55 protein-coding genes and 28 tRNA genes (1 of these 83 running past the window's edge) are annotated in these 55,469 nt (G+C 42.6%); 58 read left to right on the top strand and 25 right to left on the bottom strand.

The window, feature by feature from the left end:
• The 5 genes from V7K56_RS10865 to accD all read left to right on the top strand — a co-directional run.
• On the top strand, positions 1 to 1,337 hold the final stretch of the coding sequence (locus tag V7K56_RS10865; protein ID WP_334910253.1) for a cation-translocating P-type ATPase. The gene continues 1,396 nt to the left of window position 1, outside the view; 1,337 of the gene's 2,733 nt are visible here — the last part of the coding sequence; the start codon falls outside the window, past its left edge; the stop codon is at positions 1,335 to 1,337.
• 398 nt (positions 1,338 to 1,735) lie between these two features.
• On the top strand, positions 1,736 to 2,824 hold the full coding sequence (gene leuB / locus V7K56_RS10860; protein WP_334910251.1) for a 3-isopropylmalate dehydrogenase: 1,089 nt from the start codon (positions 1,736 to 1,738) through the stop codon (positions 2,822 to 2,824).
• 90 nt (positions 2,825 to 2,914) lie between these two features.
• Entirely contained in the window at positions 2,915 to 3,175 is a 261-nt protein-coding gene (locus V7K56_RS10855) for a hypothetical protein (RefSeq protein ID WP_334910249.1), read from the top strand.
• A 162-nt stretch (positions 3,176 to 3,337) separates the two neighbouring features.
• Complete coding sequence (locus V7K56_RS10850; RefSeq protein ID WP_334910247.1) at positions 3,338 to 4,165, top strand: prepilin peptidase; 828 nt, start codon at positions 3,338 to 3,340, stop codon at positions 4,163 to 4,165.
• A gap of 599 nt (positions 4,166 to 4,764) precedes the next feature.
• Positions 4,765 to 5,715 carry an acetyl-CoA carboxylase, carboxyltransferase subunit beta gene (accD, locus tag V7K56_RS10845; RefSeq protein WP_334910245.1) on the top strand — a complete coding sequence of 317 codons (951 nt, stop codon included), beginning with the start codon at positions 4,765 to 4,767 and terminating at the stop codon, positions 5,713 to 5,715.
• A gap of 138 nt (positions 5,716 to 5,853) precedes the next feature.
• On the opposite strand, the gene V7K56_RS10840 is transcribed toward accD, so the two are convergent.
• Positions 5,854 to 7,281 carry an MFS transporter gene (locus V7K56_RS10840; protein ID WP_334910243.1) on the bottom strand — a complete coding sequence of 476 codons (1,428 nt, stop codon included), beginning with the start codon at positions 7,279 to 7,281 and terminating at the stop codon, positions 5,854 to 5,856.
• A 222-nt stretch (positions 7,282 to 7,503) separates the two neighbouring features.
• Between V7K56_RS10840 and V7K56_RS10835 the strand changes: the two genes are divergently transcribed.
• Positions 7,504 to 8,724 carry an ABC transporter substrate-binding protein gene (locus V7K56_RS10835; protein ID WP_334910385.1) on the top strand — a complete coding sequence of 407 codons (1,221 nt, stop codon included), beginning with the start codon at positions 7,504 to 7,506 and terminating at the stop codon, positions 8,722 to 8,724.
• A gap of 16 nt (positions 8,725 to 8,740) precedes the next feature.
• On the opposite strand, the gene V7K56_RS10830 is transcribed toward V7K56_RS10835, so the two are convergent.
• Genes V7K56_RS10830 through V7K56_RS10820 form a run of 3 tightly spaced genes read right to left on the bottom strand, consistent with a single transcriptional unit; the run spans position 8,741 to position 9,375 of the window.
• Positions 8,741 to 8,896, bottom strand: a complete 156-nt coding sequence (locus V7K56_RS10830; protein WP_334910383.1) for a PIN domain-containing protein — start codon at positions 8,894 to 8,896, stop codon at positions 8,741 to 8,743.
• A 9-nt stretch (positions 8,897 to 8,905) separates the two neighbouring features.
• A complete protein-coding gene (locus tag V7K56_RS10825) occupies positions 8,906 to 9,133 on the bottom strand; it encodes a type II toxin-antitoxin system VapC family toxin (RefSeq protein ID WP_334910241.1) in 228 nt (75 codons plus the stop codon).
• 14 nt (positions 9,134 to 9,147) lie between these two features.
• Entirely contained in the window at positions 9,148 to 9,375 is a 228-nt protein-coding gene (locus V7K56_RS10820) for a type II toxin-antitoxin system Phd/YefM family antitoxin (protein ID WP_334910239.1), read from the bottom strand.
• A 100-nt stretch (positions 9,376 to 9,475) separates the two neighbouring features.
• Between V7K56_RS10820 and V7K56_RS10815 the strand changes: the two genes are divergently transcribed.
• The 7 genes from V7K56_RS10815 to petJ all read left to right on the top strand — a co-directional run bounded on the left by V7K56_RS10815 (position 9,476) and on the right by petJ (position 14,803).
• Positions 9,476 to 9,862: an alpha/beta fold hydrolase gene (locus V7K56_RS10815; protein WP_334910237.1), complete on the top strand. Its 387-nt coding sequence runs from the start codon at positions 9,476 to 9,478 to the stop codon at positions 9,860 to 9,862.
• Between the two features lie 920 nt (positions 9,863 to 10,782).
• Positions 10,783 to 11,691 carry a carbohydrate ABC transporter permease gene (locus V7K56_RS10810; RefSeq protein WP_334910235.1) on the top strand — a complete coding sequence of 303 codons (909 nt, stop codon included), beginning with the start codon at positions 10,783 to 10,785 and terminating at the stop codon, positions 11,689 to 11,691.
• A complete protein-coding gene (locus V7K56_RS10805; protein ID WP_334910233.1) occupies positions 11,688 to 12,524 on the top strand; it encodes a carbohydrate ABC transporter permease in 837 nt (278 codons plus the stop codon). Before V7K56_RS10810 ends, V7K56_RS10805 begins: the two co-directional genes overlap by 4 nt.
• A 176-nt stretch (positions 12,525 to 12,700) precedes the next feature.
• Positions 12,701 to 12,916, top strand: coding sequence for a hypothetical protein (locus V7K56_RS10800; protein ID WP_334910231.1), 216 nt, complete (start codon positions 12,701 to 12,703; stop codon positions 12,914 to 12,916).
• 133 nt (positions 12,917 to 13,049) lie between these two features.
• Positions 13,050 to 13,541, top strand: coding sequence for a photosystem II cytochrome c-550 (psbV, locus tag V7K56_RS10795; protein ID WP_334910229.1), 492 nt, complete (start codon positions 13,050 to 13,052; stop codon positions 13,539 to 13,541).
• A 251-nt stretch (positions 13,542 to 13,792) separates the two neighbouring features.
• On the top strand, positions 13,793 to 14,209 hold the full coding sequence (petE, locus tag V7K56_RS10790; protein WP_334910227.1) for a plastocyanin: 417 nt from the start codon (positions 13,793 to 13,795) through the stop codon (positions 14,207 to 14,209).
• Between the two features lie 249 nt (positions 14,210 to 14,458).
• A complete protein-coding gene (gene petJ, locus V7K56_RS10785; RefSeq protein WP_334910225.1) occupies positions 14,459 to 14,803 on the top strand; it encodes a cytochrome c6 PetJ in 345 nt (114 codons plus the stop codon).
• A 910-nt stretch (positions 14,804 to 15,713) separates the two neighbouring features.
• Here the strand turns inward: petJ and V7K56_RS10780 are convergent.
• Both V7K56_RS10780 and V7K56_RS10775 read right to left on the bottom strand, forming a co-directional pair.
• On the bottom strand, positions 15,714 to 17,228 hold the full coding sequence (locus tag V7K56_RS10780) for a hypothetical protein (protein ID WP_334910223.1): 1,515 nt from the start codon (positions 17,226 to 17,228) through the stop codon (positions 15,714 to 15,716).
• Between the two features lie 436 nt (positions 17,229 to 17,664).
• Positions 17,665 to 17,802, bottom strand: coding sequence for a hypothetical protein (locus V7K56_RS10775; RefSeq protein WP_334910221.1), 138 nt, complete (start codon positions 17,800 to 17,802; stop codon positions 17,665 to 17,667).
• 19 nt (positions 17,803 to 17,821) lie between these two features.
• Between V7K56_RS10775 and V7K56_RS10770 the strand changes: the two genes are divergently transcribed.
• A complete protein-coding gene (locus V7K56_RS10770) occupies positions 17,822 to 18,517 on the top strand; it encodes an esterase/lipase family protein (RefSeq protein ID WP_334910219.1) in 696 nt (231 codons plus the stop codon).
• A gap of 100 nt (positions 18,518 to 18,617) precedes the next feature.
• Entirely contained in the window at positions 18,618 to 19,250 is a 633-nt protein-coding gene (locus V7K56_RS10765) for a cytochrome b N-terminal domain-containing protein (RefSeq protein WP_334910217.1), read from the top strand.
• Between the two features lie 144 nt (positions 19,251 to 19,394).
• Here V7K56_RS10765 and V7K56_RS10760 read toward each other — a convergent pair whose 3' ends face one another.
• Entirely contained in the window at positions 19,395 to 21,314 is a 1,920-nt protein-coding gene (locus V7K56_RS10760; protein ID WP_334910215.1) for a cation:proton antiporter, read from the bottom strand.
• 623 nt (positions 21,315 to 21,937) lie between these two features.
• Here V7K56_RS10760 and V7K56_RS10755 point away from each other — a divergent pair.
• Positions 21,938 to 22,010 (top strand) — tRNA-Glu (locus V7K56_RS10755).
• Between the two features lie 94 nt (positions 22,011 to 22,104).
• On the opposite strand, the gene V7K56_RS10750 is transcribed toward V7K56_RS10755, so the two are convergent.
• From V7K56_RS10750 to V7K56_RS10740, 3 genes are all read right to left on the bottom strand, one after another.
• Positions 22,105 to 22,692 (bottom strand): SRPBCC family protein, encoded by a 588-nt coding sequence (locus V7K56_RS10750; RefSeq protein WP_334910213.1) that lies wholly within the window; start codon positions 22,690 to 22,692, stop codon positions 22,105 to 22,107.
• An 8-nt stretch (positions 22,693 to 22,700) separates the two neighbouring features.
• Positions 22,701 to 24,740 (bottom strand): GAF domain-containing sensor histidine kinase, encoded by a 2,040-nt coding sequence (locus V7K56_RS10745; RefSeq protein ID WP_334910211.1) that lies wholly within the window; start codon positions 24,738 to 24,740, stop codon positions 22,701 to 22,703.
• Positions 24,741 to 25,561: 821 nt separating this feature from the next.
• Complete coding sequence (locus V7K56_RS10740; RefSeq protein ID WP_094347436.1) at positions 25,562 to 25,897, bottom strand: hypothetical protein; 336 nt, start codon at positions 25,895 to 25,897, stop codon at positions 25,562 to 25,564.
• 436 nt (positions 25,898 to 26,333) lie between these two features.
• Between V7K56_RS10740 and V7K56_RS10735 the strand changes: the two genes are divergently transcribed.
• Together V7K56_RS10735 and V7K56_RS10730 are read left to right on the top strand one after the other, a co-directional pair.
• Positions 26,334 to 26,840: an HNH endonuclease gene (locus tag V7K56_RS10735; RefSeq protein WP_292785521.1), complete on the top strand. Its 507-nt coding sequence runs from the start codon at positions 26,334 to 26,336 to the stop codon at positions 26,838 to 26,840.
• A gap of 16 nt (positions 26,841 to 26,856) precedes the next feature.
• Entirely contained in the window at positions 26,857 to 27,246 is a 390-nt protein-coding gene (locus tag V7K56_RS10730; protein ID WP_334910209.1) for an alr0857 family protein, read from the top strand.
• Between the two features lie 34 nt (positions 27,247 to 27,280).
• Here V7K56_RS10730 and V7K56_RS10725 read toward each other — a convergent pair whose 3' ends face one another.
• A complete protein-coding gene (locus V7K56_RS10725; protein ID WP_334910207.1) occupies positions 27,281 to 28,174 on the bottom strand; it encodes a polysaccharide deacetylase family protein in 894 nt (297 codons plus the stop codon).
• 457 nt (positions 28,175 to 28,631) lie between these two features.
• Between V7K56_RS10725 and V7K56_RS10720 the strand changes: the two genes are divergently transcribed.
• The 26 genes from V7K56_RS10720 (at position 28,632) to V7K56_RS10595 (ending at position 31,435) form a co-directional block, all read left to right on the top strand.
• Positions 28,632 to 28,705, top strand: a tRNA-Asp gene (locus tag V7K56_RS10720).
• Positions 28,706 to 28,834: 129 nt separating this feature from the next.
• Positions 28,835 to 28,907, top strand: a tRNA-Cys gene (locus V7K56_RS10715).
• A gap of 10 nt (positions 28,908 to 28,917) precedes the next feature.
• Positions 28,918 to 28,993: transfer RNA gene (locus V7K56_RS10710), tRNA-Met, on the top strand.
• Positions 28,994 to 28,996: 3 nt separating this feature from the next.
• Positions 28,997 to 29,068 (top strand) — tRNA-Trp (locus tag V7K56_RS10705).
• Positions 29,069 to 29,124: 56 nt separating this feature from the next.
• Positions 29,125 to 29,195, top strand: a tRNA-Glu gene (locus tag V7K56_RS10700).
• 7 nt (positions 29,196 to 29,202) lie between these two features.
• Positions 29,203 to 29,285, top strand: a tRNA-Tyr gene (locus V7K56_RS10695).
• 4 nt (positions 29,286 to 29,289) lie between these two features.
• A tRNA-Ser gene (locus V7K56_RS10690) sits at positions 29,290 to 29,379 on the top strand.
• 4 nt (positions 29,380 to 29,383) lie between these two features.
• Positions 29,384 to 29,458: transfer RNA gene (locus V7K56_RS10685), tRNA-Arg, on the top strand.
• Positions 29,459 to 29,539: 81 nt separating this feature from the next.
• Positions 29,540 to 29,614, top strand: a tRNA-Phe gene (locus tag V7K56_RS10680).
• Between the two features lie 6 nt (positions 29,615 to 29,620).
• Positions 29,621 to 29,695, top strand: a tRNA-Asn gene (locus V7K56_RS10675).
• A gap of 5 nt (positions 29,696 to 29,700) precedes the next feature.
• Positions 29,701 to 29,773 (top strand) — tRNA-Gln (locus V7K56_RS10670).
• A 3-nt stretch (positions 29,774 to 29,776) separates the two neighbouring features.
• Positions 29,777 to 29,852, top strand: a tRNA-Gln gene (locus V7K56_RS10665).
• 6 nt (positions 29,853 to 29,858) lie between these two features.
• Positions 29,859 to 29,936, top strand: a tRNA-Leu gene (locus V7K56_RS10660).
• A 6-nt stretch (positions 29,937 to 29,942) separates the two neighbouring features.
• Positions 29,943 to 30,020 (top strand) — tRNA-Leu (locus tag V7K56_RS10655).
• 1 nt (position 30,021) lies between these two features.
• Positions 30,022 to 30,094: transfer RNA gene (locus V7K56_RS10650), tRNA-Pro, on the top strand.
• 84 nt (positions 30,095 to 30,178) lie between these two features.
• A tRNA-Pro gene (locus V7K56_RS10645) sits at positions 30,179 to 30,251 on the top strand.
• A 4-nt stretch (positions 30,252 to 30,255) separates the two neighbouring features.
• A tRNA-Leu gene (locus V7K56_RS10640) sits at positions 30,256 to 30,328 on the top strand.
• A gap of 12 nt (positions 30,329 to 30,340) precedes the next feature.
• Positions 30,341 to 30,416 (top strand) — tRNA-Ile (locus V7K56_RS10635).
• 8 nt (positions 30,417 to 30,424) lie between these two features.
• Positions 30,425 to 30,551, top strand: a tRNA-Thr gene (locus tag V7K56_RS10630).
• Between the two features lie 4 nt (positions 30,552 to 30,555).
• A tRNA-Gly gene (locus V7K56_RS10625) sits at positions 30,556 to 30,626 on the top strand.
• 87 nt (positions 30,627 to 30,713) lie between these two features.
• Positions 30,714 to 30,789 (top strand) — tRNA-Val (locus V7K56_RS10620).
• 6 nt (positions 30,790 to 30,795) lie between these two features.
• Positions 30,796 to 30,869, top strand: a tRNA-Arg gene (locus V7K56_RS10615).
• 97 nt (positions 30,870 to 30,966) lie between these two features.
• Positions 30,967 to 31,040 (top strand) — tRNA-Ala (locus tag V7K56_RS10610).
• Positions 31,041 to 31,046: 6 nt separating this feature from the next.
• Positions 31,047 to 31,120 (top strand) — tRNA-His (locus V7K56_RS10605).
• Between the two features lie 7 nt (positions 31,121 to 31,127).
• Positions 31,128 to 31,210 (top strand) — tRNA-OTHER (locus tag V7K56_RS10600).
• Positions 31,211 to 31,364: 154 nt separating this feature from the next.
• Positions 31,365 to 31,435: transfer RNA gene (locus V7K56_RS10595), tRNA-Lys, on the top strand.
• 94 nt (positions 31,436 to 31,529) lie between these two features.
• On the opposite strand, the gene V7K56_RS10590 is transcribed toward V7K56_RS10595, so the two are convergent.
• Positions 31,530 to 32,618: a glycoside hydrolase family 3 protein gene (locus V7K56_RS10590; RefSeq protein ID WP_334910205.1), complete on the bottom strand. Its 1,089-nt coding sequence runs from the start codon at positions 32,616 to 32,618 to the stop codon at positions 31,530 to 31,532.
• 444 nt (positions 32,619 to 33,062) lie between these two features.
• Between V7K56_RS10590 and pds the strand changes: the two genes are divergently transcribed.
• The 4 genes from pds (at position 33,063) to V7K56_RS10570 (ending at position 37,131) form a co-directional block, all read left to right on the top strand.
• Positions 33,063 to 34,502 (top strand): 15-cis-phytoene desaturase, encoded by a 1,440-nt coding sequence (pds, locus tag V7K56_RS10585; protein ID WP_334910203.1) that lies wholly within the window; start codon positions 33,063 to 33,065, stop codon positions 34,500 to 34,502.
• Entirely contained in the window at positions 34,486 to 35,418 is a 933-nt protein-coding gene (gene crtB / locus V7K56_RS10580) for a 15-cis-phytoene synthase CrtB (RefSeq protein ID WP_334910201.1), read from the top strand. The genes pds and crtB overlap by 17 nt, the downstream gene beginning before the upstream one ends.
• A 106-nt stretch (positions 35,419 to 35,524) precedes the next feature.
• Positions 35,525 to 35,616 (top strand) — tRNA-Ser (locus V7K56_RS10575).
• A 192-nt stretch (positions 35,617 to 35,808) separates the two neighbouring features.
• Positions 35,809 to 37,131 (top strand): ABC transporter substrate-binding protein, encoded by a 1,323-nt coding sequence (locus V7K56_RS10570; protein ID WP_334910199.1) that lies wholly within the window; start codon positions 35,809 to 35,811, stop codon positions 37,129 to 37,131.
• 56 nt (positions 37,132 to 37,187) lie between these two features.
• Here the strand turns inward: V7K56_RS10570 and V7K56_RS10565 are convergent, their stop codons facing one another.
• Positions 37,188 to 38,030 carry a hypothetical protein gene (locus V7K56_RS10565; protein WP_334910197.1) on the bottom strand — a complete coding sequence of 281 codons (843 nt, stop codon included), beginning with the start codon at positions 38,028 to 38,030 and terminating at the stop codon, positions 37,188 to 37,190.
• 524 nt (positions 38,031 to 38,554) lie between these two features.
• On the opposite strand from V7K56_RS10565, the gene V7K56_RS10560 reads away from it, so the two are divergent.
• Both V7K56_RS10560 and V7K56_RS10555 read left to right on the top strand, forming a co-directional pair.
• Entirely contained in the window at positions 38,555 to 38,872 is a 318-nt protein-coding gene (locus V7K56_RS10560) for a hypothetical protein (RefSeq protein WP_099102821.1), read from the top strand.
• 239 nt (positions 38,873 to 39,111) lie between these two features.
• A complete protein-coding gene (locus V7K56_RS10555; RefSeq protein ID WP_334910195.1) occupies positions 39,112 to 40,839 on the top strand; it encodes a succinate dehydrogenase/fumarate reductase flavoprotein subunit in 1,728 nt (575 codons plus the stop codon).
• 82 nt (positions 40,840 to 40,921) lie between these two features.
• Here V7K56_RS10555 and V7K56_RS10550 read toward each other — a convergent pair whose 3' ends face one another.
• The 3 genes from V7K56_RS10550 to V7K56_RS10540 all read right to left on the bottom strand — a co-directional run bounded on the left by V7K56_RS10550 (position 40,922) and on the right by V7K56_RS10540 (position 41,941).
• Positions 40,922 to 41,122 carry a DUF6887 family protein gene (locus tag V7K56_RS10550; RefSeq protein WP_334910193.1) on the bottom strand — a complete coding sequence of 67 codons (201 nt, stop codon included), beginning with the start codon at positions 41,120 to 41,122 and terminating at the stop codon, positions 40,922 to 40,924.
• Positions 41,119 to 41,310 (bottom strand): DUF6888 family protein, encoded by a 192-nt coding sequence (locus tag V7K56_RS10545; RefSeq protein WP_334910191.1) that lies wholly within the window; start codon positions 41,308 to 41,310, stop codon positions 41,119 to 41,121. Before V7K56_RS10545 ends, V7K56_RS10550 begins: the two co-directional genes overlap by 4 nt.
• 88 nt (positions 41,311 to 41,398) lie before the next feature.
• Positions 41,399 to 41,941 carry a T4SS efffector SepA family protein gene (locus tag V7K56_RS10540; protein ID WP_334910189.1) on the bottom strand — a complete coding sequence of 181 codons (543 nt, stop codon included), beginning with the start codon at positions 41,939 to 41,941 and terminating at the stop codon, positions 41,399 to 41,401.
• Positions 41,942 to 42,022: 81 nt separating this feature from the next.
• On the opposite strand from V7K56_RS10540, the gene V7K56_RS37040 reads away from it, so the two are divergent.
• The 3 genes from V7K56_RS37040 to V7K56_RS10530 all read left to right on the top strand — a co-directional run bounded on the left by V7K56_RS37040 (position 42,023) and on the right by V7K56_RS10530 (position 42,853).
• Positions 42,023 to 42,205 carry a DUF6888 family protein gene (locus tag V7K56_RS37040; RefSeq protein ID WP_442939994.1) on the top strand — a complete coding sequence of 61 codons (183 nt, stop codon included), beginning with the start codon at positions 42,023 to 42,025 and terminating at the stop codon, positions 42,203 to 42,205.
• Positions 42,202 to 42,411, top strand: coding sequence for a DUF6887 family protein (locus V7K56_RS10535; protein ID WP_334910187.1), 210 nt, complete (start codon positions 42,202 to 42,204; stop codon positions 42,409 to 42,411). Before V7K56_RS37040 ends, V7K56_RS10535 begins: the two co-directional genes overlap by 4 nt.
• A 256-nt stretch (positions 42,412 to 42,667) precedes the next feature.
• Positions 42,668 to 42,853, top strand: a complete 186-nt coding sequence (locus V7K56_RS10530) for a DDE transposase family protein (protein ID WP_334910185.1) — start codon at positions 42,668 to 42,670, stop codon at positions 42,851 to 42,853.
• 86 nt (positions 42,854 to 42,939) lie between these two features.
• Here the strand turns inward: V7K56_RS10530 and ctpC are convergent, their stop codons facing one another.
• The 4 genes from ctpC to V7K56_RS10510 form a co-directional block, all read right to left on the bottom strand.
• Positions 42,940 to 44,223 carry a carboxyl-terminal processing protease CtpC gene (gene ctpC, locus V7K56_RS10525; protein ID WP_334910183.1) on the bottom strand — a complete coding sequence of 428 codons (1,284 nt, stop codon included), beginning with the start codon at positions 44,221 to 44,223 and terminating at the stop codon, positions 42,940 to 42,942.
• A gap of 265 nt (positions 44,224 to 44,488) precedes the next feature.
• The gene (gene ispG, locus V7K56_RS10520; RefSeq protein WP_334910381.1) at positions 44,489 to 45,715 is read right to left on the bottom strand and encodes a (E)-4-hydroxy-3-methylbut-2-enyl-diphosphate synthase; all 1,227 of its coding nucleotides are present in this window, start codon (positions 45,713 to 45,715) and stop codon (positions 44,489 to 44,491) included.
• 322 nt (positions 45,716 to 46,037) lie between these two features.
• A complete protein-coding gene (locus V7K56_RS10515; RefSeq protein ID WP_334910181.1) occupies positions 46,038 to 46,286 on the bottom strand; it encodes a pentapeptide repeat-containing protein in 249 nt (82 codons plus the stop codon).
• On the bottom strand, positions 46,273 to 46,404 hold the full coding sequence (locus V7K56_RS10510) for a hypothetical protein (protein ID WP_334910179.1): 132 nt from the start codon (positions 46,402 to 46,404) through the stop codon (positions 46,273 to 46,275). The genes V7K56_RS10515 and V7K56_RS10510 overlap by 14 nt, the downstream gene beginning before the upstream one ends.
• Here V7K56_RS10510 and V7K56_RS10505 point away from each other — a divergent pair.
• The 3 genes from V7K56_RS10505 to V7K56_RS10495 all read left to right on the top strand — a co-directional run bounded on the left by V7K56_RS10505 (position 46,403) and on the right by V7K56_RS10495 (position 47,998).
• Positions 46,403 to 46,621: a hypothetical protein gene (locus tag V7K56_RS10505; protein WP_334910177.1), complete on the top strand. Its 219-nt coding sequence runs from the start codon at positions 46,403 to 46,405 to the stop codon at positions 46,619 to 46,621. The genes V7K56_RS10510 and V7K56_RS10505 overlap by 2 nt on opposite strands.
• Positions 46,621 to 46,902, top strand: a complete 282-nt coding sequence (locus tag V7K56_RS10500; protein WP_334910176.1) for a type II toxin-antitoxin system RelE/ParE family toxin — start codon at positions 46,621 to 46,623, stop codon at positions 46,900 to 46,902. The genes V7K56_RS10505 and V7K56_RS10500 overlap by 1 nt, the downstream gene beginning before the upstream one ends.
• A gap of 73 nt (positions 46,903 to 46,975) precedes the next feature.
• Positions 46,976 to 47,998 carry an isochorismatase gene (locus V7K56_RS10495; protein ID WP_334910174.1) on the top strand — a complete coding sequence of 341 codons (1,023 nt, stop codon included), beginning with the start codon at positions 46,976 to 46,978 and terminating at the stop codon, positions 47,996 to 47,998.
• Positions 47,999 to 48,111: 113 nt separating this feature from the next.
• Here the strand turns inward: V7K56_RS10495 and V7K56_RS10490 are convergent, their stop codons facing one another.
• Complete coding sequence (locus V7K56_RS10490) at positions 48,112 to 49,005, bottom strand: LysM peptidoglycan-binding domain-containing M23 family metallopeptidase (RefSeq protein ID WP_334910172.1); 894 nt, start codon at positions 49,003 to 49,005, stop codon at positions 48,112 to 48,114.
• Positions 49,006 to 49,336: 331 nt separating this feature from the next.
• Here V7K56_RS10490 and V7K56_RS10485 point away from each other — a divergent pair, with 331 nt between their 5' ends.
• The gene (locus V7K56_RS10485; RefSeq protein ID WP_334910169.1) at positions 49,337 to 50,545 is read left to right on the top strand and encodes an HhoA/HhoB/HtrA family serine endopeptidase; all 1,209 of its coding nucleotides are present in this window, start codon (positions 49,337 to 49,339) and stop codon (positions 50,543 to 50,545) included.
• Positions 50,546 to 50,852: 307 nt separating this feature from the next.
• Here the strand turns inward: V7K56_RS10485 and V7K56_RS10480 are convergent, their stop codons facing one another.
• From V7K56_RS10480 to ispD, 3 genes are all read right to left on the bottom strand, one after another.
• Positions 50,853 to 51,200 carry a DUF760 domain-containing protein gene (locus V7K56_RS10480; protein ID WP_334910167.1) on the bottom strand — a complete coding sequence of 116 codons (348 nt, stop codon included), beginning with the start codon at positions 51,198 to 51,200 and terminating at the stop codon, positions 50,853 to 50,855.
• A 194-nt stretch (positions 51,201 to 51,394) separates the two neighbouring features.
• Positions 51,395 to 52,027, bottom strand: a complete 633-nt coding sequence (gene scpB, locus V7K56_RS10475) for an SMC-Scp complex subunit ScpB (protein WP_334910165.1) — start codon at positions 52,025 to 52,027, stop codon at positions 51,395 to 51,397.
• A 251-nt stretch (positions 52,028 to 52,278) separates the two neighbouring features.
• Positions 52,279 to 52,962: a 2-C-methyl-D-erythritol 4-phosphate cytidylyltransferase gene (ispD, locus tag V7K56_RS10470; protein ID WP_334910163.1), complete on the bottom strand. Its 684-nt coding sequence runs from the start codon at positions 52,960 to 52,962 to the stop codon at positions 52,279 to 52,281.
• A 69-nt stretch (positions 52,963 to 53,031) separates the two neighbouring features.
• On the opposite strand from ispD, the gene V7K56_RS10465 reads away from it, so the two are divergent.
• A complete protein-coding gene (locus V7K56_RS10465; protein WP_334910161.1) occupies positions 53,032 to 53,991 on the top strand; it encodes a glycosyltransferase family 9 protein in 960 nt (319 codons plus the stop codon).
• Positions 53,992 to 54,410: 419 nt separating this feature from the next.
• Here the strand turns inward: V7K56_RS10465 and V7K56_RS10460 are convergent, their stop codons facing one another.
• Complete coding sequence (locus V7K56_RS10460) at positions 54,411 to 55,139, bottom strand: class I SAM-dependent methyltransferase (RefSeq protein WP_334910159.1); 729 nt, start codon at positions 55,137 to 55,139, stop codon at positions 54,411 to 54,413.
• Positions 55,140 to 55,469 lie beyond the last annotated feature (330 nt).

Below are 55,469 nucleotides of genomic sequence, written 5' to 3'. Positions count from 1 at the left end.
AGCGATCGCTCAATGTCATTTATCTCAAAGGTTCTGTAGAGGCAATTCTTCAACGATGCGATCGGATGCTTGATGCTCAAGGACAAGCTCCTCTCAATTCTGCCGCAGTGGAACAGGAAGTTGATCGCATGGCAAATCAAGGTTTACGAGTGCTAGCTTTTGCTAGCAAAGAAGTTACCTCTAACAAAGGTTCCTTGAAGCGCCATGATATTGATCAAGGACTGGTGTTTTTAGGACTTCAGGGCATAATTGACCCGCCCCGTAAAGAAGCGATCGCCGCAGTCAACGCCTGCCAATCTGCCGGGATTCAGGTAAAGATGATCACTGGGGATCATGCACTCACAGCAGCTGCGATCGCCTGCCAAATGGGAATTTGCTCGACTAAAGCACAGGTCTTTACCGGACAGCAATTAACTCAGATGAATGAAAAAGAATTCACCCAAGCGGCTGAGGAAGGTATGGTATTTGCACGAGTTGCCCCAGAACAAAAATTGCATCTGGTAAAAGCGTTGCAGTCTCAGGGTGAAATTGTTGCCATGACTGGAGATGGTGTCAATGATGCTCCCGCTCTCAAACAGGCAGATATTGGTGTAGCAATGGGCATAGCCGGGGCAGAGGTGGCCAAAGAATCGGCGGATATGCTTCTAACTGACGATAACTTCGCCTCAATAGAAGCTGCCGTGGAGGAAGGACGTGGTGTTTACCGCAACTTACGAAAAGCGATCGCCTTCTTGCTGCCGATCAACGTTGGCGAATCCATGACGATTTTAATTGCCATTCTCCTAGCCACCGTACTTCCCATCTTACCAATCCAAATTCTCTGGCTCAACATGGTTAGTTCAATAGCATTGATTGCTCCCCTCGCCTTTGAGCCAAAATCTGGACAGGTGATGCAACAACCACCGCGCAACCCTAGAGAAAGACTTTTATCAGGTGGGTTACTCCAACGTATCATCGCGATTTCCGTCTTCAATTGGCTGGTAATTTTTGGGGTGTTTCAATGGATACTTCAAACTACAGGCAATGAACCATTGGCGCGCACGATGGCAATTAATGGGCTGGTGGCGGCAGAAGTCTTTTACTTGTTAAGCATTAGCCAGTTTTTACCATCTCTATTCGTGAGAATCCAAGGTAAAGGCACACCTGTAGCTTATGCACCTGCGATCGGAATTGTGGCTGTAATGATTTTACAATGTCTGTTCAGTCAGTGGAGCATGATGAATCAAGTGTTTGATACCACACCTTTAACATTTATCCAAGCTCTCATTTGCATGGGTGTAGGTTTGCCAGTGGTGTTTATAGCTCTCATCTTGCAGCGTTTCGATCCGCTCAACTAGGGATATACAGCAGTTTTCATTTGCATGAAGTACAAAGTTACGGGTTTTGAAGGCAGGAGGCAGGAGGGAAGAGGTAGAAACTCTTTATATTTGATAAATCAGTCCTGGATTTTGTACCTCACTTACTTGCAATCTGCTGTAGAAGTCCGATAGTGGTTTTATCCAATGCCAAATGATTAGGTTAGGACATCCAAAAATTAAATTATTCAATTCCTGCATCTAAATACAACTATTAATTTCTGCCCTGCCTCCTCTGCTCCCCAAGTCTCCAAAGCGATTGATTATTTTTTTATTTGGAAGTCCCTTAGAACCGCACCCAAATAAATTAAAAACTCCATCAGTACATTTTGCTAGGTATGATATTTAATTTGTAAGCATTTACCTAGTAATAATCAGCTATGACCCAGAACTACCGGATTACTCTACTCCCCGGCGATGGCATTGGCCCTGAAATTATGGCAGTGGCGGTAGATGTGCTGAAAGTCGTAGGAAACCAATTTGATCTGAAGTTTGAATATCAAGAAGCCCTGATCGGTGGTGCAGCAATTGACGCTACAGGCGAACCATTACCATCTGCCACTTTAGATACCTGCCGTAACAGTGATGCTGTATTACTCGCTGCGATTGGTGGTTATAAGTGGGATTCCCTGCCATCCAATTTACGCCCAGAAGCAGGTTTGTTAGGGTTACGTGCCGGTTTGGGATTATTTGCCAATTTGCGCCCAGCGAAAATTTTGCCCCAGCTAATCGACGCTTCAACTTTGAAACGCGAAATTGTCGAAGGTGTGGATATTATGGTGGTGCGCGAACTCACTGGTGGAATTTACTTTGGTAAACCTAAAGGGATTTTTGCTACCGAAAACGGTGAGAAACGCGGTGTAAATACAATGGTTTACACAGAGTCAGAAATTGAGCGTATTGGGCGGGTAGCGTTTGAAGCGGCTAAAAAACGCGGTGGAAAACTTTGTTCGGTAGATAAGGCAAACGTATTAGAAGTATCTCAGCTGTGGCGCGATCACATCACCCAACTTTCTCAAGAATATCCAGATATCGAACTCTCTCATTTATATGTAGATAATGCAGCTATGCAGTTAGTACGCGCTCCTAAGCAGTTCGACACCATAGTTACAGGCAACTTGTTTGGTGATATTCTCTCTGATGCTGCTGCCATGCTCACAGGTAGTATTGGGATGTTACCCTCAGCTAGTTTGGGCGCTTCTGGGCCTGGTGTATTTGAACCAGTCCACGGTTCCGCCCCAGATATCGCTGGAGAGGATAAGGCAAATCCTCTAGCACAGGTTTTGAGTGTAGCAATGATGTTACGCTACGGTTTAGACCAGCCAAAGGCAGCAGATCATATCGAACAAGCTGTATTGCAAGTTTTAGAACAAGGCGATCGCACCGGAGATATAATTTCTCCAGGAAAAAACCTCTTGGGTTGCCGCGCTATGGGAGACTCACTTATTAAGGCTATTGAACAAAAATAATTTTATAGATCAACTTGGGCAATTTGGCAATCTTTGCTATAAGTTTCGGGTAGACTAAAGGGAAATCTAGCAATCAAATAACAGTCGATAGTGTACGCATTACGACAAGGACAAGCAAATTTTACCGCCCCCAAGAACCAATCGCCTCTGATTGATCCTGCCGTAATCAGAGCCGCTGGGCAGATTTACTACATTCACTGTGAAGTTCATCCCGAAATAGCTGGGCAACCTTCCGGTGTAGCAATTAATCGTGTGACTCATCGAGGTAAGGTTATTTTTACTAACCAACCAGTTCTTTTACCTCAAGAGTGTTTTGTGCCTTTAAGTCAAATTGAATCGCACATGTATTAGTCATTGGTCAGTAGAGACGCGACGCCAGTCGCTACAACGGGGGGAACCCCCGCAACGCGCTGGCTCATTAATCGCGTCTGTACAATGGTCATTAGTTATTGACAAAGAACAAATGACACAGCACAAATGACACAGGATAAATGACAAAGGACAAATGACTGTATGGACATTTTGTTCGCCATCCCGGCGAGTGTAATGGTCTTTGCTTTGGGTGCATCTATCGGTAGTTTTCTCAATGTTATTGTTTATCGCCTACCTGCTGGGTTGTCAATTCTTTGGCCGCCTTCTCGTTGTCCTAAATGCTTAAACCAGCTAAAAGCTTACGACAATGTACCAGTGTTCGGCTGGATTTCCTTAAGAGGGCGGTGTCGATATTGCAAAAGCAAAATTTCTGTCCGTTATCCTGTGGTAGAAGGGGTAACGGGCATAATTTTTTTACTAATTTTTTTGGTATTTCAAGTTTCGACTTTAACAATAGGCTACTGGGCTTTTTGCAGTTGGTTATTGGCGCTATCGCTCATCGACTTAGATACAATGACCCTACCCAACCCACTTACTCAGTCAGGTTTAGTAGTGGGGATTTTGTTTCAAATGGTAGTTGGTTTTCTACCAGAGGGTAGTTTTGTGGCATTGGTAAATCACTTGATAATCGCTATAGTTGGTGCAGTATTAGGATTATGGCTGTTTGATGCGATCGCCCTATTGAGTTCAATTGCCTTTGGAAAAACTGCAATGGGTGCAGGTGACGCCAAGTTAGCAGCCATGATGGGAGCCTGGTTAGGCTGGAAATATTTGCTCTTGGCTAGTTTTATTGCCTGTGCGTTGGGAGCGTTAATTGGCATCGGTGTTTTGATTATGCAGCGATCGCGACAAAAATTGGGACAAAAGATACCTTTTGGCCCTTTTCTGGCTTTAGGATCTGTGATTACCCTGTTTAGCGGCGAAGCCATTTTGTCTAGCTACCTGCGGTTATTTTTTCCAACCTCTTGAATTGGAGTGGGGAAGAGGGAGCTGGGGAGAAATCAATTCAAAATTCAAAATGACGCTCGCGGACTCGCTAACGCTGCGCTAACAAAATTCAAAATTGAAGATTCAATGCCCAATGCCCCATGCCCAATCCCCTTTCATAAGAAATATTTATAATTTGTGACTGTAACCAACATTACCCCATCTACCTTTCACATTTTGATAATATTCAGCTTGTCACTTGTATTACCCTCTTAACAACGATTAACCGTTGGCAAGTACAACTAGTGCAACAGATGCTGATTGTTCAGAACCTAGCAATACGAATAATTGATTTGGGTGGGAGGGGGAGAGCATCTTATTTGGAGGTTAGTATTCTCATGGCTTTGTCACTACGTCCATATAATTAAGTCTGCTGAAAAAAAGAGCAAGAGACTTGTGTTGGTATAAGTATTTTCGTTAAGCTGGCAACCAAAGATGAAAATTAAGGTCTGAATTGCTTAAAAGCTTAGCTTGACAATATAGCCATTAGTCTTAATAAAAAAAAATGACTAATGACTAAGGATAACCAAATACGGTTTGACATGTTTTTGACCTCATACCCACTTAAAATAAAATAAAAAATGGCTAACAACGAAGAATCACGTGGTTTAAAGTCTCTATTTGATTGGTTTGCAAATCGACGGAAGTCAGGACCTACCAGCCTCGAACGCCAAGAGCGCGAAATTGCTGATGGTTTATGGCATAAATGTTCTAAGTGTGGCGTGTTGACATATACAAAAGACCTAAAAGCTAATCAGATGGTTTGTGTCGAATGTGGTCATCACAATCGGGTAGACAGCGATGAGCGCATTCGTCAATTGATAGATAACAATACTTGGAAACCGCTGGATGAGCATTTGCGTCCAACCGATCCGCTGGAATTTCGCGATCGCAAACCCTACAGCGATCGCTTGCGGGAAATGCAGGAAAAAATTGGCTTAATAGACGCAGTTAAAACTGGCTTAGGTCAAATCAATGGTTTGCCCATTGCCCTTGGGGTTATGGACTTCCGCTTCATGGGTGGTAGTATGGGTTCGGTCGTGGGAGAAAGACTCACCCGGATGATTGAGCAAGCCACTCAACGACGCTATCCTGTAGTTATCGTCTGCACCTCTGGTGGCGCAAGGATGCAAGAAGGTATGCTCTCTTTGATGCAGATGGCAAAAATCTCCGCAGCCTTACAGCGCCATAAAGATGCCCGACTATTATATATTCCTGTTTTGACCAATCCGACAACGGGCGGCGTTACCGCTAGTTTTGCGATGTTGGGCGATATCATTTTGGCAGAACCCAAGGCAACGATTGGTTTTGCAGGTCGGCGAGTGATTGAGCAAACCCTACGGGAAAAACTGCCTGATGATTTTCAGACTGCTGAAGATTTGCTCCAGCATGGTTTTGTTGATGATATAGTACCCCGTACCCAATTAAAGAACACCTTAGCCCAGCTGATTGCCCTACACCAGCCTGTACTAACAACACCTCACATGGTTTTGTGGGAAACAATGTCCTTGACTTCTACTGCCGCAGAATAAAGCATGGGGCTTGGGGCATTGGGCATTGGGCATTGAGAAGAGATTTGGGGACAAGGAGAAGGGAAAGACTTGTTGCAAGTTCTAACTTTAGTCACCTTGTCACCTTGTCCCCTTGTCCCCCCTGCTCCCCTTGCTTCTTTATGCTCTGCCTGGCTCTTGAAGAAACATGAGTGGAACAAGGGCTACTAGTCGGAATACACCTGAGAGGGCAAACAAGCCTAGTAAGCCTCCAGACTGAGCAAATTGGAGGAGAAAGCTGCCTATAGTTGTGCCCAAAGCACCACTCGCTCCAGCAACGGCAGCTGCGATCGCAAAATATATAGACTGATTTTTAATTGGTACAATGCCCAATTGTATATTGTTGCTGCACAAGTCAATTGCCGCCCAAGTACCTCCAGTCAAGATGTGTAACAGTGGCAACCACAACCAAATATCAAGGCGATTCACACCAATCCCTAGCCACAAGAGTGGTGTGACTCCAACCAAAATCCCAATACAGATAAGGATGGGACGATTACCTATCTTGTCTGCTAATTTTCCCCACAGGATAAGCATCAGCAAAGTTGCCCCCGCCTGAAGGCTGTTATAGATAGTTACATAGCTGACATCTAAATTCAACGTGTCAAGCATATAGAGGTTAAAAAAAGGACTGCTGAGGTTAACAGCAAGCGTCCAAAAGCTGAAATACAGCAGAAATATCAAAAAGTTAGAGTTTTTCCAGATGCTGTTAGCTGACTGATCTTGTGGCAGATGAATTGATTGAAGTACTTCAGAAGATTCATCTTTTGTCACCTCTGATTGAATTTCACTGGTTTGTGATGACTTGCCATAATAAGTGTTTTGCGATTGCGGATTAATGTCCACTTGGAAATACTGACAACCCAATCCCATAATCCCAAAGATAATGCTTATCAGTAGAATTACTCCATAGCCTTGTAGAGTTCCCCCATACCAATGTGATACAACTAGACCGGCCATTGGTACGCAAACCAAATTAGTTAGACTAGCAGCACTATTACGTGTCCCAAAATACCTGCCTCGCAATTGACGGGGAACTATCATCGCTACCCAACTTAGCCACGATGCAGTTCCTAGTCCTCCCAAAAGACTACTAAATAGAACAATCAAGAGTGTCAATATGACTAGCTGGTGAGTATTAAGCACTCCCCAACTGACACTGGCAATACCAATTACTAAAACCAACCATAGCAACCGACCAATTCCATGTGTCCGAAGCGAATATTGAAAGCGGCTGGTGCTGCGTTCAGACAAGTAAGCACCCAACGGCTGAATAAGATTGACCAACATGGGAATAGAGGACAGCATTCCAAATACCACTGGACTAGCACCCAATTGCACCAATAAATTGCTGAGTAAAATCCCGCCAGTTCCAAGAGAGTAAACCGATGCTAAGACAGAATCCGCAGTGGAAGCTTTTAAACTAGTGCGAATAGTATCTTTGGAAATTCGAGAGTTTAAAGAGATTGCTGTTGGTGGTGAGGCAGTCTGGGTAAATTCCAGGATCAGTGGTGCAGTTGTTTCAATCTGAACAGAATCCGTAAACATAGATTATGGGTGAAGTATCCTCGGATAAATCAGCTTGCAAAGGAACTCAGTATGCTTTAATTAGCATCGCTGATAATTTTTCGTTATTTTAGCTTGCAATTTTTAACCAAAATTTCAAATAATTAAGATATCACTCCTTAATAACACAAGGTATGAGCGAGGAAAAAGACGTATTATTTGTCTGTGATTAATAAAGGATTATTTAATTTTTTGGCATTGGTGATGGCGATCGCGATTGCCATTATTGCTTGTCACACCCTACAATTACCAAGCAAACTCTCAGTGTCTACCCCAGTCACCATTAAACTCAGTGGTTGGGGAGGCAATGTTGTTGAGCAAAAACTTTTGAAACAGGTATTGCTAGACTTTGAGGCACAGCATCCAAATATTAAGGTCAAATATGAGGCGATTTCTGACCAATACATGGATGTAATCAAAACTCGTCTGGTCGGGGAAGCAGCGCCTGATGTCTTTTATCTAGAGTCGGTGGAAGCTCCTTTTTTGATGAGTCAAAATGTTCTTGAACCGCTAGAAGCTTACATTACCCCTAAATTTGACTTAGCGGACTTTGAGGATAGCTTACTTGACAGCTTCAAATACCAGAACCATATTTATGGTCTTCCTAAAGACTATTCCACCCTTGCTCTGTTTTATAACAAAAAAGCCTTTGCCGCCGCAGGCTTGAGTAATCCGCCAGCTACTTGGGATGAACTACGCACTTATTCTAAGCAATTGACAGGCAAACTTAACAAATACGGCTTTGGAGAAAACCCCGACTTAGTACGTCAGGTTTATAAAATTAAAGCCTTTGGTGGACAACTCGTCGATCAAAATAGTTATGCTACCTTTGCCAGTGAGGCAAGTTTACAAGGTTTAGAGTTAGTGGTAGATCAGTATCAAAAAGACCGCTCCTCTGCCCAAAAATCTGATGTGGGGGCAAACTCAGGTAGTGAAATGTTTGGTCAAGGCAAGGTGGCGATGGTGATTGAAGGTAACTGGGCAATTCCCTATCTAACCGAAACCTTTCCCCAAGTAGAGTTTGCTACCGCACAAGTACCTGCAATTAATAACAAAAAAGGCACAATGCTGTTGACCGTTGCCTACGTGATGAACAAGCAGGCACAACACAAAGCCGAAGCTTGGGAGTTGATTTCTTATCTCACAGGTAAAGAAGGAATGCAAAAGTGGACAGGGACAGGGTATGCCTTGCCAACACGTAAATCAGTAGCAAAGAATTTAGGCTATGACCAAGATCCGTTGCGATCGCCATTAGTAGCGGGTGTTGATTATGCTACACCGTGGCAAGTAGGTCAGTATCCAGCTGCGATCATGAATAACTTTGATAACCAGTTTGTCAGCGCCTTGTTACGACAACAACCATTAAAGCAAGCGATGCTGAAGGCAGAGAATGAAGCTAATCAGCAAATTAAGACGATGGAGTAAGTAATCTTTCTTACCTCTACCAAATCACTTCTGAGTAGAAATTTGCTATCTCCCGATCAGATGTAATGATTGCAGCTTGATTATTTCTGGCTATTGCAACAACAACTCGATCTACTGGATCTCGATGACCCCATTCTAATTTGACACTTTCCATCCAAATATTTTCATCAATGGGTACAATCTAAACGGTACTAGACTTTTTCAGCGTTACTACGTACTCGTTAAGATTGACTCCTAAATCTAATTTTTTATTTTTGATTTTTATCGCAATTTCCCATATAGCTATAGACGGGACAAGACCATTTTTATCCCTTTCCATGTAGTTGCACGCTTGTTTGGCTTGTTCAGAAAGTTTGGCTGGATCTAAACTCCACCAGATTAAAGCACAAGTGTCAAGGACTATCTTCACAATTGTGTCCATTCCTAAGTGGTTGGTATAGTTAAATCCTCAAAGTACTTCACTTTACCGCGCATTTCCCCAAATAACTCCTCTGTTGAAGGTATTTGTACGTATTTGGAAATTTTCACCACTGGCTTACCGCGATCAGTAACTATAATTTCTTCTCCCTCTGACTCTACAAGTCGTAAGAACTCAAGAAGTTGAGATTTGAGTTTACTTTTGGAAATTGATTTCATAATAACTGTAGTCATGACTATAGTCATATTTTAATAGGACATAGCATGAACTATTGCTCAATATTTACTGGCCATAACTACGTATACTTGTTTAAAAAGTAAAAATATTAACTCCATGACTGTAACTTCCGCTATTGAAGACTTTATTTCATTTTGTGGTCATCAGGTGTGGTATCGCATTGTTAAACCAGACCAAGAAGATTCTAAAAAGCTACCGCTGCTGTGTCTTCACGGAGGCCCAGGAGTACCCCACGACTACTTAGAACCTTTGGAAGTGTTGGCTTCGCCCGCCGCAGGCATCGCCACAACCGGACGTAGGGTGATTTTTTACGATCAATTAGAGTGTGGAAATAGCGATCGCCCCACAGACGCTAACTTATATTCCATTGATTTGTTCAAAGAAGAACTCTTCGCCGTTCGCAGTGCCTTAAATTTAGATCAAATTCATCTTTTTGGGCAATCATGGGGCGGTTGTTTAGCCTTAGAACATGCCCTTTCTTAACTCCTGGGTTAGTTAGTTTCGTTCTGGCTAGCACGCCTTCTAGCATTCGACAATTTGTCACTGAAGCTTATAGCCTGATGAATGAGTTACCAATCGAAGTACAAAAGGTCATTCGTAAACACGAATATTTTTTACTCTTGAGACTCAATCTTTTCGATAAACTTTTGAATCGCTTGCAAATACGAGTTGTTTTGAGGCTGATAAATTTTGCAAAAGAAATGGACAATTTAAAATATAGGTGATCCCTATCACTTATATACTTATTAGCAAGATTTTTAGAAGATGAAAATATCATGTTTTTCTAAAGCTATTCTCTAACACTTTAAAAAGTAGCAATCGCCATTTTTATTAGTTTATTGTTAATACAATTATCATTCTAATTTCAAAATTTATAACTTAGGACTATTTACACTCATGCTCCTATACTCTTCCAAAAAATTTTGACCTGTTCTTTGTTAAGACTTAAGCCACTATGTTGTAGATTATTGATGTAAGTAATCACATCTGAAGTTATTAAAGCTGAATTTATTTATTATAAAAGAATAGCATTTTTTATTATTTACGACAACTAATTTAATATCTAATGAAGTAAACCTCATACTTTTTTTGCCATAATTTCAAAGTTAATTAACTGATTCATATCAATTTTTGACAGGTAGTGTTTGAATAAGTTTTTGTGTACTAATTGGTTGAATCGCGTTAATTAGCATTCCAAGAAAACCAAATATATAGTTCCCTAAGTTGTACATCCAGCTAACTCACACAAGCGATGTCTTTTGACTTGCTGCTTTGATCTACGCTTTCCAAAAGTAGAGACTTATTTGATCTGGTTAAATATTTTTGTACAGGAGTACGATAAATAATCATGCACGACCCATCACTACAGTCGGGTTAGTACGGGATTAAGCGGAGGTTCAGTAGTGTTTGAAATCAACAGGTGGCGCAGAAACTCCAGAAGGAACATCACCGAGGATTTGACTGGGTATATGTTCATGATGCCCACCATCCTAGTTTTGGGAACTTTTGTAGTCTTACCTATTCTCTACGCCGTTTTTCTTTCCTTGCAAAAAGTTCAACTTCTCGGCGGTATTGAGTATGAGTTCATCGGGTTTCGGAACTTCACACGATTAGCTGAAGATGAAAGAGTTTGGATTGCTTTGAGAAACACAGCCGAATATGTAGCTATTGTTGTGCCAACTCAAACTATTTTGGCTTTAATTCTGGCAGTAACTCTCAATTCTGGGATTCGCGGTAAAAACTGGTGGCGCATTCTCTATTTTTTGCCGACAGTCACTTCTTCAGCAGTGCTGACACTTATCTTTATGTGGATTTATAACACTGATGGGCTACTAAACGATTTTCTCGCCTTTGTGGGGCTACCTACTTATAACTGGTTGGGCGATCCAGCAGTTGCGCTCAAAGGAATTATGATTATGAACATTTGGTCAACCGCGCCGTTCTTTATGGTGATTTATCTGGCGGCGTTGCAAGATATACCCCAAACACTTTACGAGGCCGCGGAACTTGATGGTGCAAATGGATGGCAGCAATTTATCCATATTACTCTTCCCTTGCTTAAGCCTGTAACCTTCTTTGTGGCGACAGTGGGGGTAATTGGCACTTTTCAACTTTTTGACCAGTCTTACATCTTCTCTGGCGGTACTGGCGGGCCAAACAACGCTACCTTAACTGTAGTGCTGCTGATTTATCAAGCTGTATTTCGGAATTTACAAATGGGATATGCAGCTGCGATCGCATTTTTGTTAACAGTAATCATCATTGCTATCACTTTAATTCAGCGGCGACTTTTCGGAGGCGAACGAATTTGACTAACACCTCTGGCTTATCCTGGCTCAAAGCACTGTTGTACGTCTTACTGACACTCTATGCCATCATTACCCTAATTCCCTTTCTCTGGGCACTTTCAGCATCATTTAAGCCCCTAACAGAGATTGTCAATGGTGAACCCAACTTTCTCCCCAAGAATTTTACTCTTGACAACTACAGGCAAATCTTTCTCCAAGAACCGCTATTTTGGCGCTGGTTATTCAACAGTGTAGCGATCGCCGTCAGCGTTACGCTTCTAAACCTGTTGTTAAATTCAATGGCTGGTTATGCCTTGGCAAGACTACGCTTTGTGGGCAAGCGCTTTTGGTTTTTCCTAATTTTGGCAGTACTAGCAGTACCGACACAAATCACCCTGATTCCGACATTTTTGATTTTGAAAGCGATTGGCTGGCTGAATTCTTATCAAGGCATGATTGTACCTAGCATGATTAATGCCACTTTTATCTTCATGATGCGGCAGTTTTTCGTTAATTTTCCTAAAGAACTAGAAGAAGCAGCGCAACTGGATGGCTTAAATACTTTTGGAATTTTTCGACACATTGTCTTACCTTTGGCAAAACCAGCACTAGCAGCACAGGCAGTTTTTGTGTTCATGGGGAGTTGGAATAATTTTTTACTGCCTATAGTTATCCTATTTGACCCAGAAATGTTTACCCTTCCTTTGGGGTTAAACACCTTCAAAGGTCAATACATCAGCTATTGGAACTACATTATGGCGGCTTCTATGGTCTTCACCCTACCAGTTTTAGGTATTTACGCATTTTTTAATCGTTACTTTATTCAAAGCGTCACCTTTACAGGAGGAAAAGGTTAATAGTCATTGGGCATTGGACATCAGTTATCACCCTTGTCTCCCTTGTCCCCCTTGTCTCCCCATGCCCCATTTCCCATGCCCCATTCCCCAAACAGTATTTTGGGCAACAAATTGCACTCCTAACGTGATATTGGTATTACAGCGACTCAATCTCTATCTATCAGTAAACAAGCATTATGGGTTTTGCAGACCTATCGATCGCAGAGATAGCAGCCGACTACAGCATTCCTGTAGAACAAGTGTTTTCTCTGTGTAACCAACTGGGAATCGCCTACAAACACCAAAAGACCCGTTTGGCGTTAGAAGATGCAAAGGCAATTATTTCCCAAATATCGTCTGAAATACGCCCCAAAGGTACTAACGACTTGGTGGGCGATCACGAAGTCCCCTAAAGGGTTATCTCAGAACTTTCGCTAATAACTGATAGCTAATGATAAAAAACAATCAGTCATTAGCAATTAGCAGCTTGGAGATTGAGAATCGCGTTCTTAGCTGTGTTGAGCGTCAAAATCTTTAAGGGGAAACATGTTTATAAGACTAATTGGCGTTGTTGTGGCTACTGTTTTACTTTCGTTTCAGTTGATTGTCGGTAGCGCGACAGCAGTGGAACTGGACAAAGCTACCCGAACAGTGCCATTAAATACTGAGGGTGATACCGTTGTACTCAGCCTTAAACAAGTCAAAGAAGGCAAACGCTTATTTAATTACGCTTGTGCCCAATGTCATGCTGGTGGAGTTACCAAGACAAACCAAAACATAGGACTCACTCCAGAGGACTTGGCACTAGCAACACCTAACCGTAACAACATTGAAGGTTTAGTAGATTACCTGAAAAATCCCACTACTTACGACGGGGAAGAAGAGATTTCCGAAATACACCCCAGTCTCAAAAGCGCAGATATTTTCACAGCAGTGCGAAATCTGACGGATGATGACTTGGAGGCGATCGCCGGTCATATTCTCTTACAACCCAAAATCGTTGGTACTAAGTGGGGAGGCGGGAAAATCTATTACTAAATCCCAGAGTTGAGCCATTGGGAATTGGGCATTGGGCATTGGGAATAGGGCATTGAAAAGAATTTAGTCCCCATTCTCCATTCCCTATTCCCTATTCCCTATTCCCCATTTACTACTTATTGGACAGCTTTTTGCAATAATAAATTGCTCTCCATTCTTAAAAAAAATTGATCTATGACAGATTGTCATAATTTGGTGTTGATTTTATTTAAAATGAGAAAGGGAAAAAAATTGTTTGTTAGGAGAGAGCTATGAAATTAATTTCGGCAAGCTGGCGACGCCTTAGTTTAGCTGTGTTGACAATCCTTTTAGTTGTTAGCAGCTTTGCTGTTTTTACTCCCAGTGCTTCGGCTGAAACCTACAAGGTGAAATTGGGTAGCGATAAAGGACTGCTAGCATTTGAACCGAAAAAGTTGACCATCAAACCAGGTGACACAATTGAATGGGTGAACAATAAAGTTCCTCCCCATAATGTAGTGTTTGATCCTGCCAAAAACCCCTCTAAGAGCGCTGATCTAGCTAAATCTCTGTCTCATAAGAAGTTGCTCATGAGTCCCGGTCAAAAGGAAACAACCACCTTTGCAGCAGACGCACCTGCTGGTGACTACACCTTCTACTGTGAACCGCATCGTGGTGCTGGTATGGTTGGTACAATCACTGTCCAATAGCTAGAAAACACCAGCGTTTGACACGAGATGATTACTCAGTGAAATTAGCTCATCGCCACACGCTACACTTCTAGAGTGACGCACAAAATATACAAATGGCGGTAACGAGTCCTATCCTTTCCTAAAACGCTAAACAATCTGTAGCGATCAAGGAGTGAACTCGTTACCGCCAATTTTGATCAAATTTGACTTAGTCAGGGATTAATCGCGTTTATACTCTTGCTGGAGGCTTGTTGCGAGGAAATTCTGTTGAGAATACTTTTATTAATTCTACTGTCGGCGATCGCCCTATTCAAATTTACATTCATTAGTCCAGCACTAGCTGCCGAAACATCCAACGGTGCTAAAATTTTCGAGGCTAACTGCGCTTCTTGCCATATAGGTGGCGGTAACATCCTTATTAGCCAGAAAACCTTGAAAAAGGAAGCATTGTCAAAGTACTTAGAAAATTACAATCAAGACTCAATCCAGGCGATTATCCACCAAGTGCAAAATGGTAAAAATGCCATGCCTGCCTTTAAAAGCAAGTTAAGTTCTGAGGAGATTCTGGAGGTAGCTGCTTACGTTTTTCACAATGCAGAACAAGGCTGGTAATACCAATTCAAAATTCAAAATGATGCTCTTTACGAGACGCTAAAAGCGTAGCTTGCAACTCTTACAGAGTACGCGGACTCGCTCTAAGCGAACGCGAGTGCGTCTCTAAGAGTTGCCATGCCGTTGGCGAAGCCTCTCGTTCGCTGTCTTCGTCTCTGAAAGAGAAGAGAAGGCTTTACGCTGCGCTAACAAAATTCACGCATTAAGAAAGCCAGACAGAACAAAGGTATGTCCGTATGTATCTGTCGCATTCTTTTTTTTAATTGGTATAAAGTGCTATATCATCTAGTTTTTGTGGGGTGAGCGTTTACTTATCTTTAATTACTAGCCAGCTAGGCGCTCATCCCAAAACGTTGGAGAATATTATTTGTTGGAAATCCCTCAGTGCATTTCCTTGTTGGAAGCTTTTAACGAACTTCTAAGTTAAGTATTATGTATGACGAACTAGCGATCGCTTATTCGTCAACTACTAAAAACAATATTTTAAACCCAAAACCCTGATGTAGAAACGCGATTTATCGCGTCTTAAAAGACCAATTATTTACACCAATAGATCTCTTACACGAATACAAAACTAGCCCACTCCACAGGATCTTGCTACATCCCCCAACCCCTTTTCCCAAAATTAGGAGAAGGGGAGACTATTTCAAAGTCCCTCTCCCAAGCTTGGGGGAAGGATTTAAGGTGAAAGCTCATTGATTCATGCCAGAAGTCTAATAATTTTTAACCCAAGCGTATTGTATTTTAAACAGGACTTACGTAAACAATAGTCGAAAAGAATGATTTTCAGGTAGGTAAAAGGCCCTGAGGTACTCTAGGGGAGAACTCGTCGAGTAGCAGCTTCTTTATAAGACGCTGCGAATACGTCTAGATCAATTACCTACCTAAATCCAAAATCATCAACGAGTGATTATTTTTCTGAATTAGACTTTTGTCTGCTTTCCTTGACTTCGCGCAACCGTTCTACTAATTTTTTATCCGATTCAACAGCAGATGTAGACTGGCCCTGATTGATTTTCGGCAACAATAACGGTTCAGAAGTAGTCGCTGCCGATGAAGGCGTAGGCTGGTTATTTTTAATTTGCAGTTCAGATAATGGTTTGGGAGTAGCTGCTGGTGCAGTTAATGGTTTAAGAGTACCTGTTGGTAAGGACGTAGGCGGGTTATTTCTGATTTGTAAATTAGGTAATGGTTTAAAAGTAGCTGCTGGTGAAGGGGTGATCTGATTGTTACTGATTCCCGGTGCAGATAATGACGAGGGCTTTTGCTCTTGATTAATTCCAGTAAGATTGCTCGTACTGTTTTGGAAACGTAGGTTGAATGGATAGGAACTAATCTGTTTATCTCCTTTGGGGGATTGCTTGTTAAAGTATTGCCTTGCTTTTAATTGCAATTCTGGGGAAATTAACTTGTCTTGAAATTTGATATCTAAGACCTTACCATCAGGATCTACAACCAATACACCCAAAACAGCACCTTCAAGATTTGATTTACCTGTGGATAATGTTTGGCGGATGACTGGTTTTTGTTCAGCGTTAGGGTATTGTTGCTGGACTTCCTTTCTCAGGTTAGCGTAGGAATCTAGCTGTGCAATTGCCTGTTGAGTTCCCTTAGTCGATAAATCTGCTGTTTGTAGCGTGCTTCCCCTAGTTCCAATTAAAGTACCCCCATTCCTTGGAGCTTGTTTTAGAGGATTTATCAGCGGGTTTTGAGCAATTGTAGACGACGCATTAAGAATTGGTTGCCTCATTGGCCCAATTGGCACAGAAGTAGTATTTACCTGTGCTGTTTCAACGGGTGTACTGTCAGATAAGATTGGAGGTTGGGCATTTTGCTGAATATCAGCAGGTATTGGCTGCGACTGCAATTCTGGCAACCTATTTACAGCCAGCGGCTTAGATGGCTCGTATTTGGCGACGTTCTCACTCACATTCACACGAGGAACTGGTCGAGAGAATCTGGCGCTGGTATTAAATTTAGAACTATCAAATTTAGACGCGTCAAACCGCAAATTATTACTAGGAATCATCCGCAAAGACTGCCTTGTAGGCAATGAAGAGACTCGATAGTTATTTGCTGATGCTGGTAGCGGAGGTAATATCAGCTGACTTGATGGTGATGGCGCTAATGGGGTTAATCCCGGTTGGAGGCTAAAGTTTGGAGCAGCAAGTGGGGCGACTGGAGGTAATTGTTGTAAACCAATTTGGGGTGTGCTTTGCGGCAAACGGTTTTGGTCTGCTTGGCTCAATTCCAAAAGTCCAACTGTTTTAGATGATGCTGTTTCTTTGGGCTTGTTAGACTCCATCGGCATCAATGGTACGATCATGGCGATCGCACCGTGGATACCAAGGGAGGCTATAGCTGCTATCCCAATTGGCTGGCTTAAGATTTCTGGTATATTTTTCAGCAGGGAGACGTAAGACATAGCTTTTATCGTTCACTCACTCAGTTGCGGTTGACTAGCGATTTTCTCTTTTCGATATTGCAATATCTTGCAAGATATGCGTTCTTCATAAGAAAATAATAACTTCGTCTGCTGGCAATCAAAACGCTCAAATTGCCATTTATTCAAGTTTTTAATTAATGACGCTGTATCATATCTTCAAAATTCGAGCTTGCTAAAGAGATATTTGAAAAATTAGTACTTTTGATTTTTTATTGTTTATGACGCACACAATTAAAATTAATATCTAGAAGTTTTATAAAGTTTAAGTAAACGCACAAGTTTGAATACATCAAAACATCTGTCGAAGTTGTCTTGTTTTTTCAACTGTTTTTCAGTCAACTACACTTCTGTAACAGATAGCACACATGTCTGTCCGAGACTAGGGCCTATTAAAAAAATAGTACCACATTGGCAACTACTCAAACTGTTGCAAATTGTACAATTTTATTGACATTCTAGCCTGAAATTCCACCAAAGCTATTGGTTTTTCTCCAAAAAGTGAGTCAGACGATCGCAATTCTAGCTCTTGAATCAAGTTCAAATCCTCAATCATTGCATCCCCAAAATTTCAAATGCCGTTACCGACAGTTATTTTGCCTGGATATCTGGAAAGTGCGATCGCTTATCGCCAGCTAGAACAATCCCTACAAAAGTTAGATTTTCCTACAGTTACAGTACCACTGCGAAGGCGTGACTGGCTCCCTACTCTAGGAGGAAGACCTGTAACCCTGATTCTGCAACAACTCGATTACACGATCAAGCATACATTAGAGCAACATAATGCTACTCAAATTAACTTAATTGGTCACTCAGCTGGAGGTTGGATATCCCGGATCTACATGGGAGAAAAGCCCTATTTGGCACGCGGTGATCTCAAGCCATTTCTCTGGCAAGGGCATCCTTTGGTTGCTACTCTGATCACCTTAGGTACACCCCATGTCAGCCAAGAACGCTGGACACGCTCCCATCTAGATTTTGTCACCAATAACTATCCAGGAGCTTTTTACAAAAACGTTCGTTATGTTTGTGTGGCTGGTAAAACTATCTTTGGGAAAAGGCAGCCTGGTAGTTGGTTAGCTTACAGTAGTTATCAATTAACCTGTGGAAAGGGCAATACTTGGGGAGATGGCATCACCCCCATTGAAGCTGCTCATTTAGAGGGGGCAGTAAATCTGGTGATTGAAGGCGTGAGGCATTCTCCCAGAAGTCCTAGAATTTGGTATGGCTCACCAGAACCCTTAAAAGCTTGGGTGCAATATTTGATTTAAAAAACTTTATTTTTATATAAGAAAAGTAAAATTTATTAAAATTTCTTAGCTAAAATCGTAATAAGAATAAATACTTAGTTAAGAACAGGAGGGGTGAGCCATGCAAAGCACCCAGTTCGATCAGATTTTGCGACGAATAGCGACGATATTATCAGTCGTGATTTTGACTCTGTGTTTAATTTATATCTCTACCGGAGTTTTGCTGTCTTTTTACTATGAACCGACAGCAGGCGGAGCTTATAACTCATTGAAGATGATTAATACAGAACTGCCATACGGCTGGTTGTTTTGGAGAGCGCATGATATTGCTGGTAATGCAGTAATTGCGATCGCCTTAATTCAAATTGTGGTGATGTTTTTAGGTCGGCAATTTCGCAAGAGTTGGCTGGCTGCTTGGATTAGTGTGATTTTTTTAACCCTAAGTGCGATCGGGCTGGATTGGACAGCGATGATTTTAGATTGGACTCAGGAAGGATACTGGCGTTTTAGCATTGAGCTAGGAACCATTGAAGCCATTCCTTTGATTGGTGGGCAACTGCGCGAAATCTTGACTGGTGGTGGAGCCATTAACACAATTACCGTCGAACACCTTTACACAATACACAGTTATCTGATTTCGGTAGTGACGCTAATTCTCGCCATAGTACATTTGTCTGCTTTACTTTGGCAAGAATGGCAAATGTATCAAGAAGCACCAAAACCAGAAAGCGAATTTATTCCTTCCCAAAGCTAATAAATAGTCATGGGGCATGGGGCATTGGGAAGAGACTTTGGGACAAGGAGAAGGGAAAGATTTGTTGTAAGTTCTAACTTTAGTCACCTTGTTACCTTGTACTCTTGTCCCCCCTTGCCTCCCCTGCTTCCCTGCCCATCCCCCTTATCCACCAGGAGCCTCACTAGTAGAAAGTTGAGATAATTGGGCAAGAGATAGGTCTTCAACCTCTGGTAACTTTTCTAGAGAAAGGGGAGTGGATTGGGTAGCACCAGATAAGCGTTTTAAAAGGCTAGGTCTGGGGTCATGCAACAGATAAATAATGCGATCGCCAATTTCCCAATCTTGGTTAGCTGGTATTACCTGTAAGCGTTCTGCTCGTTCTACCAATAGCGGTATCAACACCCCAGTCCGAATCTTTTCTTGGATGCGATCGTATTGAGTCGAAAACTCCAACTCATCTAGCGTGGTTGTTCCCAACTTCACTCGCCCATCATTCAAATATTCATTCCAAGTTTTAATCGCTAAGTCTGGGATAAAAGCTTGATTAACTTTATTATTAGCCGAGATACTCGCTTGCGGATCGCGGGGAAAAACAGCTAAGACGCGCGGGGGTTTAAACTCCTCAGCTGCTCGTTGAGCTAAAACAAAATTCACCTCACCATTACTTGTCATCGCCAAAAAAGTGCCCATAGAGCCAAGTCCTGCCTCTTCCAAAACAGCAGCATCCAGTGCACTGCTGGCAATTACCCGGAGATTTTGCACTTCAGCTTGGACAAGACATTCAGGGTCAGTATCAATCATCACCACGTTTTCTCCCCGTTCTTGAAAGAAGCGGGCAATCAAAAGACTCAAAGGATTACAACCCACAATCACTGCTCCAGTTACATCCTTGGAGGTGATTTGCAGCCATTTAGCAACCCAGCCGGCTGTTAACCCTTGGCAGACAACAGTCATGATAATTGTCAGGAATACTAAAGCTTTGATCGAATCACCACCGTTAATGCCGCGTTGTGTCAACGAAATCGCAAAAAAAGAAGCTACAGAGGCAGCAACAATTCCTCTTGGAGCAACCCAGCTTAAAAATAGTTTCTGTCGCCAGTTGAGGTCACTGTTCCAAGTACACAAGAGGATATTAATCGGGCGAACGACAAACATTAATACCAAAACGGTGAATAAACTACCCCAACCCAAAGCAAACACACTCGCAATGGATAAATCAGCAGCTAATAAGATAAATAGCACTGAGACACTGAGAATTGTCAGTTGACCTTTAAAGCTGCGTAACAGACGTTCTTCCGGGACTGAGGAGTTAGCAAAGACTGCTCCTGCAACTACTGTTGTCATGACTCCCGATTCACTGCGGATCATCTGCGATAAGGTAAACAAGCTCCAAAGTATCGCCAATACCACTAAGTTTTTTAGCTCAAATGACAGAAAACTGGCGCGTTTGAAAATCAAACTCATCAGATAACCGCCAGCACCACCAATTGCTGCTCCAACACCCAGGCGTATAAGTAAACCGACGATCGCATTGATCGGGTCACCATCGCCGTTCAAAATCGTATCAAGGACAACGAAGGCGAGGATTGCTCCTACAGGGTCAATTAAAACCCCTTCTCCTTCCAAAAGTGTTGCCACTTGTCGATCTACATTGATTTGTTTGAGCAATGGACCAACGACGGTTGGACCTGTCACCACGACTATGGAAGCATAGAGAAAAGCTATGTTCCAGGGAAATTCCCCCAGCCAGTGAGCAGCCATACTCCCGCCAAGCAGGGTGATTAACGTTCCGAGAGTAACAAGCAATTGCAGGCTGACTGAAACTCTACCTAACTCACGCAGATCCAAGTTAAGTCCGCCTTCAAACAAAATGATTGCCGTTGCCAGAGCGACTATAACTTCCAGTCCAGTGCCTAGCGAATGGGGATGCAATAGCCCTATGCCATCAGAGCCAAACAAAATGCCCAACAGCAATAACAAGACAATACTGGGTACACGAAGGTATGCAGCCAGCACTTGGGCGCTAATGCCTGCAAAGACAGCGCTCGCCATCTGTATGGTGATTTCAAAAGATGCTTCCATGTTGTAGATTTTGAGCGATTTATTTCAAAATCTTTTGTAAAAAACCGTAGATATTAACTCTACAGGGTAGAACATTATACCCTTTGTTCCTTGCTGTCTTCAGCGTTTTTTAGATATGTGTATACCCCAAAATTCCCAACGTCGAATGCTGACGTACCCCGCGGCTGATCACAGAAGTATCTACGGACTTTTTTATCGTAAATCAAGGGGTTTAAGACCCCTCTCTTACAAAGTTGAGGCAGTCCGTTGGCGGGGTTCCCCCGCTTAAAGGAACTGCCGTCTGATGCCTGCGGCGGGCTACGCTTTCCGGTGGAAATCTCCGCTCAGACTTTGCGCTACGTCTACACGTAGCGTGGAGTCAGAGCCACTCCGCCTCCGGTCAGTTACCCTGCGGCAAGCAAGCTACAGTCGGAGTTTAAATCCCCGTCTGAAAATGTCTAAAATGTTTGAATTTTGAATTTTGAATTTTGAATTTTGAATTTTGAATTGTTAACTGTCTCCATATCTTTGTATCCTCTTTAAGCTTTTGCTTCCACCCAGTTTAGCTGCCAGAAACTTTTTTTGGCAAAACCCGTTGACAACGGTAGGGAAATTCGTTAACTTATAAAAGGTCTGAGTCCAATGCCCCCATCGTCTAGAGGCCTAGGACACCTCCCTTTCACGGAGGTAACGGGGATTCGAATTCCCCTGGGGGTACTTAAAAATAATAAAAAGCAAAAGCTTTTTTGTTTGAAATTTCGCAATAAAAACCATCATCCAAGAATACACCTGAATGATGGTTTTATTGTTGTTATGCATACGGTTCTTTGCTGGCTAGTTCTTTTACACGTTGGTAAATAGCCGAAAGATTTAACCGTAAATCCTTGCTCAGGCGATTTTCAATAATTCCCACTGGCATAGTGAGTTTAGGCCAAACTTGAATTGTGTAGGACAGATTTGTTCCTAGATACTCATCGAAAGAATAAGGCTCTAAGCACCAGCTACCAGAAAAGCCTTTAAAATCTCCCTCTACCATGCGGAAATTAATTGCTTTTGGGAAGCATTCTTCCAAATCAAGAATTACCCGCGCACAAAAGTTGAAATTCAATAAGCGTTGGGAGCCTACTTGCTCCAGTCGAATTCCACCATTAGGGTGCTCGATTAGACAACTCTTGGCGAGATTGGGGATGAAGTCAGGTAAGGCTTCATAATTTGTCAGAACCTTCCAGATTTGCTCCATTGGGTGAGGAATTTGGATTTTAGCACTGATTTGCCGCTGTCGCTCTGCTATTTTCTCAATTTTAACTTCTACCTTAGCAGGCAAATCCCCTTCAAGGTTGGTGTCATCAGCAAAAGACTGCAAATCAAGGTTCTCTGTTGTGTTCTGTTTTTTAGTCACTTTCAGAATTATGGTTTGCTTTCGTCAGAAAATTGGGGCAAAGTCAAGGTGAAGCAAATTTCGCTCTGTTCAGAATCCGAGATTGGGAGACTTTCAACAGCGATCGCTCCATTCAGATGCTGCACTAAAGACTTGACTAGAGCAAGTCCCAAACCAGTCCCTGGAGTCCAGCGACCTTTTCCGCGACGGAACTTATCAAAGATGTAGGTCGCTTCTTCTTCAGAGATGGCACGTCCTGTATTCGTCACCTTTATGATAACTTGATCGATTTGTTGATCGAGTCGGTGAGAAGCTTCAAGGCTAATTATTGTATCAGGCTCCGAGTATTTACAGGCATTCGTTAATAATTCTTGCAGGATACGGTCAAAACTCTCCAGTTCTGTTTGCAGTTTTAGCGATTCCTCCGGCAAATCTATAGAAATCTTTAATCCTTTCTCCGCAAATTTTTTCTCAAAAGATGCTGCTATATCCTGAATTCTAGTATTTAAATCTATAGATTCTAATTGCGGGGCTTCGTGAGGCGATTCTAGCTTTTGGAGTGTCAACAAGTCATTAATCAAGTTGATTTCCTTTGAACATTCCTGTTCAAGAATATCCAGATATCTACCCTGACGCTCTGGCGCTATTCCTGGCAAACGCAAGTTTTTTATTGACATCAGCATATTTGTCAAGGGGTAACGTAGGCGATCGCTCATGTTGCTCAAAAATTCATCTTTGAGTTCGTTGAGTTTCCGCAACTGCTCAACATATTGCCGTGTTCTTTCATTCAATTTTGCCTGGAGTTCCAGACTACTCTGGAGTTGCGCCGTCCGATCTTTTACCAAACTTTGGACTCCGCTCAATGTCTGTGACTGAATTATGGCGTTACTTACTTGAGCACAAACCATTTCTACAAGATTTAATTCTGCTGCTTGCCAACTGCGAGTGACAGCTTGCTGTAGCACCAAAAATCCTAAAATTATACCTTGACTTTCTAATGGCACTAACAGCACCGCCGGAAATTTCTCTATTGCCAATAATGGAGTAGCTGTTGAGGTATCATTTTGCTCTGTATAATCATCAAAGATTACTGGTTTTCCTGAGTCTAGGAAGGCACGCTGGCATAAACCACAATCTGAAATTAAGAACGACTGATCTAAGTTTTTTGGTTTACTAACGCGGGAACTTTGAATTACCTTAGTCCATTCACCACTCACGGTAGCTTTTGCTTTAGGAATTTGTTTTTTAGCTTGAGTTTTATCTGTATATTTCAGTTGTATAAGCAAACCTCGATCTGCTTGTAGAGATTCAGCAGTCGAGGCGATAACTAATTGGAGCATCTGATTTAGCTCCAAGTTGCTACGACTTAGTATAGTTAATTGCTTGATCAAGCTTTGATGCTGCTTGCTTTTTTGTAGGGACTGCTCTTGATGAGTAATTTGTTGAGCTTGTGCCACTCCAGAAAAAGCGATCGCGCAAGCCGACTCTACTTCTTTGAGCAATTGTTTTTCTGATTCACTCCATTCATAAGGTTGGAATTTAATCAGATTAATCACTCCATTATTATTGCCACAAAACCGAGTAGGAGTCGCCAAAACCGCTTTTATCGGTAGTGGCAAATATTGACAGCCAACGACCAGACTGTTCTGAATTATGGAAATGTCTTCAATAGTCAATGGTTGGGCAGCACATTGTAGCACTGGCGAGTGCATAAGCAACTGTTCCATCGAAAACATTTCTTCTGGGTGTGGCAGCCCTAGATACTCATCAGCACACCAATTAGTCGTAGTTGTTTCCTGGGATGTCTCACCCACCACTGAAACCAAGCAGCAGCAATCTACTTGAAAAGCAACTCCTAGCAATTGGGCAATCTCTTGCAGCATCAAAGCTGTAGCCGAGCTATTAGCAATGGTTTGGTTAATCTTTTGTACCAACTCGCGGGCAGGTTCTTCCTGATGCTGCATCAGTTTGACTTGGTAAGGTTGTAGTCGGTCTATGTCATCTACGTAATGTGGCGCCGATGATAAAGGCTTTTTCATTTCTGGCACGCCCTCGGATAATAACCCCATTGTTCTTGCACCCAACCTCTTGGCATATTTTTCACCGTTAGGTGTGTTGCTACACCTTGATAATTAACAAATTTTGTCTGAATACTTTCTCTCACCTGTTATAGCCCTTTTCTATCTCAGATGGCCAAATTTCCACTGCATCAAGCAAATTGCTACATTGGGACATAAGTATATAGAATACTTAAGATATCCTATAAATGCTTAAGTTAACTTATTTTTAACTGCTCTATCTTGAAATAATTCACTAACTTTATCTTGTCTGTAAGTATACATAAACCGTAATTTCTCTGGAATTACAGGAAAATTGCCTTCTATATCACGTAAAAGCACGGAACTTACTTTATAAAGCTTTATTACAATTTTTGAAAAAACTAGTAGGTTTAACAAGCTACTCTTTAATCTCCGTAACTCTCAGTAAAATATCAATGAAAGTGAAAGAGACAAAAAGCAAGAGGTTGTTCTTGCAGTGTAGGCTTCTCTTGTCCACAGAGCCTACACCAACAAGATACACTTGCGTTCAGACTTACACTAATAGTGTAACGGTGATACCTAGTTTGTAAGGTCTTGCTTCCAATACATGGCATAAATTTGGAATAGAGCTTAAATTCTTGCTCACCAGGGGTTGCGGCATTTATTGCTAAATTTTGAAGGTAGCCCAGTTATTTTTACTAATAACTGGGCTGCATTCGTCTGAATATAAAACTAAACCACATCTATTTTCAGAACTATATTTTTTAAAGTAGTAAGAGCATTTTGTCCTCCCTGCTAGTATTGGCGGGCCGAAAGGCCCGCCCTACTCCAGGTTTCAAAATGGGCGAAGTTTATCCAGCCAAGCTCTCGACACTCAGAGGAACCATATCGCCATTCCTCGTCAGTCCTAACAACATCGGTTCTTGGGGTTGAATTAGTTGACCTGTAAGTACACAGCGTTCTTCTTGCTGAGCTGTGGCAGCTATGCTAGCTCGAATGTCGGATCGCGAAAATCGAGGTTTCCATTCACCTGATTTTTGCTGGACATAATTCCAAAGGATATCTCGGATTAAAGCTTGATATCCCTGATTCCCAGCTATTTCTTTGAGTTTATCTTTGAGTTCCCGCTCTAGGCGAATGCTGGTAACTTCCATATCAGTGGTTGGGGTGCGAGCAATCGTGTGCATCAGTTTTCTCCTTAAAGGTATAGACAGGATAGTAATACAAGTGTAGTATGTTTAAAGGAATGTTCAATAGGTGAAATTTTCTGTGAAATCCATTTACCCCATCTCTACTTCAATTTTGTGCGTTACCAATTGCCGAACCAATTGGGAATCAGCTGCTATGGAAGTGGAGTATTTATTTATGGGCTATGGTAGCCGAGATCATGGGCAAATCACAGAAGGTAATGATGATTATAAGTATGTAGGCATTAGTGCACTAATTGCAAAACCACAACTAAATCAAAAAAGCGGGGGGTACAGGCAAAGGAATCCTGTACCGATATGAGACCAGAAAATTTTCCGGTCAATTCTAACCCCCGCTTCACCGAAAACTTGAAGCGGGGGTTTTTTTATAAGGAGTTAAGCTGTGACGATATCTTCCATGCGCGGCGCGAACGCAATGCAAGTGTTAGAGCAATCTGTGGTGGTGTTTTCTCAAAATTACTTGCCACTATGTCGGGTCAATATCAAGCGGGCAATTGTGCTGTTAGTAACCAACAAGGCGCAACCACTGGGTTTTACCACAGAAAGCGGATGGCAAGTTCACTCACCCAGTTTGGTAATTGATGTGCCAAAACATATTCGTTTAACAATCACTTCTAATGAGCGGATGTGGAAAGTTCCGCCAGTCAATCGGCGGGAAGTATTGCGACGAGACCATCACAGTTGCCAATATTGCGGCAGCAGCAAACATCTAACGCTAGATCATGTGATGCCACGTTCTAAAGGCGGTTCTCACACTTGGGATAACGTAGTCGCAGCTTGTGAAAGATGTAACTCCTGTAAAGGCGATCGCACCCTGTTTGAAGCTGGTATGCAACTGCGTACCAAACCAAAAGCACCAATCCACCCCGCGATTTCTTTTGCTGAACAGTTTTGGATAGATATGCAAGCAAACCTGGAATAACAGGAGAGCATAAGGAATGCTGAAATTAACTTACACTGAAAGCAGTTTTGATTTAGAATGTGTCACTTTGTCGCTAGAAGAATGGGTAGCGCAACGAGTGATTTTAGCCCTGCGAGTTGGGCAAGGTTTGTGCATTGAACCGACTACCGCTTCCTTTTTGCTTCCTGTTGATTTGCCAGGAGTAGAAGTACTCAGGGCTGAGGTAAAAAGAGATGACAGAGAAATCATTGCCCTCTGTGCGTGTGATGCCGAATATGTGGAAGTTACCCTACGGGGTTCTTGGCTATCAGTTAGTTCTAAGGATTCTGTCGGTGTGTTTGTCACCACGATGAGCGATCGCGCTGAGTTCTTTTTGCAGAAACTTTGGCAGGAAGCTCAATCTTGTGCTTCTGTGATGAGTGAATAAACGAAATAGTCGGGTGAGAAATTTTCCTCACCCTTTATTGCGCCATTTTTAGTAGTTCGGGAATTGTCACAAATCGGTAGCCTTGCTGTTTGAGTCCACTGATGATTTGTGGTAAAGCTTCTACAGTTCTGTGGCGATCGCCACCACCATCATGCATTAAAACAATAGAACCAGGTTTCGCGCCTTTGAGGACATTATTTACAAATGCTTGTGGTTTGGCGTGAGGATCGGTATCAGCTGAAGTTACTGACCACATAATTACAGCGTCCTTCTCGCTTTTGGCGTAAGCGGCTAGTCCATTGTTTAAAAAACCTCCAGGAGGACGAAACAGAGCAGTTTTAACTCCTGTAGTTTTGTATATCAAGTCAGAAGTGCGATCAATTTCACTCTTGGCTGTAGCTTCATCCATTCGCCGATACCAATGATGCCAAGTATGGTTGCCAATGGCGTGTCCTTCAGCTACTTCACGCTTGGCTAGGTCAGGATTTGCTTGTAAAGCTTGTCCTACCCAAAAGAATGTCGCTTTCACATCATTTTGCTTGAGGATATCGAGCATTTCTAGGGTCGTCTTTGGCCAGGGGCCATCATCAATGCCTAGAGCGATAACCTTCTCGTTGTTCCTGGGATGCACCTGATAAACTGTTTTTCCCTGAAATTTAGCTGGGACTGTAAAGGTTGGGTTTTCTACTTTGGCTGATAGTGGTAGCTGGGCATTAACTTGGCCCTTTACTGGAACTTGTGCAGCATGGCTTTTGCTTATTGGCTGATTCAATCCCGATTGTCGGGAAATGCTTGGAGCAATATTACAAGCTGTAATACTAAAGGCGATCGCGACAAGACTAATTATCTGTTGTCGCTTGAGGGAGTTGTTTGTCACGTCAGGCTTTAAAAGATTCACCCAATCATAAGCTGTAGTTTGATTATTCAAAGGGTTTAGCAAGCTCAAATATAAGTGCAGAAGCTTTTCTAGACAATTTTAAAAAATTTTTCTAAAACCCCTTGACACTTTTTGTAGTATTGTGTAGTATATTTGTAGTAAGGCGAAAGACAAAGCTTCTCAAGAGTCAAATTTATGTTCTACATACAACTAAAGGACAGGCGTTGGCATAAACCAGAGCCCCCACCCAACAAGGCTGATTTTACTTGCAAACCATCGGCAGTAGAGGCAACAAACGAGAAAAGTTCTAAGTTTGCACTCATTAAAACCACTGAATACATCCGTAATACACAACAGGCTTGCTACCTAGAGTTTCGGTTGTTTTCCTAACAGTTTCTAACAGTTAAAAGTAAATTTTCTGAACCTTGAAAACTAAATAAGAAATGGGCAAGTTCACCAAAAATTTGTGCCTAAAAGCATAAAAGTTTAGGCACAGATTCCAAAAAATCGGGGTGTAGCTCAACTGGGTAGAGCGTTCCGTTGTCTGCGGAAATGTTGCGGGTTCAAATCCCGCCATCCTGGTTGTAGTCCTGTAGGCGAATAGTTTAAGCCGTCAGCCCACGGCAGTCGCTACAACGGAGGGAACCTCCGCAACGCGCTGCCTCCTCAAGCTGAAGATTGCGAGTGCGAATCTCGTTGGGACTCCCAAATGGCTGAGTAGCCAAGTGGTCGAAGGCGTTGGTCTGCAAAACCGACATCGTGAGTTCAAATCTCACCTCAGCCTCTGATGCAATCGCAGCGTAGCTTAATTAGCAAAGCCCCAGGTTCATACCCTGGTATATGCGGGTGAAAATCCCGCCACTGCCACCAAATGCAGGGATGGTGTAACGGTAACACCTCGTGACTCCAAATCCGATGTTCTAGGTTCAAATCCTAGTCCCTGTGTCAGACAATTTTAGATTAAAAAATTTAATCCAAAGTCTAAAATTCGGTAAATTATGCCCTCGTGGACGAATGGTTAAGTCAGTGCTCTTTCAAAGCACAGATGCGAGTTCAATTCTCGTCGAGGGAATGATTATGGGTCGGTGGCCGAGTCTGGCTGAAGGCGACAGTCTGTAAAACTGTTCTTTTTTGCACGCAGGTTCAAATCCTGCTCGACCCAGTGTGGAGAGGTGGCTGAGTGGCTCAAAGCGTCCTCCTGCTAAGAGGAAGCGGGTAGTTAATACCCGTCGCAGGTTCAAATCCTGTTCTCTCCGTTTTGAGAGTGTGGTGTAACCGGATAACATCTCAGTCTACGAAACTGAAGACGTGAGGGTTCAAATCCCTCCACTCTCGTTACATGGGAGAGATGATGGAGTGGCTGATTCGAGTTGAATTAAACCAGTCCACTGGGTAAAACCCATCTCTCCTCCTTATCCCTCGGTAGCTCAGTTGGTAGTTAGCGCCTGTTTGAAAAACAGGAGGTCGTCGGTTCGATTCCGACCTGGGGGGCTTCGTTGCCTCATAGCTCAATGGCAGAGCAAGCGGCTGTTAACCGCGCGGTTGTAGGTTCGAGTCCTACTGAGGCAGCCATTGATTGCCGGGTGGACGAATTGGTAAGTCGCATCGCTCTGAACGATGAGGTTGCAGGTTCAAACCCTGCCCTGGCAATAAAGCCCTGTAGTGTAATTGGCAACATAGCGCCCTTTGAAGGCGAAGATTCCAGGTTCGAGTCCTGGTGGGGCTGCCAAACTTTGCTCTTGTAGCCCAACTGGAAAAGGCTGCCGTCTCAAAAACGGTATGTTGTGGGTTCTGATTCCCACCAAGAGTACCAAAACTTGCTCCTGTAGCCCAACTGGAAGAGGTGGCAGACTTAAAATCTGTTTGTTTGTGGGTTCGACTCCCACCAGGAGTACCAACGGGATGTAATTCAGCGGTCAGAAGCCATGCTTTGGGAGCATGGAGTCGCAGGTTCGAGTCCTGCCATCCCGATATGCCCCTGTGACAGAAATGGCATACATGCTGGAATCAGAGTCCATTTTGCAGGTTCAAATCCTGTCGGGAGTACCAAAATATCTGGGTGTGGCGCAGATGGGAGCGCAGAAGTTTTGGGAACTCCAGGTCGCAGGTTCAATCCCTGCCACTCAGACTTTGCCCTTGTAGCCCAACGGAAGAGGCGCTTCGCTTAGAACGAAGAGGTTGCTGGTTCAAATCCAGTCAGGGGTATTTGGTGAATATGCGGGGATAGAGCAACGGTGGCTCGTCAGGCTAATAACCTGAACATCAGCAGGTTCAACTCCTGCCTCCGTCACCAAAATTAATGCTGGTGTAGCTCAATTGGCAGAGGAGGACACCGCCGTGCGGGGGTTCCCTCCCGTTGAGGCGAGTGCGAGTGTCCGTCAACTGACCTGTAATCAGTAGGTTGCAGGTTCAATTCCTGTTACCAGCTTGATGCGGGTGTGATGTAACGGCAGCATGAGACGCTTCCAACGTCTTCGTGCGAGTTCAAATCTCGCCGTCCGCTCTGAAACTTGGGGGTGTGATGTAATCGGTAGCATCTGAGTGCGCCATACTCAGTGCGTGGGTTCTAACTCCCTTGACTCGCTTGCGTAGTCCTGTAACTCAATTGGTAGAGTGTCTTCCTTACAAGAAGAATGTTGCGGGTTCAATTCCTGTCAGGACTACCAAATCTTGGGAGTGTAGCTCAATGGAATAGAGCGTCGAGCTTCTACCTCGAAAGTTGTGGGTTCAAGTCCTACCACTCCCGCCTGAACAAGTGAAAAGAGCAAAGTAAAAAGTAAAAAAAGAGAAATAATTAAATTCTTTCTTTTGACTTTTAACTTTTGACTTTTGACTTGTGTGATGGGGTCATAGCTCAGTTGGTCAGAGCGCCTGCCTTGCAAGCAGGAGGTCATGGGTTCAAGTCCCATTGATTCCACTGATGGTGTCTGAAGCCAAAGTGGTCGAGGCGCTGGTTTGTGGAACCAGTCATAGCGGGTTCAAGTCCCGTCAGACACCCCTAAATGGAAGATGCCGCTGAATGGACGGCAACTGGTCTTGAAAACCAGGGTATGGGCAACTGTAGGGGTTCGATTCCTCCATCTTCCACTTATCCACCTGAAGCCGAAAAGCGAGGCGCTGTGCTGATAACACAGAAATAGGAGGGGCAGTACCTCCCTGGTAGATTTATATCTAAGATTGGTGTTACAAGATTTGCGATGTAATCCAATCGCACTTGCTCACTTCTTTTTCAAATTAACTAGGGTGGTTGGCATACCGGCTGTGCAGGGGGCCTTTAACCCTCAGAAATAGGTTCGACTCCTATACCACCCACTAAACAATTCAAAATTCAAAATTCAAAATTCAAAAATGTAATCTTGGTTAGCCTTTTGGCAATTGCTAATATGCAACTTGAATGCTCGTTGGGTTATGAATAGCAACTCGCGATCGCTAGTTGAGCATGTTGCAATAATACATCTTTATCCAAAGCATGTATGGAATATTGCGGTGTTACTGCCAGTAGTTTCTCAATTCTTTCTCTAGCTGCTTCTACTACTGTTTCATCTAAGCTACCGTTACTGAGCGAATCAGCAAAATCTTCAGCAATCCGATAAGTTCTTTCAATAGATGATGAATTAATATTACGCGACACAATAAACAGATCGCAGCCTGCATTAAATGACCGCGCCACAGTACCAGCTTTCATAAATATATCTGAGATAGCTTTCATATCCAAATCATCAGATACGACCACTCCCTTAAAGTCAAGTTCCTCTCTAAGTATGGTTTCGAGGATAGCCTGGGAAAGCGTTGCTGGCACATCAGCATCTATCTTAGGAAATAAAATATGAGCAGTCATGATTAAAGGAATCTGTACTTCGATTAAAGCTCTGAAAGGTATAAGTTCTCGAAGTCGCAGGTCTTCTAGAGTTAAATTCAGTATTGGTAGCTCAATATGAGAATCCTTGCTGGTGTCTCCATGTCCGGGAAAGTGTTTAGCGCATCCCAAAATTCCTGAATCTCGAAGTCCAAGGTAATAGTCACGGGCACCTTGAGTAGCAGTTTCGGGAGTGTTACCAAAGGCGCGAGGCCCAATCACGGGGTTATCAGGATGGGAAAAAATATCGGCTACTGGTGCCCAAGATAAATTAATTCCCAATGATTTTAGTTCTACCGCTGTGGCTTTTGCTACTTCGTAAGCGTGCGATCGCAGTAATAAGGCATGAGGAAAGCGAGTAATTGGCGGTGGTGTACGAATTACACGACCTCCTTCATGATCGAGAGTGAGAAACATGGAATCATGTTCAGTATATTCTCGTATTTGCCTGTTTAAATCTTTGAAGCTTTCCAGCCAAATCTGATATGGGGTGCCATCCAAAAAGTTCTTAGCAAAAAAGATCGCCCCAATCGGTTTTAATTCATTGAGTGCCCGTTTATCGTCATCGCTTAATGTAGTGCCGGAAACACCTAGAATCAGGTGATGTCCAAAGCGCCTTAGCTTTTGCGATACACTCATAATCTTTTACCTATAAGTTGTCAGGTAAACAACTTGGTTGTTCAACCTAGAGGACATAAACATTTATCCTACACCCTTATAGGGAGAGGAAAGTTTTCAAAGTAGTCCTTAAGCAATACCCTAGATATTTCTTCATAATAAATACACAAATTAGCAAAGAAATCAACTACTTTAAGATAACTTTTGAAATTAGCTATTTTCAGTCAAAGGAAATACTTTTGTTTCCCGAAATCACTTGCATGTAAATATAGAGAAAGTGCACGCCGCAAAGCTATTGCCAACAATGGTATTGGCAATTTATTTGGACAGTGCGCGTAGGTAAAATTCTCTTTGGCAAAAGTTTTTTGGGGAAGCGATCGCACAATGACTGCCAAATGTAACGGTTTGCAACGTATAATAAAAACGACAAAACCATTAAGAAATATTGAAGGGCATTAGGGTTAAATGCGAGTAGCGATCGCGGGAGCGGGACTAGCAGGACTTTCCTGCGCGAAATATCTTACAGACGCAGGTCACACACCCATTGTCTTGGAACGTCAAGACGTTCTAGGCGGTAAAGTGGCTGCGTGGAAAGATGCTGATGGAGACTGGTACGAAACAGGTCTGCACATCTTTTTTGGCGCATATCCTAATATGTTGCAGTTATTCAAAGAGCTGGACATTGAAGATCGATTGCAGTGGAAAGAACACACAATGATTTTCAACCAGCCGGATGTACCAGGTACTTACAGTCGCTTTGATTTTCCAGATTTGCCCGCACCGATTAATGGTATAGTGGCAATTCTGCGAAATAACGACATGCTGACATGGCCAGAAAAAATCCGTTTTGGCATCGGATTATTGCCCGCCATGATTCAGGGGCAAAAGTACGTTGAAGAAATGGACAAATACTCTTGGACAGATTGGCTGCGTAAACACAACATTCCAGAACGGGTCAATAAAGAAGTATTTATTGCCATGGCCAAATCGCTTAACTTCATTGGCCCAGATGAAATTTCGGCAACCATTCTTTTAACCGCCCTCAATCGTTTCCTCCAAGAAAAAAAAGGCTCGAAAATGGCCTTTCTGGATGGTTCGCCAACAGAACGATTGTGTCAGCCCCTAGTGAATTACATTACCGAACGCGGTGGAAAAGTCTGCTTGAATGCCCCTTTAAAAGAGATTTTGCTAAACGACGATGGTAGCGTCAAAGGATACTTAATTCGGGGGTTGAATGGAGACGAAGATGAAGTCTTCACGGCAGATTTGTATGTATCTGCCATACCGGTTGACCCTTTGAAGGTGATTTTGCCAGCACCTTGGAAAGAAATGGAGTTTTTCCAAAAGCTAGAAGGGTTGGAAGGCGTACCTGTGATTAACGTGCATTTGTGGTTTGATCGTAAACTTACGCAAATTGATCACTTGCTATTCTCGCGATCGCCCCTCCTAAGCGTTTATGCTGATATGAGCAATACCTGCCGTGAATATGCCAACCCTGAGCGCTCGATGTTGGAATTAGTTCTAGCCCCGGCAAAAGATTGGATTGCCAAATCCGATGAGGAGATCGTGGCTGCAACTATTGCCGAGTTGGAAAAACTCTTCCCCGACCACTTTGGGGGAGACAATCCAGCAACATTGCTGAAATCTCATGTGGTGAAAACGCCCCGTTCAGTTTACAAAGCGACTCCTGGTCGTCAACAGTACCGTCCCTCGCAAACAACCCCCATTAGTAATTTCTATCTTAGCGGGGATTACACCATGCAACGCTACTTAGCCAGTATGGAAGGTGCCGTACTTTCTGGTAAGCTGACAGCGCAGGCGATTTCTGAGGCCCTGCCGGTAGTAAATTCCTCAAACCTGCAAACGCTCACCCGACCGCCCGCAACGAATGCTGCAACTGCCTGATTCCCCGCCGCGTATGAAAACGCTGGTCTCTGTAGACGAGTCATACAAACTTTGTCGGCATCTCACAGCAAAGTATGCCAAGACTTTTTACCTGGGTACTTTGTTGATGAGTCCGGTAAAACGTCAGTCTATTTGGTCGATTTACGCTTGGTGTCGCCGTACAGATGAATTGGTGGATGGCCCTGCATCTGCTATTACCACGCCAGAAACCCTAGACCTATGGGAACAGCAGCTGGAATCGATTTTTGCGGGACGCCCATTAGAAAATTATGATGTCGCTTTAGTTGATACTCTCCAGCGCTTTCCAATGGACATTCAGCCATTTCGGGATATGATTGCTGGTCAGCGCATGGACTTATATCGCAGTCGTTATGAAACCTTTGAGGAATTATACCTCTACTGTTACCGTGTTGCCGGTACTGTTGGCTTAATGTCAACATCAGTTATGGGTGTGGATAACACCATATATGCAGCACCGTGGCAGCAAAACATCCAACCTTATGTTCCCACAGAAGAAGCGATCGCTCTGGGAATTGCCAATCAACTCACCAACATCCTGCGGGATGTGGGAGAAGATGCCAAACGGGGGCGGATCTACATTCCTCTTGAGGACTTGGCAAAATTCAACTATACCGAGCAAGACTTCTTTAATGGTGTGGTAGATGAGCGTTGGCGGGCATTGATGCGCTTTCAAATTGACCGCGCTCGCCAATTTTACACTACATCTGACCGGGGAATTACTTATTTAGCATCCGATGCCCGTTGGCCTGTGTGGGCAGCATCAATGCTGTACGGTCAAATTTTGGAGGCGATTGAACGCAACGCTTACGATGTATTCAGTCAGCGGGCTTTTGTTCCCCAGTGGAAAAAGCTACGCACCTTGCCCATAGCTTGGATGCGATCGCAAGTTCTTTAAATAATTAGTTATTAGTCCTTAGTCCTCAGTGTTTTATAAATGACAAATGACAAATGACCATTGACTCTTCCCCACAAATTTGCTATCGTTATTATTCGTGAGTCATGGAGAGGTGGCTGAGTGGTCGAAAGCGGCAGATTGCTAATCTGTTGTACGGCAGGCAACTCCGTACCGAGGGTTCGAATCCCTCCCTCTCCGTTTTTCAGGTTTTGATACACGGATAATATCCTGTGTAGAAAAATAAATATTAATGCCGGGTAAATACTCCTACTCCCAAAGATGGATGATATGATTTATCCTTTGAAGTCTTGATAAGATCCAGCTAAGTTACAAATTTAGTTTGGATCTTATTTTTAGGCTCCTAAGTATTTTGAGGAGTGAGAGTAATTTATGAAAAAAATTAGCACCGCCTTAGCCTTCAGTATAGCTACCCTAGCAACTGGGTTTTTAGTTGGGGCTTGTGGTGATAGCAGTACCCCCAACGGTACAGCTAACAACGGAAGTACTGCTACCCCAGCGGCAAACTCAACTACTACAAGCAGTGCTAAAGGACTAAAAATTGGTTCTCTGCTACCGACAACAGGCGACTTGGCTTCTGTAGGACAGCAGATGCTAGGTTCTGTCCCTTTACTGGTCGATACGGTTAACGCTTGCGGTGGGGTAAATGGCGAACCTGTTACCTTGGTACAAGTAGACGACCAAACCGACCCGAAAGCTGGAGCCGCCGGTATGACCAAACTAGCAACTTTAGATAAAGTAGCAGGTGTAGTTGGTTCCTTTGCCAGTAGCGTTTCTAGTGCAGCAGTCTCCATTGCCACGCCGAATAAAGTAATGCTGGTTTCTCCTGGTAGTACCAGTCCCGTATTTACCGAAAAGGCTCAAAAAGGCGACTATAAAGGCTTTTGGGCACGTACAGCTCCCCCCGATACATACCAAGCACTAGCTTTAGCCCAACTTGCCAGAAAAAAAGGTTTCAAGCGAGTTTCTACAGTCGTGATTAATAATGACTATGGCGTAGGGTTTGAAAAAGCATTCGTGCAAACTTTTGAAAAATTGGGTGGAACCATAGTTAATAAAGATAAGCCTGTCCGCTATGATCCAAAAGCCCAAACATTTGATACAGAAGCAGCTGCTGCTTTTGCTGGTAAGCCAGATGCAGTCTTGGCTGTACTCTATGCAGAAACTGGTAGTCTGTTCTTGAAAGCCGCCTATCAGCAAGGTGTGGCAAAGGGAGTACAGATTTTGTTGACAGATGGCGTCAAATCACCTACTTTCCCAGAACAAGTTGGCAAAGGCGGTGATGGTAAATATATTTTGACAGGAGCGATCGGTACAGTACCAGGTTCCGATGGTAAAGCATTAGAAGCTTTCAACAAGCTGTGGAAGGATAAAAAGGGTGGTGCACCAGGGGAATACGCTCCTCAAGCTTGGGACGCAACTGCTTTATTGACATTGGCGGCGCAAGCTGCTAAACAAAATACAGGCGTTGGCATAGCCAGCAAAATTCGGGAAGTTGCTGATGGGCCTGGCACAGAAGTTACTGATGTTTGCGAGGGGCTGAAGTTACTTAAAGATGGTAAAAAAATTAACTATCAAGGAGCCAGCGGCAACGTAGATGTTGATGCTAACGGCGATGTTGTCGGAGTATACGATGTTTGGACAGTAGGAGATGATGGCACAATCAAAGTGATTGACAAAGTTACCCCTAAATAAAAACTAAGGAGTTATGAGTTATGAATTTAATCTTGATAACTCCTAACTCCTAATTCTTAAAGCCCACTGAAGTTGTAACCAACTCCTAACAACAAGCCCACATCAGTTTCATCGAAAAATCCAGCATTTATAGCAGCCGTTGCTGTAAATTGAGAAGTTAGAGGCACATCAATGCCAGCAGATGCCAAAAAGGCAAATTGCGAATCATCACCAGTTTTATAAGCTGCACCCACTCCGACATAAGGTGCGATCGCTAATGGTTCGCTAAAAGCATCTGCTGGTTTGAAGGTAAAATCATAGGTAATCGGAAGTAAAATTGTAGTGTTATCCCCAAATACAGCTGAGGGTCGCACTGATACAGAATTTGTCAGTCTGATTTTGCTAACTACTGCAAAGTTACCGTCGCCCAAAGACGTGTCACCACCACTCAAACCAATGTTAGCAGCGATCCCAAGATAGCTACTACCACCACTTGTAGTTCTACCTAAATCAATATCCGATTGCGCTACTTTGGTAGCAGATGGTTGAGCAGTAGCTTTAGAAGTCGGTTGTACAAATTCAGAGGTAAGCGTCGCAGATGAAGTCGCCACTGTGCCTGGAACGGGTGTGAGTGTTACACTAGCGTTTTCTTGTATCGCAGTGTTGGGCAACTGCTCTACCTTAGTTAAATTTGTGACAGTAAAAGTTTTAGTTATTTCTGTAGAGAGATTTTGGCTTTCAGTGTCTATTTCTGGATTAAACTCGTTGGGAGACGCTACGGTTGCGGAAGGTTCGGTTAATGGCTGACTGCTCACCTTGTCTACTGTCTGGGCACTTGCAGATAAATCGCTACTCAGGAATGCAAGAGCAGCTAAACTTGGCAACCAAAAAACACCTTTACGAAGAAAAATAGTATTCACATTCACTCCTAAAACAATGTTGCCACGAAAAATAAAGGTTTTTGTTGATTTAGTCAACAAGTTCGGGCAATACTCAAAATTTAACATCAAAAAATCGGTTTGACATCAAGCACTTTACTTGATTTCTCTGGTTAATATTTACTAGCAAAAAACTAAATACTATAGCAATCTTGAATCATTTGTGAAAAACAAGACCCCCGACAACTTTTGCGAAGTTGGGAATCTGTGAGTTGCAATTTTCACAAATTAAATAGAATTGCAATATGTTTATTTTAAATATCCTGAATTTGATAGATGACAAATAGTCTCTTTACCTGAAACTAAGATAGTGTTTTTTAAGGAAGCGATCGCAATTGCGGCCTCTCCTATGAAAAGAAGAAGTTTTCTAGTATAACTGCATTACTGCCAAAGGCAGCTAGATTGTGAAGTGATATTACAAAGCTTGCAAAAATATTTAGAAATTGCCTACAAGTCAAACATAGTTCTAACGTAGAACCTATTAGGAGAGACTTGAGGTAAATGTGATGAGCGAAAATAATATTCAAAAGTATCGGTTTGTCTGTACCCTGACTTTCGGTGATATCTACGGTCAAATAATTGTTTGGTTGATTACAATTACCCTAAGTTTGGCATCAGCTTTGGCGCTGATGGGTGCCAAGCGGCCCGTGTACGCTTTAGCAACAGCGGGTCTTGTCGTTCTGCTATCGCTACCTTTCTTGTTGTTTGCGTTTGTCACTACCTTGTTAAATCATATTGAAGTCAGTCCTGTAGGGCCGGGAACCAAAATGGAACCTATACCAGGTAATGTGTCTCAGCAACAACCTGTACAAGCAACTAGCTAATAGAATTAGGAGTTATGAGTACAGACGCGATTAATCGCGTCTGTACAGGAGTTATAAGTCACTCTATCTGTGCCATAACTCTTTGTTTTTAACTTTTCACTCCTAATTTCAAAATTTGTCATAACGTCCCTGTCCATAGACAGGGAATTTTTTTGTAGAGACGCTACTGTTGTAACGCACTGCCTGATTCATCACCTCTCTACAATAGAACAGCAGTGGTTTGCAGTCGGGGGCTAAATATGCTGGAACATGATGTGATTATTGTCGGGGGTGGATTGGCAGGATGTCGTGCTGCTGTAGAAATTGCCCGCACCGACCCTAGTTTAAATATTGCTGTGGTTGCAAAAACCCACCCAATTCGTTCTCACTCGGTTGCGGCTCAAGGTGGTATGGCTGCGTCGCTGAAAAATGTTGATTCCGAAGATAGTTGGCAAGCACATGCTTTTGATACTGTCAAGGGTTCTGACTATTTGGCAGACCAAGATGCTGTGGCGATTCTTGCCCAAGAAGCGCCAGATGTGGTGATTGACTTGGAACATCTCGGCGTTTTGTTCTCTCGCTTACCCGATGGACGCATTGCCCAAAGGGCTTTTGGCGGACATTCTCACAACCGCACTTGCTACGCTGCTGACAAAACAGGTCATGCGATTTTGCACGAATTGGTTAACAATTTGCGGCGTTATGGGGTGCAAGTTTACGAAGAGTGGTACGTAATGCGTCTTATTTTAGAAGAAAATGAGGCGAAGGGTGTGGTAATGTTCCATCTTTTGGATGGACATATTGAGGTGGTGCGGGCTAAGGCGGTGATGTTTGCCACCGGGGGTTATGGTCGCGTTTATAATACTACCTCTAATGATTACGCTTCTTCAGGTGATGGTTTGGCAATGACTGCGATCGCAGGTTTACCCCTAGAAGATATGGAATTTGTCCAGTTTCATCCCACTGGTTTATATCCGGTAGGGGTACTGATTTCAGAAGCGGTACGAGGAGAAGGGGCATATTTGATTAATAGTGAAGGCGATCGGTTTATGGCGAATTATGCACCCAGTCGCATGGAACTAGCTCCTCGTGATATTACCTCGCGAGCGATCGCTTACGAAATTCGCGCCGGACGTGGTATTCATCTCAATGGAAGTGCTGGCGGGCCCTTTGTCTATCTGGATCTACGCCATCTGGGCAAAGAAAAAATTATGAGTCGCGTTCCCTTCTGTTGGGAAGAAGCCCATCGCCTAGTAGGTGTTGACGCAGTAACTCAACCTATGCCAGTCCGTCCGACAATTCACTATTGTATGGGTGGTATACCAGTTAACACTGATGGTCAAGTTCGTAGTAGTGGCGATGGTTTTGTTGATGCTTTCTTTGCTGCTGGTGAAACAGCTTGTGTTTCTGTACATGGGGCGAATCGCTTGGGCAGTAATTCTCTACTAGAATGTGTCGTTTATGGCAAGAGAACTGGGGCTGCGATCGCCAAATTTGTGCAAAAACGTAAGTTACCCTCTGTAGATGAGCAACGGTATGTAACAGAAGCCCAGCAACAAATTCAAGCTTTGCTAGAACAACCAGGACAGTACCGTATTAACCAAGTCCGTGAAGCTTTTCAGGATTGTATGACTGAGTACTGCGGCGTTTTCCGCACTGAAGCATTAATGACTGAAGGTTTGCAGAAACTAGAAGAAATACAACAGCAATATCCTCAAATTTATTTAGATGACAAAGGTAGTTGCTGGAATACAGAACTCGTAGAAGCCTTAGAATTGCGAAGTTTGATGGTAGTGGGGCAGACCATTTTAGCATCGGCCCTAAATCGCCAGGAAAGTCGTGGTGCTCATTTCCGCGAAGATTATTCCCAGCGAGATGATGCTAACTTTCTCAAACACACAATGGCTTATTATTCACCAGCAGGAATTGATATTCAATATCGATCGGTCGCAATTACCATGTTTGAACCAAAAGAGCGGAAGTATTAGCCAAAGGTAAATTTATGTGAGAAATCGAGGGGACTACAAAAATTTTGTCCACCTCGATTAAGAATATGAAATGATTAAGTTATCAATCAGAACCTAATTGTTTCTGAATCACAGCTATTATCTTTTCTTCCCAAGCCGGATCGTTTAATTTTATTGCAGCATCACGATGACGAGATTTTCGTCTATCCATGTAAGCATAAAAGGCTTCCTTATCATTCTTGTGGATGATAAAGTAACTTTTTAGCTCTTGGTCGCTCATTGCTGCATAGTTTACCTTATTCATGGTTGTATACTACCATCTGGTGTAATTTCTAGCTCTATTCCTTCATTTTGCCCAGCTAATATAAATATATTGAGCGATCGTTCATCTAATCGCACTATGTGAATTGGCTGAAATATCACATTTGTAAGTTGATGGCAAAGTCTATATAAGGATTGTAGCTGTTCAACTCTTGGTTGTAGCTCGTCCATAAATTTTTTTTCTTTATAAATCTATATGTAACAAAATTAATAATATAAACCCATCCAGCGATGCTCTCATAGTTGTGATTCTCACATCCTATTTAGTATTCCAAATGAACTTCCCCTTCTCACCGGGATATGCTGCTCCCTCTTTGTCACGCCACTCAAAATATATTTCAATTGGCATTTTCAAATTCTTCATTAAGTGCAAAGTGTTACGCCAAGCAAGATTTGAATCTACACCTTGTATGGAAATGTTTACCTCTGGTAAGTAGTGAAAACCAGAGCTAATTTTTTCACCCGGAACGACATGAGATAGAGTTAGTTTGATCAGTTCCTCTACAGAAAATCCTTGTAGAATAGCAATTTCGTGCGCTGCATCAACGATTTTGTTCCAGTTCGGTTGATGAATTTCCTGACCACCAATTACGGTTCGCAGCACTCTAGTATGGTGTAAATTGCTTGCAACATCAGGTTCAAGAACTCTATAATTCTCTGTTTCAGAAACTTGCTGAGGCTGGTAACGTGCCTCATATTCATTCAATAACTTCTCAATAACAGTAATGGGTGTATCCTCGAAAGGGACAGCCAGGGCTTGAAGCCTTTTATAAATGGGATTAGGTATTCTGATAACTGGCATCGTAATATATGCTTGTATGTTCACTCTCTTTATAGAAATGTAACACATTTATATATAAAATCTCAGCTGCCATATAACCTCATGCCAACACAGAAACAATCAGATACAGCGATATTCCTTTGTCAGTTACTTTCTAATCTATATCAGCCTATCCAGGTTTTTCGCTACGACCAAAAGCTGAAAACGCTTTATATGCAAGCTGGTTTGAACGATGAAATTTCAGTCATAATTGATCAAGATGGGAATTGGAAATTTGTTCTATGATGCAAAACCTCAACCAGATGACCAATACTGAAATAAAACGATATATTTCAGAACATAGAAATGACGAAGAAGCGTTTCGGGCTGCATTACAAGTTTTGATGAGTCGTTCTGACTTCTCTACACAACACCCTTATCCTTTTGATCTAGACAATCCTGAGAGCGAAGTAGAAGCTCTTTTTTTAGAGAAACTTAATCGAACTGAGTGATTGCCTATTGCCCATAGTTTAAATTGAGGCTTAGTACAGCTTTGCGTAAGTTTGTAGCGAATTGACAGAGGAAAACTTTTGAGAGTAAGGTAAGCAACAGAAACTACCTCAAGCATTCAAGATATAAATTGGTCAGCAAAAAAGCTACAGAGTTTTACAAGCGCACCTACAGAATGTAAAATTTAGCAGTAAGTGCGAAGATATTTTCTGTATGCCGTAAAATTCTTACTATAAAAACAAAATTTTTATTTAAAATATGAACGATTCACAAACTTGGTATATTGTCAAGCCTTCTGCTGGAAACTGTGAAATTATCCCCAGCGACCAAGTTGGCAACGATAATTTAGAAATTATAGAACAGTGGGGGCCTTTTAGTTCTCAAGAAGAAGCGATCGCTCGACGTGTCGGACTGATTAGGGCTGGGAAGTGCCAACCAGTTTAAGTTAGGAGTTAGAAGTTTTGAGTTGACAATGATGGTTTGTATTCCTAACTCCTCACTATTGACTCCTAACTTTCATTCCTAACTCTTCATTTTTCTGCTGTAGGTGTTCCCTTAACAGCAATTTTTTTACCTATCACTTCCACCGCTTTAGCAAATTGAGGGTCTGCTAAAGTAGCTAGTTTGTCACGTTCATGGAGCCATAAATCCTCCATCTGCTTTTTGTTCAAATCCACCTTCACATCTGGCGAAATGCCTTTGTGATTGATATCTGTACCATTGGGGGTATAGTAATGAGCAATTGTCACCGCCAATCCTGAACCATCTTCCAGGGGACGTACCGATTGTACTAGTCCCTTACCAAAGGTTTGAGTACCGACCAAAGTAGCACGCTGATTATCCTGCAAAGCCCCTGAAAGGATTTCACTAGCACTAGCTGAACCTTTATCTACCAGCACCACCAATGGTTTATTGGTCAAGGCTCGTCCGTTTGCTTCTTCTTTTTCTGCCTCTCCTTGGCGTTCAACAGTGGAGACAATTTTACCTTTATCTATCCACATCCGGGCAATATCCACGCTGGAGAAAAGTAAGCCGCCTGGATTACCACGCAGATCGAGAATATATCCAGCTACCTTTTTGTTTTCTAAATTTTTGATAGCGGTTTGCATTTCTTTACCAGCATTGGCGCTGAACTGGTTCAAGCGAATGTAACCAAGATTGCCTGCTGGGGTTTTCTTTTCAGAAAACTTAACTGGATGGATTTCAATTCGCGCCCGTGTAATATCAAATTGTTTTATCTGCTTGTCGCGCTGAATAGTCAAGCTGACTTGCGTTCCTGCTTCACCCCTAATTAAGGATACTGCCTGATTGGTATCCATCCCCTTGGTATCTTTGCCGTTAATTTTGAGGATGATATCTTTTGCCAAAACACCAGCTTTAAAGGCTGGTGTATCCTCGATTGGCGCAATTACAACCAATTGCTTGGTTTTTTCATCCTGACTAATGGTGATCCCAATCCCTGTCAATTCTCCAGAGGTATCCACCTGCATATTCTTGAATTCCTCTGGGTCCATAAATCGGGTGTACGGGTCATCTAGCTTTTTGAGCATTTCCCGAATCGATTTATACGCATCCTGCGGATTACTGTAGGACTTGCTCAAGTATTCCTTACGAACAGCCTGCCAATCTACCTGATTAAAAGTACCGTCAACATATTGGCGCTGAACAATTTGCCAAACTTCATCTACTAATTCTTTAGGACTTGCTTTAAATAAAGCCTGACCTCGCGAGTGAATGCCAAGGCTAGTAACAGCGATCGTGGAGAGTGTCACTGCCGTAGCACTCAAAACAAGTATACTTTTTGTAGTCACCATAATGACAGCTGCATCAGAGGGAAAATTTATAGTCAGTATGCTCAATCTAACACAGGCTACCACTTACAGACCAAATATGTATTCTTAATTTGAACAAAATACTTGACAATCAGGCAACCTTAGTGGTTAAAAGATATAAAGTTTTTGGGAATGGGACATTGGGCATTGGGCATGAAGAAGAGACAAGGTAGACAAGGAAGAGGGGGGATACAAAGAAGAAACTTGTCCCCCCTGTCCCCTTGTCTCCTCTGCCCCCCTGCCTCCTTTAAGGTTCTACCCAGCGTTCATCTGCTTTAATGAGGTTAATTAATTCCTCTACACCTTTATCTTCTGGGACTTTTTTAATTTCTTCTCGACCACGATACAAAGAAATATAACCAGGTGTTTTGCCAACATAGCCATAGTCAGCATCTGCCATTTCTCCGGGACCGTTGACAATGCAACCCATAACTGCTACATCAAGCCCAGTTAAATGTTTAGTAGCTTCCCGGACTTTGTGCAGCACTTCCTCTAGATTAAACAAAGTGCGTCCACAGGAAGGACAAGCGACGTATTCCACCATCGTTTTTCGCAATCCCAAAGCTTGGAGAATGCTGTAGCAGACGGGAATTTCTTTTTCTGGTGCTTCTGTAAGTGAGACGCGGATTGTATCACCAATGCCATCAGCAAGTAACGTAGCAATACCAGCCGTGGATTTAATTCGCCCGTATTCGCCATCACCGGCTTCGGTAACGCCTAAATGTAACGGGTAATCCATACCCAGTTCATCCATGCGCTTGGCGATGAGGCGATAGGCGGCTACCATCACCGGTACTCTTGAGGCTTTCATGGAAATTACCAGGTTGCGAAAATTCAAAGATTCACAAATGCGAATGAATTCTATAGCAGACTCTACCATTCCTTCAGGGGTGTCACCGTAAGTAAATAGCATCCTCTCTGCGAGAGAACCGTGATTTACCCCAATTCGCATGGATTTTCCTTGATCGCGTAAAGAAACTACCAGAGGTTCTAAAGTTTCGCGGATTTTATCGCCAATTTCGTCAAATTCAGTTTTAGTATACTCAGTTCGATTGATGTTTGGTTTTTCAAACACATACAAGCCCGGATTAATCCGCACTTTCTCTATATGCTTGGCTACTTCCACGGCGATTTTCAGCCCATTATGGTGGACGTCAGCCACAATGGGCACGTCTTGGTAAGTTTTAATTAATTTTTGTTTAATTTCCCCTAAAGCTTTAGCATGAGCCATACTCGGCACTGTGACGCGGACAATTTCGCAGCCTATTTGGTGTAGACGACGAATAGCAGCTACGGAACCATCAATATCAAGAGTGTCTTCGTTAATCATTGACTGTACTACAACAGGGTAGCCACCGCCAATGGTGACATTTCCCACCTTTACAGGGCGGGTTTTACGCCGCTTGATAGTTGTATCAAAGGTAGGTTGACTAGATGTAGTGTTTGAAGTATCTATTATGGGCAGAGTTTGCATAACCTGATTAGGTAAATTTGTTGTCGTTAAAATATCAGATTTGATAAATCTCTGTTTCCCAGATTGCCACAGGTGGTGGCTCTTTTGGTGATTCAATAGAAAAAAATGGAGAATGAGACAGGCAAAGAAATAAAGAGCAATTCAAAGGTTTTGCTCATTTATAAAGATATATTGCTGAAAAATTCTTTTAAGTGAGTAGCTTGAGTAGCGCTCGCGCAGCGTTCAGCAGGAAAGCTTAAGGAAGCGATCGCCCTATTACTGAGTTATTAATATTACTATTAAGTGTGATAATTCTATAACCCAAACTGCAATAATAATTTAACTATAAATAATCATGCTTTATACTACCATCAGGCATGATTGTATTGTAAAAAATAGCACCCTCAAGTTTTGTATCTTTCAAATCTGCTTGTTCAAGATTGGCGTAACTGAGATTAGCTTGCTGTAAATTAGCGTTTTTTAAAGAAGTATTCTTTAAGTTAGCATTGCTTAGATTAGCACGACTAAAGTCAACTCCAGAAAAGTCTCTTTCACCTGCGGCATAGCGTCTCAGTAATTCATCTCGGTTCATAAGAGCGATCGCTAAATTTATTTAATAATACAAATATACTATTAAGTAAAGAAGATGAGGAGCGATCGCCTTTACCACCAGCTAAATTAGACTTATCACTAAATTCTTTGACGCTCATGCTAGAAAAAACATCTACATTCCAGAAAGCCATAGAGGCGGTAGAAGCATTAGATCCAGAAGCTCAGGCTATTCTTGTAAATATTATCCAAAAGCGCCTCAAACAACAGCGACGGGATGACTTATTAAAGGCGGTTGCAGAAGCTCGTGAAGCCTATGCTAAAAGGGAAGTACGTAGTGGAACTGTTGCTGATTTAATGGCGGAGTTAGATGATTGATGCAACTGTTTTGGAGTGCAAGATTTATTCGAGATTTTAAGCGTTTAGCCCGTCGAAACCCGCAATTACTTTCTGTAGTTGAGCAAACATTACAACAACTTGCTGAAGATCCGTTTTCCCCTAGCTTGCGTACTCATAAATTTAAAGGGGATTTATTGGGTACATGGGCTTGTTCCATAGACTACAACAATCGTATTCTATTTGAGTTTGTTCCTCATCCCGATTCTGGGGAATTAGTAATTTCTTTGTTGACTTTAGGTTCTCATGATGATGTGTACTAAAGTAACACTAGACTTAAGAAAATTTGGGTATTGAAATTATTGATGTTATTACAGAATAAATCAAACTGAAACTATGAATACCCAAACAACAACCCAACTACCAATTCCGTCGCACTTTAACCCTGAGAAAGTCGGTGAAGTCTGGCGCGTACCTTACCAAGAGATTGCAGCTGCAGCCGAAACATGGGCAAAACAACACAAAATTCAACCTGCTTCTTTAGACGAAACCCGCATTTGCCTACTATTAATTGATGTCCAAAACACCTTCTGCATTCCTGGATTTGAATTATTTGTAGGAGGAAGAAGCGGTACTGCGGCAGTGGATGATAATCGGCGATTGTCTGAATTTATCTATTGTAATTTGGGAATAATTACAAAAATTGTTCCCACCTTAGATACTCACACAGCAACCCAAATTTTCCATCCTATCTTTTGGGTGAACCCCGCTGGAGAACATCCCATTGCGGCAGCTACTAGCATCACCCCTAAAGATATCGAACAAGGTATTTGGAAAGTAAACCCAGCAGTTGCTAATAGTGTCACTAATGGCAATTATGAATTATTAGAAAAACATGCTTATCATTACGTTAAGAAACTCAGTCAAGACGGTAAATATCCCCTCACCGTTTGGCCTTATCATTCAATGTTGGGTGGTATAGGTCATGCTTTAGTTTCATCGGTAGAAGAAGCAATCTTTTTTCACAGCATTGCTCGTCAAAATCAAACACAATTTGAAATTAAAGGCGAAAATCCTTTAACAGAAAACTATTCTATTTTACGTCCAGAAGTGTTAGAAGATTTTGAACAGCGTCCACTTGCTCAAAAGAATACACGGTTAATTAAGCAACTTTTAGAATTTGATACTGTAATTATTGGTGGTCAAGCTAAAAGTCATTGTGTTGCTTGGACAATTGACGATTTATTAACAGAAATTAAACAGGTAGATGCCACCCTCGCTCAAAAAATCTATTTGCTAGAAGATTGTACTTCTCCTGTAGTTGTTCCCAGTGTTGTGGACTACACAGAACAAGCAGATGCCGCGTTTGCCAGATTTGCAGATGCAGGAATGCACGTCGTCAAATCTGGGGATTGGTGACTGGGGACTGGGGGAGATGGGGGAGATGAGGGAGCAGGGGAGGCAGGGGAAGCAGGGGGAGAATGACTCCTAATTCCTAACTCAGCACTCCCAATGCCCCATGCCCCATTCCCTCATTTCTTCAAATAACCTTTGGGATCTTGGGCTACCCAACCTAGTGATGAGCTAGAACGTACTTCAAAATGCAGATGGGGTTGACTGGCGCTTGGTGTTCCACTGATGCCTACGGTTCCCAGTAAGTCTCCTTTGTTCACTTTTTGACCAACACTGACTTTGATGCTGTCAAGTTGGGCGTAGCGGCTTTGGAGTCCCCCACTGTGGTTAATGATCACCAACTTGCCATAACTCCCTTGCTCATCGGCAAAGGCTACGGTTCCAGGTGCGATCGCTAGCACATTAGTACCAACTGGTGATAATAAGTCAACACCACTGTGGAAGAAAACTTCACCTGTCGCAGGATTAATTTGCCAGCCATAAGCCAATCCCACAGTTGCCACTTGTGTTAAGGGATATCCAGACAAAGATGCACGGTTTGGTGTACTTGCATCAGTAGGTAAAGGTGACTTAGTTACAACACCATTAGGCGACCAGTTTACTCCCGGAACAAACACGATTCTGGGGTTTTGTTGGCAGCCATTCACCTCAAACAGGCTATCAGCACGAACTTTATATTGTGCTGCCACTTGTCGCCAAGTTTGACCGCGAGGCACCTCGACTACAATCCCATTGTAGGGAGGAATCTGAAGCACACTACCAACAGCGACAGCTGCACCATTCTGCAAAGCTGGATTCATGCCAATAATAGTTGTCGGAATGAGATTGTAGCGCTGCGCTATGCTCTCCAAAGTTTCGCCACGAACAACTTTATGGCGTTGGAATCGAGATAGGGCTGGAGTTGAGCAATCACCCACAGCAGCCTTAGCACTGTTTGAGTATGGCAGTATGCTTACTAGGCTCAAGGCGCTAACTAAGCTACAGAGAAACAGTTGACGAAAGGGTAAAGTCATGTATACAGATCAATAGCGCATTAACTTTAGATTTTAAGTGGGAAAACTGGGGAGTGGAGAGATGAGGAGCAGAGGAGCAGGGGAGCAGGGGGGACAAGGGGAATAAATCAATTCAAAATTCAAAATTCAAAATTAAAGAACTTCTGCCTCCTGCCTCCTGCCTCTTGCTATATCTTCCCCTTTTTCCTTGTCTCTTCCCAATGCCCAATGCCCAATGACAAATGACAAATGCCCAATCCCTAATTTCTCGTAAATTGATCTGTCCACTTGCCGTTAGCTTGACTACACTTAGAAATTAGCAACTGCATTGCTGTTCTTGAGCAAAACAATTATGAAGTTATCCTTAAAGCAATTGGCGGTTTATGTGTTTTTACTGGTAATTGGTGGTGGTGCAGGTTTGTTTGGCAGTCGCTATCTCATTCCACAAAATCGCTCGTTCCAACAACTAAAAAATGTAACAATGGCTTCGCCGCCAGAACCTGTATTTCCGAATTCTCCTAACGGAGCTATTGGGGCTACTGGTGGCGATAATGTGAATTTTATTGCAACGGCAGTGCAAAAAGTTGGCCCGGCTGTAGTTCGAATTAATGCCACTCGCAAAGTAGCCAATCCTATCTCTGATGCTTTGAAAAATCCCATATTGCGGCGATTCTTTGGAGAGGATGACCAACCAATTCCTCAAGAACGCATTGAGCGCGGTACAGGATCGGGATTTATTTTGAGTGAAGATGGGGAATTACTCACTAACGCTCATGTAGTAGCAGATACAGATACAGTACAAGTTACCCTCAAGGATGGTCGAAGTCTAGAGGGGAAGGTGGTAGGAGTTGATTCTGTGACAGATGTGGCGGTGGTGAAAATAAGAGCGAATGATTTGCCGACAGTAAAACTGGGCAATTCGCAAAATCTGATCCCCGGACAATGGGCGATCGCTATTGGCAATCCTCTGGGTTTAGATAATACTGTTACTATCGGCATCATCAGCGCTACCGATCGCACTAGCACTCAAGTTGGTGTCCCAGATAAGCGAGTAAGCTTTATCCAAACTGATGCCGCAATTAATCCTGGTAATTCTGGTGGCCCCTTATTAAACGCCCAAGGCGAAGTGATTGGTATTAACACTGCCATCCGCGCTGATGCTCAAGGACTCGGTTTTGCCATCCCCATTGAAACCGCCGCCCGCATCGCCGATGAACTTTTTACTAAAGGGCGTGTGGAACATCCTTTCTTGGGTATTGAAATGGCAGACCTTTCTCCCATTAGAAAACAGCAGATTAATCAAGAGAATCAACTGAACATTCAGCAGGATGCTGGAATTGTGATTAAAGGAGTCACGGATGATTCCCCAGCCAAGCGTGGAGGACTACTTCCTGGAGACGTAATTCAAAAATTTAATGGTAAACAGGTTAAAACTTCAGCTCAAGTTCAGAGGCTGGTAGAGTCGAGCAAAGTTGGAGACATAATAGCTATCGAAGTCAACCGCAGCGGTAAAATTCAAACCTTTAAAGTTCAATCAGGAGCTTATCCTGAAAGGAAGTAGTCAAAATAATTCGTAATTCGTAATTCGTACTTACAACATGCTAGTGGACTCGCTCTAAACGAAGCCATGCCGTTGGCGTTCGCGTTAGCGTCTCTGAAAGAGAAGCCTCTCGTTCGCGTAGCGTCTCCTTTTGGGAGAAGAGAAGGCTTTACGCTGTGCAATCAGTCGAAGATTGAACTTTCCATAAATGTCTTGTTGACCACTCCATTTTAATTCAGTGTCGGCTGCTATACCTTTTTTAATTACGAATTACGAATTAGTAACTATTTGGTCAATAATCCCAGAATGTTTGACTACTGACTATTAATTATTGACCATTAGACAAATGCTCTAACTGCATTCTTTGTTCCATCTGGCGCAGAAAATACCCCGTCATCATGGCCGACGCTAGAAGTCCAGCTAAATTTTCCCGATCTGTTGTGATTTGCACGTTGAAATTTTCTGCCGGGAGCATTCCCACTAGCCCTTGGACATTTTGCGAGATGATTTGTTTAATTTCGGGGCTGGCGGACTGAGCAATCCTAGCTAAAACATCAGGAGACTGATGCTGTAGATATTTGAGTAACTGATTAGGGTATTCCTCAAAGTGGTCGGAAAGAAGTTGATTAGGGTGTTCCTCGGAGTTGTCATTCAAAAAGTCAGGATTAAACACCATTGGCAGTTTTATTTAGCTTAATTGCTAACTCTACTCTAAACCATAGTACAAGGGTAGCGCATTTACCACAGGTATAAGTCAAGAGGAGGGGAGTGGGCATTGGGAAGAGACAAGGAAAAAGGGGAAGATATAGCAAGAGGCAGGAGGCAGAAGTTCTTTAATTTTGAATTTTGAATTTTGAATTTTGAATTGATTTATTCCCCTTTTCCTCCCTGCTCCTCTGCTCCCCTGCTTTGTTGCTTCCTTGTCTTCTCATTCCCCTCATTTTCCCCATGCCCTATGTCCCATGCCCTATGCCCCACTCCATTTAGTTCTAGTTCTAGTTCTAGTTGTTCTTCCTTTTGACTGGTAGAGAGTATTTGCGGAAGTTGTTCGATTTGGAAATACTGATGAAATTTCGGTGTTACTTGGAGCGAGTAGGAGCGAGAATCGCTGTCTCGGCGTTTGCGGATGAAACCAAGTTCAACGAGTTCTGGAACGTGCTGATATACTCCTGAACCGCGTAGGTTGATCAAGTCGCTTTGGAGTATGGGACTATTAAGGGCGATCGCTGCCAAAGTTCGCAATGCACCTACACCCAATTCTACTGGTATCATCGTTTGTACTAGATCGTGAAAGTCAGATCGTAGTTGCAAACTGTAACCATCTGGGGTTTCTATTACTTCTAGAGCACTATCTCGGTGGGCATAATTGTCCATGAGTTCAATTATGCCTTCTTTGACAGTAGCGCGATCGCACGCGGCATACTCGGCGATTTCGCCGAGCGACAAGGGTTTACCCTTTAAATAGAGAATTGCTTCTATCTTCGTCGCTGTGGCTGTAATCATTTAGTCATTAGTCGTTAGTCATTGGTTATTAGTCATTGGTCATTAGTACATGACAACTAACAATCAATAAGTGTGTGGCATTATATCGTAAATTGTCAAAGTATTTTTTAAAACTTTTAAATTGAGCATGGGGGATGGGGCATTGGGCATTGGGCATTGAAAAAGAAGAGGCAGGAGGCAGAAGTTCTTGAATTTTGAATTTTGAATTTTGAATTGATTCGCTCCCCCTGATCCGCCCACTCCCCACTCCCTCAAAAGCCTCTATTTGTGAGAATAAATTCTGCGATCGCTAAATCTTGTGGAGTGGTTACTTTTAAATTTGTCTCCTCTCCCTCGACAATTCGGACTTCAATGCCGCACTTTTCAAATAAAGCAGCATCGTCAGTTACTTCCCAACCTTGACGGACTCCTTCAGCATGGCACTGTTTCAACAACTTGACATCAAATCCTTGGGGAGTTTGTGCCGCCCATAGTTGTCGTCTGTCGGGTGTATCTTGAATTATGCCTTGTTCGTTGACAACTTTGATGGTGTCTTTGACGGGTACACCAGCAATTAAACCGGGACAGTGGCGAATGGCCTCAGCACACGAGTTAAATAAATCTGGTGTGGCTAGGCATCTAGCACCATCGTGAATCAACACTTGTTCTGCGTCTATTGGCAAAGATTGCAAGCCATTGTAAACAGATTCCTGGCGGGTGGAGCCGCCTTGAATCAATTCTACTGGTTTAGTCAGCTTTAGATCGGCGATAATTGCTTTGAACTCTGGCCAATCGTTAGACTGAGAAATAATCCCGATCCAACTGATTGTACTGGCGGCTTCTGCGGCTAATAAAGTCCAAGCAATAATTGGTTGCGATCGCACGAGTAGCAGGAGTTTATTGCGGTTACTACCCATTCTTTTTCCGATTCCCGCAGCTGGAATTAGTAAATACACAGAATTCCTCAATCTTTAAGCTATATATTTTCCCCTAAAATAGGGAGCGAGTAAGCGTCAATAAATATTATGCGAGTAGTAGCCCTTGTACCTGGCGGAATTGGCGACCAAATTCTCTTCTTTCCGACTCTAGATGACCTGAAGCGCCATTACCCTGACGCTCAAATAGATGTCGTTGTTGAACCCCGGTCAAAGGCTGCCTACCGAGTGAGCAAGTCAGTTCACGAGGTACTGTACTTTGATTTTAATGACCGTAACAGTCTGGCAGATTGGGGTAATTTAGTGGGGACAATTCGCGATCGCGAATACGATGTTGCTATTGCTGTTAAGCAAAATTGGTTGGTAGGTCTTTTACTCTGGTTGACAGGAATTCCTATACGCATTGGCTACCAAGGCAAAGGATCGGGTTTTCTTACCCATACTGTGCCGTTCAAATCATCCCAATATGCGGCAGCAGTATATCACGACTTGCTGCAACCGTTGGAAATAAATAGCCCTGTCCCAGAGTTAGCAGTAAATGTACCAAAACCAGATATTGAGTGGGCACAAAAGGAACAAAAACGTTTAGGGGTTCATGAAACAGGCTATATCTTGATTAATGGTAGTTCTGGCCAGTTAATACAGGCTAAAGAACTAGATAAAATCTACCCTGTCGAGAATTGGCAGCAAATTATTCAAGCTTTCCAACAAAAACAGCCCGATCTACCTGTGGTGGTTATTAAGGGACTTGATGATGAGCTGTTTGTGCGATCGCTTCTGGAGAAGACTCCAGAAATCAAGGTAACTGCCCCAGATGATATTGGTAAGTTAACTGCCATAATTGCTGGAGCAAATTTGATGTTATCTACTGATAGCGCGGCACTACAACTGAGTGTTGCAGTTCAAACCTATACCATTGCCGTATTTGGCCCCAGCGATCCAGTTAAGTTATTGCCGAAAAACGATAAATTCCTAGCTATTGAATCCCTCACGGGAAAAACGGCGGATATTTCACCAAACACAGTTTTAGAGAAAATTTGGGGTGGCTAAACCAGTAGTTTTCCCAAACTTACATATCTAGAACAGAGAGTAAGCCCCAAAACCTCTCTCTTTGCAGGAGAGAGGTAAATTTATATTGCATACAAATGAAAAGCTCTATAATTTATCACTCAGCCATTGTCACAAGTTGGGAACGTCTTTCAGTTTTGATTTAGACAAATCGATCTATTCTAGGGGAGCATCCCAATGCAAGCTAAAAGACACAAGACTGCTAAAAAAACCTGTACAAACCTCTTTCCTTTGCGTTTTTTGCGCGGCAGTTGCTTCTCCCAAGGGGAGACGCTACGCGAACAAGTCGGGGAACCGCAAGGGCGCACTGCCTTGTCTTTGCGGTTTATTATTTCATTCTCCGCCTAAGTCCAAGTACTGTATAAAAAGAAACTTGCACATTTAAGATGCTTCCTTCTTAATTAGAGGCAAGCAATAAATGTCCAGCTTGCCATATATGTTCCCACAAATATACTGGGATAATCAGCACTACTATCGGAAACAAACCAATCAGGAATCGCTTTCTGCTGTCGAACCCTCTTTTCCAAACCAATTTGTAGAGATATATTTTCGTGAACAATTTTTGCATTAGCAATTTCTAGCATTTTCTCTATTGACTTTTGTAGCCACTCTGCTCGAACAAACAAACTGTGAGATGGATGATCGCCGTAGCAAAAAGGTACAATGAGAACGAGATATCCTTTGTCATTTAGTATTTTATTCAGGCAAAATTGAATAATTTCTTGGTCGTCTTTTTTTTCTTGTGTCTCTTTGTTAATGCTGTGAAATAATAAACCCGCTAGCACGACTGCATCAAATTTTTTATTCTCTTCAACAAGTTCAGACAGGAAAAGCGATAAATCTTTGGTAACAAACTTTCTATTTGGGTAAATTTTTATACATTTTTCAATAGCTAATTCACTGTGATCAACTCCTAGATAGTCACATCGAGCTGGAAGATATTTGCTTAAAGCCCCATTACCGCATCCTAAATCTAATAAAGAAAATGAATTTTCTGGAAAAGCGTTACTTAAAAAACCACCTGTAGGTGTGTATCTGGTGACATTTTCCGGGGATTCAAAGTAAGAATAATAGTCATCTTGGAAACGTTCTTCTTCAGATGTTGCACGTTCTGGTACTAAATTTTTCATTCCAAAACCCTCATTTTCTCAAGCTTGTTTGATTACAAAATTGCTCTTTCAGGATCTTGCAAACTACTGAAAGCGCTTTAAGTAAAAAGTATAAAATATAACCTAGTTTCTTTCTGATATAAGAAACAGGTTTCTATATCAGCATATTTGCTATAGTTAATTAAAAAAATATCTTTTTAGATAGATAAAAATTTCATCCCTAGAGGATGGTTAAAATATTGACAAAATATACTATGTATAGCAATCGCCAAGGTAATTAGGACACTAGGTTCAAGACAAACTCGATTGCATCTCGTAGACAATCAAACTTGTCAAGTTGTTTGCGGATAC

The organism is Nostoc sp., from assembly GCF_036917535.1.
Classification (GTDB): domain Bacteria; phylum Cyanobacteriota; class Cyanobacteriia; order Cyanobacteriales; family Nostocaceae; genus Nostoc.
The sequence above is the reverse complement of the archived record's forward strand: the minus strand, read 5'-3'. Positions and strand labels throughout refer to the sequence as shown.

Coding starts and splice junctions, on each gene's coding strand:
- leuB (WP_334910251.1), top strand. CDS start 1,736: ATGACCCAGAACTACCGGATTACTCTACTCCCCGGCGATGGCATTGGC.
- V7K56_RS10850 (WP_334910247.1), top strand. CDS start 3,338: ATGGACATTTTGTTCGCCATCCCGGCGAGTGTAATGGTCTTTGCTTTG.
- accD (WP_334910245.1), top strand. CDS start 4,765: ATGGCTAACAACGAAGAATCACGTGGTTTAAAGTCTCTATTTGATTGG.
- V7K56_RS10840 (WP_334910243.1), bottom strand. CDS start 7,281: ATGTTTACGGATTCTGTTCAGATTGAAACAACTGCACCACTGATCCTG.
- V7K56_RS10835 (WP_334910385.1), top strand. CDS start 7,504: ATGGCGATCGCGATTGCCATTATTGCTTGTCACACCCTACAATTACCA.
- V7K56_RS10820 (WP_334910239.1), bottom strand. CDS start 9,375: ATGACTACAGTTATTATGAAATCAATTTCCAAAAGTAAACTCAAATCT.
- V7K56_RS10815 (WP_334910237.1), top strand. CDS start 9,476: ATGACTGTAACTTCCGCTATTGAAGACTTTATTTCATTTTGTGGTCAT.
- V7K56_RS10800 (WP_334910231.1), top strand. CDS start 12,701: ATGGGTTTTGCAGACCTATCGATCGCAGAGATAGCAGCCGACTACAGC.
- psbV (WP_334910229.1), top strand. CDS start 13,050: ATGTTTATAAGACTAATTGGCGTTGTTGTGGCTACTGTTTTACTTTCG.
- petE (WP_334910227.1), top strand. CDS start 13,793: ATGAAATTAATTTCGGCAAGCTGGCGACGCCTTAGTTTAGCTGTGTTG.
- V7K56_RS10780 (WP_334910223.1), bottom strand. CDS start 17,228: ATGTCTTACGTCTCCCTGCTGAAAAATATACCAGAAATCTTAAGCCAG.
- V7K56_RS10775 (WP_334910221.1), bottom strand. CDS start 17,802: ATGATTGAGGATTTGAACTTGATTCAAGAGCTAGAATTGCGATCGTCT.
- V7K56_RS10770 (WP_334910219.1), top strand. CDS start 17,822: ATGCCGTTACCGACAGTTATTTTGCCTGGATATCTGGAAAGTGCGATC.
- V7K56_RS10765 (WP_334910217.1), top strand. CDS start 18,618: ATGCAAAGCACCCAGTTCGATCAGATTTTGCGACGAATAGCGACGATA.
- V7K56_RS10760 (WP_334910215.1), bottom strand. CDS start 21,314: ATGGAAGCATCTTTTGAAATCACCATACAGATGGCGAGCGCTGTCTTT.
- V7K56_RS10745 (WP_334910211.1), bottom strand. CDS start 24,740: ATGGGGTTATTATCCGAGGGCGTGCCAGAAATGAAAAAGCCTTTATCA.
- V7K56_RS10740 (WP_094347436.1), bottom strand. CDS start 25,897: ATGCACACGATTGCTCGCACCCCAACCACTGATATGGAAGTTACCAGC.
- V7K56_RS10735 (WP_292785521.1), top strand. CDS start 26,334: ATGCAAGTGTTAGAGCAATCTGTGGTGGTGTTTTCTCAAAATTACTTG.
- V7K56_RS10730 (WP_334910209.1), top strand. CDS start 26,857: ATGCTGAAATTAACTTACACTGAAAGCAGTTTTGATTTAGAATGTGTC.
- V7K56_RS10590 (WP_334910205.1), bottom strand. CDS start 32,618: ATGAGTGTATCGCAAAAGCTAAGGCGCTTTGGACATCACCTGATTCTA.
- pds (WP_334910203.1), top strand. CDS start 33,063: ATGCGAGTAGCGATCGCGGGAGCGGGACTAGCAGGACTTTCCTGCGCG.
- crtB (WP_334910201.1), top strand. CDS start 34,486: ATGCTGCAACTGCCTGATTCCCCGCCGCGTATGAAAACGCTGGTCTCT.
- V7K56_RS10570 (WP_334910199.1), top strand. CDS start 35,809: ATGAAAAAAATTAGCACCGCCTTAGCCTTCAGTATAGCTACCCTAGCA.
- V7K56_RS10560 (WP_099102821.1), top strand. CDS start 38,555: ATGAGCGAAAATAATATTCAAAAGTATCGGTTTGTCTGTACCCTGACT.
- V7K56_RS10555 (WP_334910195.1), top strand. CDS start 39,112: ATGCTGGAACATGATGTGATTATTGTCGGGGGTGGATTGGCAGGATGT.
- V7K56_RS10550 (WP_334910193.1), bottom strand. CDS start 41,122: ATGAATAAGGTAAACTATGCAGCAATGAGCGACCAAGAGCTAAAAAGT.
- V7K56_RS10545 (WP_334910191.1), bottom strand. CDS start 41,310: ATGGACGAGCTACAACCAAGAGTTGAACAGCTACAATCCTTATATAGA.
- V7K56_RS10540 (WP_334910189.1), bottom strand. CDS start 41,941: ATGCCAGTTATCAGAATACCTAATCCCATTTATAAAAGGCTTCAAGCC.
- V7K56_RS37040 (WP_442939994.1), top strand. CDS start 42,023: ATGCCAACACAGAAACAATCAGATACAGCGATATTCCTTTGTCAGTTA.
- V7K56_RS10535 (WP_334910187.1), top strand. CDS start 42,202: ATGATGCAAAACCTCAACCAGATGACCAATACTGAAATAAAACGATAT.
- V7K56_RS10530 (WP_334910185.1), top strand. CDS start 42,668: ATGAACGATTCACAAACTTGGTATATTGTCAAGCCTTCTGCTGGAAAC.
- ctpC (WP_334910183.1), bottom strand. CDS start 44,223: ATGGTGACTACAAAAAGTATACTTGTTTTGAGTGCTACGGCAGTGACA.
- ispG (WP_334910381.1), bottom strand. CDS start 45,715: ATGCAAACTCTGCCCATAATAGATACTTCAAACACTACATCTAGTCAA.
- V7K56_RS10515 (WP_334910181.1), bottom strand. CDS start 46,286: ATGAACCGAGATGAATTACTGAGACGCTATGCCGCAGGTGAAAGAGAC.
- V7K56_RS10505 (WP_334910177.1), top strand. CDS start 46,403: ATGCTAGAAAAAACATCTACATTCCAGAAAGCCATAGAGGCGGTAGAA.
- V7K56_RS10510 (WP_334910179.1), bottom strand. CDS start 46,404: ATGAGCGTCAAAGAATTTAGTGATAAGTCTAATTTAGCTGGTGGTAAA.
- V7K56_RS10500 (WP_334910176.1), top strand. CDS start 46,621: ATGCAACTGTTTTGGAGTGCAAGATTTATTCGAGATTTTAAGCGTTTA.
- V7K56_RS10495 (WP_334910174.1), top strand. CDS start 46,976: ATGAATACCCAAACAACAACCCAACTACCAATTCCGTCGCACTTTAAC.
- V7K56_RS10490 (WP_334910172.1), bottom strand. CDS start 49,005: ATGACTTTACCCTTTCGTCAACTGTTTCTCTGTAGCTTAGTTAGCGCC.
- V7K56_RS10485 (WP_334910169.1), top strand. CDS start 49,337: ATGAAGTTATCCTTAAAGCAATTGGCGGTTTATGTGTTTTTACTGGTA.
- V7K56_RS10480 (WP_334910167.1), bottom strand. CDS start 51,200: ATGGTGTTTAATCCTGACTTTTTGAATGACAACTCCGAGGAACACCCT.
- scpB (WP_334910165.1), bottom strand. CDS start 52,027: ATGATTACAGCCACAGCGACGAAGATAGAAGCAATTCTCTATTTAAAG.
- V7K56_RS10465 (WP_334910161.1), top strand. CDS start 53,032: ATGCGAGTAGTAGCCCTTGTACCTGGCGGAATTGGCGACCAAATTCTC.
- V7K56_RS10460 (WP_334910159.1), bottom strand. CDS start 55,139: ATGAAAAATTTAGTACCAGAACGTGCAACATCTGAAGAAGAACGTTTC.